55 protein-coding genes (2 of these 55 cut by a window edge) are annotated in these 55,484 nt (G+C 70.4%); 32 read left to right on the top strand and 23 right to left on the bottom strand.

The genetic code is table 11. From position 1 onward, the window contains the following. Positions 1-144 carry the start of a tyrosine recombinase XerC gene (locus AC1U89_RS06470; RefSeq protein WP_479898904.1) on the bottom strand. The gene continues 783 nt to the left of window position 1, outside the view, so 144 of the gene's 927 nt are visible here — the first part of the coding sequence; the start codon lies at positions 142-144; the stop codon falls past the left edge of the window. Beyond that, on the bottom strand, positions 141-821 hold the full coding sequence (locus AC1U89_RS06475) for a DUF484 family protein (protein WP_479898905.1): 681 nt from the start codon (positions 819-821) through the stop codon (positions 141-143). The genes AC1U89_RS06470 and AC1U89_RS06475 overlap by 4 nt, the downstream gene beginning before the upstream one ends. Before the next feature lie 168 nt (positions 822-989). Between AC1U89_RS06475 and AC1U89_RS06480 the strand changes: the two genes are divergently transcribed. Beyond that, a complete protein-coding gene (locus AC1U89_RS06480; RefSeq protein WP_479898906.1) occupies positions 990-3,152 on the top strand; it encodes a primosomal protein N' in 2,163 nt (720 codons plus the stop codon). 245 nt (positions 3,153-3,397) lie between these two features. Here AC1U89_RS06480 and AC1U89_RS06485 read toward each other — a convergent pair whose 3' ends face one another. Beyond that, positions 3,398-4,972: an MDR family MFS transporter gene (locus AC1U89_RS06485; RefSeq protein WP_479898907.1), complete on the bottom strand. Its 1,575-nt coding sequence runs from the start codon at positions 4,970-4,972 to the stop codon at positions 3,398-3,400. A gap of 240 nt (positions 4,973-5,212) precedes the next feature. Next, positions 5,213-5,986, bottom strand: a complete 774-nt coding sequence (locus AC1U89_RS06490) for a TerC family protein (protein ID WP_479898908.1) — start codon at positions 5,984-5,986, stop codon at positions 5,213-5,215. A gap of 117 nt (positions 5,987-6,103) precedes the next feature. Here AC1U89_RS06490 and AC1U89_RS06495 point away from each other — a divergent pair, with 117 nt between their 5' ends. From AC1U89_RS06495 to AC1U89_RS06530, 8 genes are all read left to right on the top strand, one after another. Further along, complete coding sequence (locus AC1U89_RS06495; RefSeq protein WP_479899055.1) at positions 6,104-7,201, top strand: acyltransferase family protein; 1,098 nt, start codon at positions 6,104-6,106, stop codon at positions 7,199-7,201. A 67-nt stretch (positions 7,202-7,268) separates the two neighbouring features. Continuing rightward, entirely contained in the window at positions 7,269-7,973 is a 705-nt protein-coding gene (locus tag AC1U89_RS06500; protein ID WP_479898909.1) for a CHAP domain-containing protein, read from the top strand. A 51-nt stretch (positions 7,974-8,024) separates the two neighbouring features. Next, on the top strand, positions 8,025-8,984 hold the full coding sequence (locus AC1U89_RS06505; protein ID WP_479898910.1) for a magnesium transporter CorA family protein: 960 nt from the start codon (positions 8,025-8,027) through the stop codon (positions 8,982-8,984). A 66-nt stretch (positions 8,985-9,050) separates the two neighbouring features. Further along, on the top strand, positions 9,051-10,298 hold the full coding sequence (locus AC1U89_RS06510; RefSeq protein WP_479898911.1) for a pentapeptide repeat-containing protein: 1,248 nt from the start codon (positions 9,051-9,053) through the stop codon (positions 10,296-10,298). 272 nt (positions 10,299-10,570) lie between these two features. Then, the gene (locus tag AC1U89_RS06515; RefSeq protein WP_479898912.1) at positions 10,571-11,509 is read left to right on the top strand and encodes a LysR family transcriptional regulator; all 939 of its coding nucleotides are present in this window, start codon (positions 10,571-10,573) and stop codon (positions 11,507-11,509) included. 126 nt (positions 11,510-11,635) lie between these two features. Then, positions 11,636-12,346: an SDR family NAD(P)-dependent oxidoreductase gene (locus tag AC1U89_RS06520; RefSeq protein WP_479898913.1), complete on the top strand. Its 711-nt coding sequence runs from the start codon at positions 11,636-11,638 to the stop codon at positions 12,344-12,346. Positions 12,347-12,370: 24 nt separating this feature from the next. Further along, the gene (locus tag AC1U89_RS06525) at positions 12,371-12,607 is read left to right on the top strand and encodes a tautomerase family protein (RefSeq protein ID WP_479898914.1); all 237 of its coding nucleotides are present in this window, start codon (positions 12,371-12,373) and stop codon (positions 12,605-12,607) included. A 65-nt stretch (positions 12,608-12,672) separates the two neighbouring features. After that, positions 12,673-13,722, top strand: coding sequence for an NAD(P)H-dependent flavin oxidoreductase (locus AC1U89_RS06530; protein WP_479898915.1), 1,050 nt, complete (start codon positions 12,673-12,675; stop codon positions 13,720-13,722). 3 nt (positions 13,723-13,725) lie between these two features. Here AC1U89_RS06530 and AC1U89_RS06535 read toward each other — a convergent pair whose 3' ends face one another. Next, a complete protein-coding gene (locus AC1U89_RS06535; RefSeq protein WP_479898916.1) occupies positions 13,726-14,256 on the bottom strand; it encodes a GAF domain-containing protein in 531 nt (176 codons plus the stop codon). A gap of 102 nt (positions 14,257-14,358) precedes the next feature. After that, positions 14,359-15,213 carry a crotonase/enoyl-CoA hydratase family protein gene (locus AC1U89_RS06540; RefSeq protein WP_479898917.1) on the bottom strand — a complete coding sequence of 285 codons (855 nt, stop codon included), beginning with the start codon at positions 15,211-15,213 and terminating at the stop codon, positions 14,359-14,361. 107 nt (positions 15,214-15,320) lie between these two features. On the opposite strand from AC1U89_RS06540, the gene AC1U89_RS06545 reads away from it, so the two are divergent. Continuing rightward, positions 15,321-16,127, top strand: coding sequence for an SH3 domain-containing protein (locus AC1U89_RS06545; protein ID WP_479898918.1), 807 nt, complete (start codon positions 15,321-15,323; stop codon positions 16,125-16,127). A gap of 85 nt (positions 16,128-16,212) precedes the next feature. On the opposite strand, the gene AC1U89_RS06550 is transcribed toward AC1U89_RS06545, so the two are convergent. After that, positions 16,213-16,659, bottom strand: coding sequence for a DUF488 domain-containing protein (locus AC1U89_RS06550; RefSeq protein ID WP_479898919.1), 447 nt, complete (start codon positions 16,657-16,659; stop codon positions 16,213-16,215). Between the two features lie 75 nt (positions 16,660-16,734). Here AC1U89_RS06550 and AC1U89_RS06555 point away from each other — a divergent pair, with 75 nt between their 5' ends. Continuing rightward, on the top strand, positions 16,735-17,646 hold the full coding sequence (locus AC1U89_RS06555) for an alpha/beta fold hydrolase (RefSeq protein ID WP_479898920.1): 912 nt from the start codon (positions 16,735-16,737) through the stop codon (positions 17,644-17,646). Positions 17,647-17,821: 175 nt separating this feature from the next. Here the strand turns inward: AC1U89_RS06555 and AC1U89_RS06560 are convergent, their stop codons facing one another. From AC1U89_RS06560 to AC1U89_RS06595, 8 genes are all read right to left on the bottom strand, one after another. Continuing rightward, positions 17,822-18,769 (bottom strand): thioesterase family protein, encoded by a 948-nt coding sequence (locus AC1U89_RS06560; RefSeq protein WP_479898921.1) that lies wholly within the window; start codon positions 18,767-18,769, stop codon positions 17,822-17,824. Between the two features lie 79 nt (positions 18,770-18,848). Beyond that, complete coding sequence (locus AC1U89_RS06565; RefSeq protein WP_479898922.1) at positions 18,849-19,592, bottom strand: hypothetical protein; 744 nt, start codon at positions 19,590-19,592, stop codon at positions 18,849-18,851. 98 nt (positions 19,593-19,690) lie between these two features. Beyond that, complete coding sequence (locus AC1U89_RS06570) at positions 19,691-20,179, bottom strand: transcriptional repressor (RefSeq protein WP_479898923.1); 489 nt, start codon at positions 20,177-20,179, stop codon at positions 19,691-19,693. Positions 20,180-20,238: 59 nt separating this feature from the next. Further along, complete coding sequence (locus tag AC1U89_RS06575; RefSeq protein ID WP_479898924.1) at positions 20,239-22,161, bottom strand: PEP/pyruvate-binding domain-containing protein; 1,923 nt, start codon at positions 22,159-22,161, stop codon at positions 20,239-20,241. A gap of 58 nt (positions 22,162-22,219) precedes the next feature. Beyond that, the gene (locus AC1U89_RS06580) at positions 22,220-22,975 is read right to left on the bottom strand and encodes an acid phosphatase (protein WP_479898925.1); all 756 of its coding nucleotides are present in this window, start codon (positions 22,973-22,975) and stop codon (positions 22,220-22,222) included. A gap of 60 nt (positions 22,976-23,035) precedes the next feature. Then, on the bottom strand, positions 23,036-24,088 hold the full coding sequence (locus AC1U89_RS06585; protein ID WP_479898926.1) for a 1,9-bis(guanidino)-5-aza-nonane synthase: 1,053 nt from the start codon (positions 24,086-24,088) through the stop codon (positions 23,036-23,038). Between the two features lie 178 nt (positions 24,089-24,266). Beyond that, on the bottom strand, positions 24,267-25,526 hold the full coding sequence (locus tag AC1U89_RS06590) for a type III PLP-dependent enzyme (RefSeq protein WP_479898927.1): 1,260 nt from the start codon (positions 25,524-25,526) through the stop codon (positions 24,267-24,269). 266 nt (positions 25,527-25,792) lie between these two features. Beyond that, positions 25,793-26,590 (bottom strand): alpha/beta fold hydrolase, encoded by a 798-nt coding sequence (locus AC1U89_RS06595; protein ID WP_479898928.1) that lies wholly within the window; start codon positions 26,588-26,590, stop codon positions 25,793-25,795. 157 nt (positions 26,591-26,747) lie between these two features. Between AC1U89_RS06595 and AC1U89_RS06600 the strand changes: the two genes are divergently transcribed. From AC1U89_RS06600 to AC1U89_RS06635, 8 genes are all read left to right on the top strand, one after another. Then, positions 26,748-27,188: a MarR family winged helix-turn-helix transcriptional regulator gene (locus AC1U89_RS06600; RefSeq protein ID WP_479898929.1), complete on the top strand. Its 441-nt coding sequence runs from the start codon at positions 26,748-26,750 to the stop codon at positions 27,186-27,188. A gap of 93 nt (positions 27,189-27,281) precedes the next feature. Beyond that, a complete protein-coding gene (phnC, locus tag AC1U89_RS06605) occupies positions 27,282-28,091 on the top strand; it encodes a phosphonate ABC transporter ATP-binding protein (RefSeq protein WP_479898930.1) in 810 nt (269 codons plus the stop codon). Beyond that, the gene (gene phnD, locus AC1U89_RS06610; RefSeq protein WP_479898931.1) at positions 28,088-29,113 is read left to right on the top strand and encodes a phosphate/phosphite/phosphonate ABC transporter substrate-binding protein; all 1,026 of its coding nucleotides are present in this window, start codon (positions 28,088-28,090) and stop codon (positions 29,111-29,113) included. Before phnC ends, phnD begins: the two co-directional genes overlap by 4 nt. Positions 29,114-29,133: 20 nt before the next feature. Beyond that, positions 29,134-29,949 carry a phosphonate ABC transporter, permease protein PhnE gene (phnE, locus tag AC1U89_RS06615; RefSeq protein WP_479898932.1) on the top strand — a complete coding sequence of 272 codons (816 nt, stop codon included), beginning with the start codon at positions 29,134-29,136 and terminating at the stop codon, positions 29,947-29,949. 160 nt (positions 29,950-30,109) lie between these two features. Next, a complete protein-coding gene (locus AC1U89_RS06620) occupies positions 30,110-31,396 on the top strand; it encodes an OprO/OprP family phosphate-selective porin (RefSeq protein WP_479898933.1) in 1,287 nt (428 codons plus the stop codon). A 75-nt stretch (positions 31,397-31,471) separates the two neighbouring features. Next, the gene (locus AC1U89_RS06625; protein WP_479898934.1) at positions 31,472-32,515 is read left to right on the top strand and encodes a substrate-binding domain-containing protein; all 1,044 of its coding nucleotides are present in this window, start codon (positions 31,472-31,474) and stop codon (positions 32,513-32,515) included. Between the two features lie 116 nt (positions 32,516-32,631). Further along, positions 32,632-33,924, top strand: coding sequence for a hemolysin family protein (locus AC1U89_RS06630; protein WP_479898935.1), 1,293 nt, complete (start codon positions 32,632-32,634; stop codon positions 33,922-33,924). Positions 33,925-33,934: 10 nt separating this feature from the next. Next, on the top strand, positions 33,935-34,588 hold the full coding sequence (locus tag AC1U89_RS06635; RefSeq protein WP_479898936.1) for a GNAT family N-acetyltransferase: 654 nt from the start codon (positions 33,935-33,937) through the stop codon (positions 34,586-34,588). A gap of 22 nt (positions 34,589-34,610) precedes the next feature. Here AC1U89_RS06635 and AC1U89_RS06640 read toward each other — a convergent pair whose 3' ends face one another. Continuing rightward, the gene (locus AC1U89_RS06640) at positions 34,611-35,285 is read right to left on the bottom strand and encodes a response regulator (RefSeq protein WP_479898937.1); all 675 of its coding nucleotides are present in this window, start codon (positions 35,283-35,285) and stop codon (positions 34,611-34,613) included. 279 nt (positions 35,286-35,564) lie between these two features. Between AC1U89_RS06640 and AC1U89_RS06645 the strand changes: the two genes are divergently transcribed. Continuing rightward, on the top strand, positions 35,565-37,043 hold the full coding sequence (locus AC1U89_RS06645; RefSeq protein WP_479898938.1) for an MAC/perforin domain-containing protein: 1,479 nt from the start codon (positions 35,565-35,567) through the stop codon (positions 37,041-37,043). 3 nt (positions 37,044-37,046) lie between these two features. Here AC1U89_RS06645 and AC1U89_RS06650 read toward each other — a convergent pair whose 3' ends face one another. The 4 genes from AC1U89_RS06650 to AC1U89_RS06665 all read right to left on the bottom strand — a co-directional run bounded on the left by AC1U89_RS06650 (position 37,047) and on the right by AC1U89_RS06665 (position 41,366). Next, positions 37,047-38,177, bottom strand: coding sequence for a Rieske 2Fe-2S domain-containing protein (locus tag AC1U89_RS06650; RefSeq protein ID WP_479899056.1), 1,131 nt, complete (start codon positions 38,175-38,177; stop codon positions 37,047-37,049). 160 nt (positions 38,178-38,337) lie between these two features. Then, positions 38,338-39,813: a M20 family peptidase gene (locus AC1U89_RS06655; protein WP_479898939.1), complete on the bottom strand. Its 1,476-nt coding sequence runs from the start codon at positions 39,811-39,813 to the stop codon at positions 38,338-38,340. A 98-nt stretch (positions 39,814-39,911) separates the two neighbouring features. Continuing rightward, positions 39,912-40,736 (bottom strand): hypothetical protein, encoded by an 825-nt coding sequence (locus tag AC1U89_RS06660; protein WP_479898940.1) that lies wholly within the window; start codon positions 40,734-40,736, stop codon positions 39,912-39,914. Between the two features lie 69 nt (positions 40,737-40,805). Next, positions 40,806-41,366, bottom strand: a complete 561-nt coding sequence (locus tag AC1U89_RS06665) for a sugar O-acetyltransferase (RefSeq protein ID WP_479898941.1) — start codon at positions 41,364-41,366, stop codon at positions 40,806-40,808. 123 nt (positions 41,367-41,489) lie between these two features. On the opposite strand from AC1U89_RS06665, the gene AC1U89_RS06670 reads away from it, so the two are divergent. Both AC1U89_RS06670 and AC1U89_RS06675 read left to right on the top strand, forming a co-directional pair. Further along, positions 41,490-41,927 carry an OmpA family protein gene (locus AC1U89_RS06670; protein ID WP_156035694.1) on the top strand — a complete coding sequence of 146 codons (438 nt, stop codon included), beginning with the start codon at positions 41,490-41,492 and terminating at the stop codon, positions 41,925-41,927. A gap of 94 nt (positions 41,928-42,021) precedes the next feature. Then, positions 42,022-42,987 (top strand): NAD-dependent epimerase/dehydratase family protein, encoded by a 966-nt coding sequence (locus AC1U89_RS06675; RefSeq protein WP_479898942.1) that lies wholly within the window; start codon positions 42,022-42,024, stop codon positions 42,985-42,987. Here AC1U89_RS06675 and AC1U89_RS06680 read toward each other — a convergent pair. Both AC1U89_RS06680 and AC1U89_RS06685 read right to left on the bottom strand, forming a co-directional pair. After that, a complete protein-coding gene (locus AC1U89_RS06680; protein WP_479898943.1) occupies positions 42,984-44,726 on the bottom strand; it encodes a hypothetical protein in 1,743 nt (580 codons plus the stop codon). The genes AC1U89_RS06675 and AC1U89_RS06680 overlap by 4 nt on opposite strands. Then, a complete protein-coding gene (locus AC1U89_RS06685) occupies positions 44,723-46,423 on the bottom strand; it encodes an Hsp70 family protein (protein ID WP_479898944.1) in 1,701 nt (566 codons plus the stop codon). The genes AC1U89_RS06680 and AC1U89_RS06685 overlap by 4 nt, the downstream gene beginning before the upstream one ends. 117 nt (positions 46,424-46,540) lie before the next feature. On the opposite strand from AC1U89_RS06685, the gene AC1U89_RS06690 reads away from it, so the two are divergent. From AC1U89_RS06690 to AC1U89_RS06700, 3 genes are all read left to right on the top strand, one after another. Continuing rightward, the gene (locus tag AC1U89_RS06690) at positions 46,541-46,897 is read left to right on the top strand and encodes a hypothetical protein (RefSeq protein WP_479898945.1); all 357 of its coding nucleotides are present in this window, start codon (positions 46,541-46,543) and stop codon (positions 46,895-46,897) included. Next, a complete protein-coding gene (locus AC1U89_RS06695) occupies positions 46,897-47,289 on the top strand; it encodes a hypothetical protein (RefSeq protein WP_479898946.1) in 393 nt (130 codons plus the stop codon). Before AC1U89_RS06690 ends, AC1U89_RS06695 begins: the two co-directional genes overlap by 1 nt. Before the next feature lie 62 nt (positions 47,290-47,351). After that, a complete protein-coding gene (locus AC1U89_RS06700; protein WP_479898947.1) occupies positions 47,352-48,563 on the top strand; it encodes an MFS transporter in 1,212 nt (403 codons plus the stop codon). 124 nt (positions 48,564-48,687) lie between these two features. On the opposite strand, the gene ccrA is transcribed toward AC1U89_RS06700, so the two are convergent. After that, positions 48,688-49,962, bottom strand: coding sequence for a crotonyl-CoA carboxylase/reductase (ccrA, locus tag AC1U89_RS06705; protein ID WP_479898948.1), 1,275 nt, complete (start codon positions 49,960-49,962; stop codon positions 48,688-48,690). Positions 49,963-50,224: 262 nt separating this feature from the next. On the opposite strand from ccrA, the gene AC1U89_RS06710 reads away from it, so the two are divergent. The 7 genes from AC1U89_RS06710 to AC1U89_RS06740 form a co-directional block, all read left to right on the top strand. Further along, positions 50,225-50,965: an enoyl-CoA hydratase/isomerase family protein gene (locus AC1U89_RS06710; RefSeq protein WP_479898949.1), complete on the top strand. Its 741-nt coding sequence runs from the start codon at positions 50,225-50,227 to the stop codon at positions 50,963-50,965. A gap of 45 nt (positions 50,966-51,010) precedes the next feature. Beyond that, on the top strand, positions 51,011-51,430 hold the full coding sequence (locus AC1U89_RS06715; protein ID WP_479898950.1) for a hypothetical protein: 420 nt from the start codon (positions 51,011-51,013) through the stop codon (positions 51,428-51,430). Positions 51,431-51,968: 538 nt separating this feature from the next. Beyond that, the gene (locus AC1U89_RS06720) at positions 51,969-52,094 is read left to right on the top strand and encodes a hypothetical protein (protein ID WP_479898951.1); all 126 of its coding nucleotides are present in this window, start codon (positions 51,969-51,971) and stop codon (positions 52,092-52,094) included. Beyond that, positions 52,094-52,432 (top strand): DUF6481 family protein, encoded by a 339-nt coding sequence (locus tag AC1U89_RS06725; RefSeq protein WP_479898952.1) that lies wholly within the window; start codon positions 52,094-52,096, stop codon positions 52,430-52,432. The genes AC1U89_RS06720 and AC1U89_RS06725 overlap by 1 nt, the downstream gene beginning before the upstream one ends. Then, positions 52,432-52,674, top strand: a complete 243-nt coding sequence (locus AC1U89_RS06730) for a hypothetical protein (RefSeq protein WP_479898953.1) — start codon at positions 52,432-52,434, stop codon at positions 52,672-52,674. The genes AC1U89_RS06725 and AC1U89_RS06730 overlap by 1 nt, the downstream gene beginning before the upstream one ends. Continuing rightward, the gene (locus tag AC1U89_RS06735) at positions 52,671-52,982 is read left to right on the top strand and encodes a hypothetical protein (RefSeq protein ID WP_479898954.1); all 312 of its coding nucleotides are present in this window, start codon (positions 52,671-52,673) and stop codon (positions 52,980-52,982) included. The genes AC1U89_RS06730 and AC1U89_RS06735 overlap by 4 nt, the downstream gene beginning before the upstream one ends. A 302-nt stretch (positions 52,983-53,284) precedes the next feature. Beyond that, a protein-coding gene (locus AC1U89_RS06740; RefSeq protein ID WP_479898955.1) for a glycoside hydrolase family 3 C-terminal domain-containing protein crosses the window boundary here: on the top strand, positions 53,285-55,484 show its 5' portion. Its footprint extends 431 nt past the window's final position; only the first 2,200 of its 2,631 coding nucleotides appear in the window; its start codon is at positions 53,285-53,287; the stop codon falls past the right edge of the window.

Here is a 55,484-nt window from a genome sequence, read left to right on the forward strand (position 1 = left end):
CTGAGGCTCGCCGCGATGGCGCTCCAGGAAGTTCAGATAGGCCAGGACGTTGTCGCCATAGGCCCGCACGGTGCGCGGCGAGGCGCGCTTCTCGTGGGCCAGATGGTCCAGCCAGGCGGTCAGGGCCTGGCGCGCGGGGGTCACAGGATCGGCCAGCGCTCGGCCGTGCGCTCGACGACGCGGGCCAGGAAGGCGACCAGCTCCGAGCCCATGTCGGCCGTGAAGCCCTCGGGGTCGGACGAGCCGAAGGCCAGCAGGCCCTGACGCGACGGCTCCCACAGGGCCATGCGGACGATGGCCATGCTCTTGATCTGCTCGATGCGGTCGCCGAACAGGCCCAGGGCCGGGGCGTGGAAGCCCATGCGGGCCACGCCGTGGTCGCCCATGGTCATGTCGATCTGGCCGGCGATCAGGCCATGCCAGCCGGCGGGCACGCGGCCGGGGCCTTCCAGCACCACGACCCCGGCGGTCAGGCCGAAGCGCAGGGTGGCCATGTCGTCGACCCGGCGGGCCAGGTCGGAATGGTTGCGGGCGTCCAGCAGGTCGATGACCGCGGCGTGGGTCTGGGCCTGGGCCGAGAAGTTGGCGCGGGCGGTGGCCTCGATCTGGCGGCGGACCAGGGCCTCGCGCTCGTGGGCGGCGGCGACGCGGGCCAGGGCGGCGGGGCCGAAGTCGACGATGTTGCTGGCGTCCGGACGCAGGCCCAGGTCGGCCAGCAGGTCGGGATCGCCGTGCAGGAAGTCGGGCTCGGCCAGCAGGAAGTCGCGGATCAGCGCCGGGTCGACCGCCGGGAACAGCTTGGCTTGCGTCGCGTCGCTCATGGGGTCGGCCCTACTCCGTTCACACTTCGTCCCCATATCGTTCACAACAGGAGACAGGGTCGATGAAGCCCCAAGTCGGTTAACAGCGGCTTGATGGGACGGCGACGGGTCCTCTCGACCTGGGGACGTTTCCAAGGCAGAACCCAAGCTTCCCCGATGTCTGGTCCCATGCCCCGCATAGCCTCCGTCCTGTTGCCCATGCCGCTGCCCGAGGCGTTCGACTACGCCGAGCCGGAAGGCCTGGGGCTGGAGGTCGGCGACCACGTGACCGTGCCGCTGGGGCCGCGCGTGATTCGCGGCGTGGTCACCGCCCTGCGCGACGGAACCGGCGGCAACCGGCCGCTGAAGCCGGTGCTGGAGCGGGTGGACGATCCGCCCCTGCCGCCGGGCGTGCTGAGCTTCATCGAGTGGGCGGCGCGCTATTCGGTCGACATCCCCGGCTGGCCCCTGGCCATGGCCCTGCGCGGCCTGCGCCATCCGCCCGCCAAGCCCGACAAGGCCCTGGCCCTGACCGGGACCCAGCCGGCCCGCATGACCCCGGCGCGGCTGAAGGTGCTGGCCGCCGCCGAGGCCGGCCCGATGGCCTCGGGCGCCCTGGCGACCGCCGCCGGCGTCTCGGCCGGCGTCGTGAAGGGCCTGGTCGATGAAGGCGCGCTGGCGGTCACCTGGATCGAACCCGACACCAGCTTCCCGCAGCCGGACCTGTCGCTGCCGCCCCAGACTCTCAATCCCAGCCAGCAGGCCTCGGCCGACGTGCTCTCCGAGATGCTGGCCGCCGGCGGCTTCCAGGCGGCGCTGCTGGACGGGGTGACCGGCTCGGGCAAGACCGAGGTCTATCTGGAGGCCGTGGCCGCCGCCCTGGCCGCCGATCCCGAGGCCCAGGTGCTGATCCTGCTGCCCGAGATCGCCCTGACCCAGGCGGTTCTGGCCCGCTTCGAGGCGCGGTTCGGCGCGGCCCCGGTCGAGTGGCACTCGGCCGTCTCGCCGCCCCGGCGCCGCCGGGCGTGGGAAGGCGTGGCCACCGGCGCGGCGCGGATCGTGGTCGGGGCCCGCTCGGCCCTGTTCCTGCCGTTCCGCAAGCTGCGGCTGGTGGTGGTCGACGAGGAGCACGACGGCTCGTTCAAGCAGGAGGAGGGCTTCATCTACCAGGCCCGCGACCTGGCCGTGGCCCGCGCCAAGATCGAGGGGGCGCTGGTGGTGCTGGCCTCGGCCACCCCGTCGCTGGAGAGCCTGTGGAACGCCCAGCAGGGCCGCTATCGCTGGCTGCGCCTGTCGGCCCGCCATGGCGCGGCCCAACTGCCCGACATCGGCCTGATCGACATGCGCGAGACCCCGCCCGAGCCGGGCCGCTGGCTGTCGCCGCCGCTGGTCAAGGCGGTGTCGGTGGCCTTGTCGCGCGGCGAACAGAGCCTGCTGTTCCTGAACCGCCGGGGCTATGCGCCGCTGGTGCTGTGCCGGGCCTGCGGCGAGAAGATGAAGTCGCCCGACACCGACAGCTGGCTGGTCGAGCACCGCTACACCGGCCGCCTGGTCTGCCACCTGACCGGCTTCTCGATGAAGAAGCCCGAGGCCTGCCCGCACTGCGGGGCCAAGGACAGCCTGACCTCGATCGGCCCCGGCGTGGAGCGGGTCGAGGAGGAGGCGCGCCACCTGTTCCCCGACGCGCGGATCGCGGTGTTCTCGTCCGACACGGTGTTCGACGCGGCCGGGGCCCGGGCCCTGGTCGACAGCATGGCGGCCGGCGAGATCGACATCCTGGTGGCCACCCAGGCGGCGGCCAAGGGCCACAACTTCCCCAACCTGACCCTGGTGGGCGTGGTCGACGCCGACCTCAGCTTGCGTGGCGGCGACCTGCGGGCCGGGGAGCGGACGTTCCAGCTCCTGGCCCAGGCGGCCGGGCGGGCGGGGCGGCACGAGAAGCCGGGCCGAGCGCTCTTGCAGACGTACTCTCCAGAGCACGGCGTGCTCCAGGCCCTCAAGGCCCAGGACCGCGACGCCTTCGTCGAGGCCGAGATGATGATGCGCCAGGAGGCCGGCCTGCCGCCGTTCGGCCGCCTGGCGGCGGTGATCGCCACCGGCCCCGATCCGGTGGCCCTGGAGGACTACTGCAACGCCCTGGCCGCCGCGACGCCCAACGCCCACGGCGTCGAGGTCTTCGGCCCCGCCGACGCGCCCCTGGCCCTGGTGCGCGGGCGCCGGCGCAAGCGCTTCCTGGTCCGGGCCGAGCGGTCGGTGGACCTGCAGGGCTTCCTCGCCGCTTGGCGGGCCCGGGCCAAGGTCCCGAACTCGGTCCGCGTGGTGTTCGACGTGGACCCGTACAGTTTCCTTTGAATCCCTCTCTCATAGAGAGAGGGAGGGGCCCGCCGCGAAGCGGTGGGAGGGTGAGTGGTTTCACTCTCTCAGGATCAGACTCTGACGAGGATGTCAGCCGCGCCTAGCGGTGGGAGCTTGGCGCTGTCCCTTTAAGGCGTTTGGCGGATCGATCCGGGATTTGCCGGTGAGCGGTGTAACCACTCACCCTCCCACCGCCTGCGGCGGCGGGCCCCACCCTCTCTCAAAGAGAGAGGGATTCAGGCTTAAACAGGCTCCTTCTCCAGCACCGGTTCCGGCCCCGGCTGCCGACCGCGCAGCGGCAGCTCCGGGATCAGGAAGATCACCACCAGACCCAGGGCGATCACGATCAGGCCCGCGGCGAAGACGCCGGTGATGGCGTGGGTCAGGGCCTGGGCCAGGGCGGGGTCGGCGTGGCGGGCCGCGCCTTGCGCCGTGGCCTTCAGGGTCATGCCCTGCAGCTGGCCCAGGTCCAGCCCCTGGCCCTCGTTGGCCAGGCGGTGGGTCAGGAGGGCGCCGAACACCGCCACCCCGATCGTCGAGCCGATCTGGCGGAAGAACTGGTTGGAGCTGGTGGCCACGCCGATGTCGCGCACCTCGACGGCGTTCTGGGTGGCCAGGTTGAACAGGCTCTGGCCCGGACCCAGGCCCAGGCCGACGATGGCCATCCGCCAGCACAGGTCCATCAGGCTGGTGTGGGGCGTCACGCGGGTCAGCAGGCCGATCCCCGTCAGCAGCAGCACCGTCCCGGCGATCATCAGCGGCTTGTAGCGGCCGGTCTTGCTGACCAGCTGGCCGGCGGCGGTGGAGGCCACGATCAGCCCGCCCATCAGCGGCAGGATGGCCAGGCCCGAGGTGGTGGCGCTGACGCCCAGGCCCAGCTGCATGTAGAGCGGCAGGAAGGTCACCACGCCCAGGAAGGCCACCGAGATCAGGAAGCCGGCGAGGTTGGAGGTGGCGAACACCCGGTTGCGGAACAGGCGCAGCGGCACCAGCGGGTTGCTGACCTTGGTCTCGACGAACAGGAATGCAGCCAGGGCCACGGCGGCGAAGGCGAACAAGCCCAGGCTCTGGGGCGAGCTCCAGGCGAAGTCGTGGCCGCCCAGGCTGAGCGCCAGCAGCAGCGGCACGAAGGCCGCGACCAGCAGGATCGCGCCCGCGACATCGACCGCGCCGGAGCTGCGATGATGCAGCGGCGGCATCTTCACCAGGATCATGAACAGCGACAGCAGCGACAGCGGCAGGTTGACGTAGAACACCCAGCGCCAGCCGGCGATCACGTGCGACCCCAGCTGCACGGTGCCGTGGTCGGTGAAATAGCCGCCGATCAGCGGGCCCAGCACGCTGGCCAGGCCGAACACCGAGCCGAAGATGCCGGCGAACTTGCCCCGCTCGCGCGGCGGATAGAGGTCGGCGATGATCGCGAAGGCTGTGGTGAACAGCGCGCCGCCGCCGATCCCCTGCAGGGCGCGGAAGACGATCAGCTGGACCATGCCGCTCATGCCCAGCACCGTGCCGAACTCGCCCGACAGGCCCGACAGCCACGAACCGGCCAGGAAGATGGCGATGCCGGCCAGCAGCACGGGCTTGCGCCCGTAGATGTCGCCCAGCTTGCCCCAGATCGGCACCATCACCGTCGAGCTCAGCAGATAGGCGGTGGTGACCCAGGCGTAGAGGGTCAAGCCGTTAAGCTCGGCGATGATCCTGGGCATGGCCGTGGAGACCACGGTCTGGTCCAGGGCGCTGAGCAGGAACACGATCATCAGCCCGGCCAGGGTGGTCCGGCGCTCGGTGTCGGTGAAGGTCTGGGCGGTCGTCATCGCATCCCCTTGCGGTGTCGCGCCGCTACATGCGGTCGCGTGGGGCGGTCCGCAAGTCGGAACGTGGGTTGGGTGGAAAGGCTTCAGGGGCGCGGAGGCGGCGAACACTTGCCCCCTACGGACCGCTTCGCGGTCGTCTTCCCCCAGAGGGGGAAGATGTCGGCGCGCGCGTCCTCCGCCCCCTATGGGGGCGGACAGACCGCGTAGCGGTCAGGTGGGGGCAAGTGGGTGAGCCTCTGTCTACCCCTTCTTCCCCTTCCGCCGCGACAGCATGTTCAGCCCCTCGACCCCGGCCGAGAAGGCCATGGCGGCGTAGATGTAGCCCTTGGGCACATGCACGCCGAAGCCCTCGGCGATCAGCACCGCCCCGATCATCAGCAGGAAGCCCAGGGCCAGCATGACGACGGTGGGGTTGTCGTTGATGAAGTTGGCCAGCGGGTCGGCCGCCAGCAGCATCACGGTCACCGCCACGATCACGGCGATGATCATTACCGGCAGGTGGTCGGTCATGCCCACGGCGGTCAGGATCGAGTCGATCGAGAACACCAGGTCCAGCAGGATGATCTGGAAGATCGCCCCGCCGATGTTGGAGATCGCCGCCGTCTTCACGTCAGGGGCCGACTCGTCGGCGTCCGGATCGACGTTGTGGTGGATCTCCTTGGTGGCCTTCCAGATCAGGAACAGGCCGCCGGCGATCAGGATCAGGTCACGCCACGAGAAGGCCGTCTCGAAGGTCGGCTCGCCGTGGGAGAGCGGACCGGTCAGGCCCAGGTCGAAGACCGGGGCGGTCAGGCCCACGATGAAGGCGATGGTCGACAGCAGGACCAGCCGCATGATCAGGGCCAGGGAGATGCCGATCCGACGCACCCTCTGTCGATGTTCCGGCGGCAGCTTGTTGGAGAGGATCGAAATGAACACCAGGTTGTCGATGCCAAGCACGACTTCCATGACGATCAACGTGACCAGGGCGGCCCAGACGGCTGGGTCCGCGGCGAGGTGAAGGAGTTCGTTCATCGTACCGATCTAGGTTCCGGTTCGGAAAACGCGTCATCGCCTCCCCCTCAAGAGGCGCCGTTCATGCAAGGAACGCGACGGAAGCCCCCAGGCTTCGCCAAACCGAGATTCGAGATGATGCCCGACGCCGCCAATATCAAGCCCCTGACGGCTCTCCGGTTCTTCGCGGCCTTCTGGGTGGTGATGTACCATTATTGGCCGAACCTCTCGGCGGCGGCCCCGCCAGCCATGGTCGCCAAGGGCTATCTGGGCGTCGAGGCGTTCTTCACCCTGTCGGGCTTCATCCTCTGCCACGTCTATCTGCAGGGCGTGGGGAAGGGGACGTTCCGCTACGCCGACTTCCTGTGGAACCGGCTGGCGCGGGTCTATCCGCTGCACCTGGCCACCCTGGCGGGCGTGGGGCTGATGGCCTTCGCCGCCGGCCTGGCCGGCATCGCCGTCGACCAGAACATGCTGGCCTGGAACGCCCTGCCGGCCAACCTGCTGCTGGTCCAGGCCTGGGGCTTCGCGCCGGTGTCGGGCTGGAACCATCCGTCGTGGTCGATCTCGGCCGAGTGGTTCGCCTATCTGTGCTTCCCGGCCTTCGCCTGGGCCGCCTGGCGGCTGCGCGACCGGCCGCGCCTGGCGGTCGGCCTGGCCCTGGCCCTGATCGCCGGGCTCTATCCGCTGTTCCAGGCCCTGGCGGGCTTCCCGCTGACCGAGGCGACCATCCGCTGGGGCTTCCTGCGGATCGTCCCGTGCTTCGCCTACGGCTGCGCCCTGCACGCCCTGTGGCGTTCGGGCGCGGTGACTGGCCGATTCTCTGCGATCGGCGCCTGCCTGGCGGGCGCCGCGGCGCTGCTGGCGGTGCACTTCGGGGCGCCCGATCAAGTGATTGTCATGACCCTGGGGGCGCTGATCGTCACCCTGGCCGGCATGGCCGCGACGGGCTCATCCTTCGCCACCCAAGCCCCGCTCGTGTACTTGGGTGAGATCAGCTACTCGACCTACATGATCTGCATCCCGTGGAAGATCCTGGCGGTCAACGCCGCGGAGAAGCTTCTCAAGATCGATGGAGATCAGCTGCCGCTCTATGCTTGGCTGTTAATCGTCGCCGCACTGGTCCCGCTGTCGGCGCTGTCGTATCACATCATCGAAAAGCCGATGCGTGAGCGCATGAAAGCTTGGGCGAACGGCTGGCGGGAGCGACGACCTGCCACGGCAAAAGCCGGATAAACAGACTTTTCATCTTTCCCTGCGAGGGTTATCCCTTAACCCTAGTGACGCGGGGAGTACCCACAGCATGACGAAACGGACGAGAACCCTCCTGGGTTCCCTGGCCGCTGCCGCCATGATCAGCCTTGTGCCGATGTCCGGCGCGGTCGCTGACGGGTATTGGCAGTGCGTTCCGTTCGCGCGTCTGATGTCGGGCATCCAGATCTTTGGCGACGCTCGTACGTGGTGGTCGCAGGCTGTCGGCAAGTACGACACCGGCTTCACGCCCCGCGCCGGGGCCGTCCTCTGCTTCAAGCCGACCGCCCGCATGAACCTCGGCCACGTCGCCTTCGTCAGCCAGGTGCTGACCGACCGCGTGATCCAGGTGACCCACGCCAACTGGTCGGTGATCGACGGCGGGCGCGGCCAGATCGAAAAGGACGTCACCGTGGTCGACGTCTCGCCGGCCGGGGACTGGAGCGAGGTCAAGGTCTGGTACGACCCGATCCGCGACCTGGGCTCGACCGTCTATCCGACCCACGGCTTCATCTACCAGAACAACCAGGCGGTCACGATCGCCGCCGCCACCAGCAAGCTGGCCATGGCCCAGAACGCCGCCGTCTCGCTGGCCAAGTCCGCCGCCAACCAGGTCGCCGCCTCGGTGCGGGTGTCCTCGCCGCTGGACATGATCAACCAGGCCGCCGACTCGACCGACCGCATCGCCGCCCTGATCGCCCAATCCCAGGGCTCGGGTCCGCCGCAAGACGCCGACAAGCCGCAAGCCACGCGTTGACGCGGTGCGCGCTCTGGGCCATGCCCGGCGCGTGAACAAGGTCCCACATCCATGCTGAGGGTGCTGCGCCACGGCGCGCCGGGTTTCGAGCCCGGCGGCTTGACGCCCGACTGGGCGCTGCCCTCCGACGCGGTGTGGATCGAGCTGGTCAGTCCCACCCGCGCCGAGGAAGTGGCCGTCGAGAAATCGATCGGCCTGCTGCTGCCCACCCGCGAGGAGATGGCCGAGATCGAGGCCTCCTCGCGCCTCTACCAGGAGGACGGCGGCACGTTCATGACCGCCACGGTGCTGGTCAACGCCGACAGCGACCTGCCCACCGCCGCCCCGGTGACCTTCGTGCTGACCGGCGACCGGCTGGTGACCATCCGCTATGTCGAGCCCAAGGCCTTCGCGGTGTTCGCCGCCCAGGCCGAGCGCCAGCCCAGCCTGTGCCCCAGCGGGACCCAGACGTTCCTGGGCCTGCTGGACGCGGTGATCGACCGCACCGCCGACATCCTCGAGCGCACCTCGGCCGACGTCGAGGCGCAGTCGCGGGCCATCTTCGGTCGCCCGCGCGGCGCGGCGTTCGAAGCGATCCTCAACCGCCTGGGCCGGGCCCAGATCGTCAATTCCAAGGCCCGCGACAGCCTGGTCAGCCTGGCCCGCCTGCTCAGCTTCGCCTCGCTGGCCGCCCAGTTCGAGGGCGACAAGGAGCTGCGCGACCACCTCAAGTCGCTGCAGCGCGACGTCCAGTCGATCACCGACCACGCCGGCTACCTGTCGGGCAACATCACCTTCCTGCTCGACGCGGCCCTGGGCCTGATCAACATCGAGCAGAACGCCATCTTCAAGATTTTCTCGGTGTTCTCGATCGTGTTCCTGCCGCCGACCCTGATCGCCGGCATCTACGGCATGAACTTCACGCACATGCCCGAGCTGGCCTGGCTGCACGGATACCCGTTCGCCCTGGTGCTGATGGTCATGGCCGCGGCCGGGCCGCTGCTGTGGTTCAAGCGGCGCGGATGGCTTTGACTTTTCTCGACAAACTGAACGTTTCCTTAAAGATGGCGTGACACGGTTCGGCGAAAAGAGCCTCGCATGTCCGCCGCCCCCGCCAGCCCCAAAGCCACCCCGCAGCCCCTGATCCGCACGCTCGCGCCCAAGGCGCTGAAGGCCGCGATCGAGGCGCACGCGCGCTATCTGAAGGGGCTGCCGGCCGGGACCCGCGCCAACCTCTCCTATGTCGATCTCGACAACGTCAATCTCGAGGGCGTCGACCTGTCCGAGGCCGACCTGACCGGGGCGCGCCTGTCGGGCGCCCTGCTGGCGCGGGCGGTGCTGACGCGGGCCACGCTGTACGGGGCCGACCTGCGCGACGCCGACCTGCGCGACGCCAACCTGGCGCGCTGCGACCTGCGCGGCGTGTGCCTGCGCGGGGCCAACCTGGCCGGCGCCGACCTGTCGGGCTGCGACCTGCGCGAGGGCGTCACCGCCACCCAGGACAGCGTCGACGGCTTCAAGATTCTGCGGCACCGGGAACGGCGCGGCGAGCTGGACCGCGCGGTGACGCGCGGCGCGCGGCTGGACGGCGCCCAGCTGGGCGACGCCTTCACCCGGGTGGCCGACCTGACCGACGCCGACCTGGCCGGGGTCAGCCTGCAGGGCGCGCGCCTGAACCGCGCCACGCTGAACGGCGCCAACCTCTCGCGGGCCAATCTCTACAACGCCGACCTCAGCGGCGCCTCGCTACGACGGGCGGTGTTGTCGGGCGCGGACCTGGCCGGGGCCACCTTCGACGGGGCCGACCTGACCGAGGTGCTGCGCGCCCCGCCGCCGATCATCTATGTCGACGACGCGCCGCTGCACGAGGTGCTGGAGGCGCACGAGCTGTTCGTGACCAGCGACGGCCGCGACGGCGCCCCGGCCAAGGTCCCGTCGACGGACTTCCGGCCGATGCGCCGGCTGCGCGGACGACGCCTGGCCGGCCTGTCGGCGCCGGGCGCGGTCTTCTTCGGCATGGACCTGGAGAACGTCCAGCTGCAGGGCGCCAACCTGGCCGACGCCGATCTGCGCGGGGTCAATCTGCGCGGGGCCGACCTGCGCGGCGCGCGCCTGGTGGGCGCCCAGCTGTCGCGGGCCGACCTGTCGGGCGCCAAGCTGGGGCCGCTGGACATCGCCCAGGGCCGCGTCCTGCGCGCCGACCTCAGCCGCGCCGTGCTGCGCGGCGCCGACCTGACCGGGGCGTCGGCTCGCCGCGTGCGCCTGATCGAGGCCGACCTGACGCGGTGCAAGCTGGAGGGGTGCGACCTGACCAGCGCGGAGCTGCCGGAGGGGTTTGGGGGGTAGGGGGCCTCAGGGCCGCGAGGCTGACCGACAATTCCGGTCTGATCGCTCAATGTCACCGTCATTCCCGCCCTTGTGGCGGGAACCCCTCTATCCGCCGCAAGGGCAGCGGGGTGGCGCGCCGGCGCGCCAAGGCCTCTCACCGTCAGCTGAACCAGGGGTTCCCGCCACAAGGGCGGGAATGACGAGCGTATAAGGATGCCGATAGATCATTCCACCCTCCGGCGCTATCCCTTCCCTCCAGGCTCCACTCCGCCGAAACACGGAAGGTTCGCATGGATCGTATCGAGGCGATGCGGGTGTTCGTGGCGGCCCTGGACGAGGGCAGCCTGGCGGGGGCCGGGCGGCGGCTGGGGCGGTCGCCGGCGGCGGTCAGCCGGGCCATCGCCTTCCTGGAGAACCATGTCGGGGCCGAGCTCTTGCACCGCACGACGCGGTCGTTGCGGCTCAGCGAGGCCGGCGAGCGCTACGCCGCCGCCTGCCGCCGGGTGCTGGTCGACCTGGAGGAGGCCGACCTGATCGCCCTGGGCGAGCGCTCGGCCCCGCGCGGCACCCTGACCCTCACCGCCCCGCCGATCAGCGGCGAGGAGATCCTGCACCCGATCATCGACGCCTTCCTGGACGCCTATCCGGCCGTGGCCGTGAACCTGCTGCTGCTGGATCGCCACGCCAACCTGGTGGAGGAGGGGATCGACGTCGCCCTGCGGGTGGGCCAGCTGCCGGATTCCGCCATGGTGGCCGTGCGGGTGGGCGGCGACGTCAAGCGGGTGATCGTCGCCGCGCCGCGCTACCTGGACCGGCATCCCCGCATCGTCGAACCGGGCGACCTGACCCAGCACCAGATCGTCACCACCACCCATTTCGGCCACGACACCTGGGTCTTCCCGCCGGCGCCCGGCGGGGCGATCGCGCGGTCGGTGCACTTCAAGCCCCGGCTGGTGGTCAACAGCGTGCGGGCCGCCCTGGCCTCGGCGGTCGATGGCCAGGGCGTGACGCGGCTCTACACCTACCATGTGGCCGAGCGGGTGCGGGACGGGTCCTTGCGCATCCTGCTGCGCGACGCCGAACCGCCGCCCTTGCCGGTGCACCTGCTGACGCCCCAGGGCCGCACCGCCGTGCCCAAGGTCCGCGCCTTCCTCGACTTCGCCGCGCCGAGGCTGCGCGCGGCCTTCGCGCGGCTGTCGGCCGAGGCGGGGGCGTTGGAGACGGGGTAGCTATTCAAACGTTTTGCGGAAGAGTGTCCGCCTCATGGCGTCAATTCCGCCGATCCGTGATCGAGACCACCTTGACGACATCGCCGGACGCGATCTCCGCGCCGGCACAGTCATCGAGGCAAGATCATGAGCAACGAACGCAAGGTCGCCATCGTCACGGGCGCGTCGCAAGGCATCGGCGCGGCGCTGGTGAAGGCCTATCGTGACCGCGACTATCGGGTGGTGGCAACGTCCCGCTCGATCCAGCAGGGGAACGACCCCGACGTCCTGGCCGTGGCCGGCGACATCGGCGATCCCGCCACGGCTAAGCGCGTGGTGGCCGAGGCGATCGCCCGCTTCGGACGGGTCGACACCCTGGTCAACAACGCCGGGATCTTCACCGCCAAGCCGTTCACCGCCTTCACCCAGGAGGACTTCGACGCCAACCTCTCGACCAACGTGGTCGGCTTCTTCCACGTCACCCAGCGCGCCGTCGCCCAGATGCTGAAGCAGGGCTCGGGCCACGTCGTCAGCATCACCACCAGCCTGACCGACAACGCCAATTCGCAGGTGCCCTCGGTGCTGGCCAGCCTGACCAAGGGCGGCCTCAATGCGGCGACCAAGTCCCTGGCCATCGAGCTGGCCGACAAGGGCGTACGGGTCAACGCCGTCTCGCCCGGGGTGATCAAGACCCCGATGCACGCGCCCGAGACCCACGCCTTCCTGGCCGGCCTGCACCCCGTCGGCCGCCTGGGCGACATCCGCGACGTGGTCGAGGCCGTGCTCTATCTTGAGACCGCAGGCTTCGTGACGGGCGAGATCCTGCACGTCGACGGCGGCCAGAGCGCCGGTCACTAGGTCCAGGATCGAGGAGAGGTCGTCATGCCCATCGTCACCATCCAGGTCACCCGCGAAGGCTCCGGCCCCGGCCGCGACGCCGTCACCGCCGAGGAGAAGGCCCGCCTGATCGCCGGCGTCAGCCAGCTGCTGCTGGACGTGCTGGGAAAGCCCCTGGACTCGACCTTCGTCGTCATCGACGAGGTCCCGCTGGAGAACTGGGGCTGGGGCGGCCTGCCCGCCCTGGAGTTCCGGCGACGACGGGCCGCCGGCCAGGCCTGATCCCCGCCGCACCTGAAGGGCCGCCCGTCGCGGCGGCCCGCCCCTTCACGAACAGGACGTCCGCCATGAGCTTGGAAACCGCCAACCGCCTGCTCGACCTCCTCGGCGTCGAGCTGCCGATCATCCAGGCGCCGATGGCCAACTTCACCACGCCGGAGATGGTGGTGGCGGTGGCCAACGCCGGCGGCCTGGGCTCGCTACCCAGCGCCGTCTATTCGGAAGGCCAGCTGCGTGAGGCGCTGGACACCGTGCGGGCCGGCACGACGGCGCCGATCAACGTCAACTTCTTCACCCACACGCCGCCCGCCGAGGACCCTGCCCGCCAGGCCGCCTGGCGCGAACGGCTGAAGCCCTACTATGTCGAAGAGGGCCTCGATCCCGACATGCCCCTGCCGGCTGGGGGGCGCGCGCCGTTCGACGACGCCTTCTGCAAGGTGGTCGAGGACCACCGCCCCGAGGTGGTCAGCTTCCATTTCGGCCTGCCCGCGCCCGACCTGCTGGACCGGGTCAGGCGCACCGGAGCCAAGGTGCTGTCTTCCGCCACCACCGTGGCCGAGGCCCTGTGGCTGGAGGCGCGCGGCGTGGATGCGGTCATCGCCATGGGCTACGAGGCCGGCGGTCATCGCGGCAACTTCCTGAGCGACGATATGGCGACCCAGGTCGGGACCTTTGCCCTGGTCCCGCGGATCGCCGACGCCGTCTCGGTCCCGGTGATCGCGGCGGGCGGGATCGCCGACCGGCGCGGCGTGCTGGCCGCCTTCGCCCTGGGCGCCCAGGCGGCCCAGGTCGGCACCGCCTATCTGCTGACGCCCGAGGCCGGGACCTCGCGGGTCCATCGCGACCTGCTGGCCACGGCCGACGACACGGCCGTCACCAACCTGTTCACCGGCCGTCCGGCGCGGGGCATCGTCAATCGCCTGATGACCGAGCTGGGCCCGCTGTCGGACCTGGCCCCGGCCTTCCCGACGGCCGGGGCGGCGGTGGGGCCGCTGCGCAAGGCGGCCGAGGCGGCGGGGCGTGGCGACTTCACCCCGCTTTGGGCCGGGGAGGCCTTCCGCCTGGCCCGGCCGATGTCGTCGGCCGACCTGACCCGGGCGCTGGCGGGCCTCGCCTGAGGATCAGTGCGTCTGGCGCGAGGCCACGATGGCGTCGGCCACGTGGCGCATGATCAGGTGGATCGAGTTCAGCTCCTCGACCGTCGGCCCCCGGGGCATGTGGTGGTAGATGGCGAAGGTGCCGATCACCCCGCCCGACGGGCCGTCGATCGGCGTCGACCAGCAGGCCTGCAGGTCGTGGGCCAGGGCCAGGTCGCGGAACTCGGCCCACAGCGGGTTGGTGGCGATGTCGGTCACATAGACCGCGTGCCCCATATAGGCGGCCGTGCCGCACGAGCCCCGGCCCGGGCCGATCTCCTGGCCTTCGATGGCGTCTCGGAAGGTCTTGGGCATGCTGGGCGCCGCGCCGTGCAACAGGCGTCGGCCCTCGTCGTCGAGCAGCAGCACCGAGGTCAGCAGGTCGTCGCCGGTCGCCTCGACGGCCAGCAGGTGGCGGTCCAGGATCGCCTCGAGACTGTCGCCGGCCGCGCGCTCGGCCTGGGCCTCGCGGTCGCGCTGGGCCAGCGCCATGTTGAGCAGGTGGGAAAACGGCATGAGCGGCTCCTGCATCCGCGAACACGGGGGCGGTCTCACGCCCAACACGTAACCACGATCGGAGCCGCTTCGTTGCAGGCCGGAGCGGCTCCGCCGTCGGACCTACATCCGCTTCTTCAGCGGCACGAGGTCCGGATAGACCGGCTCGCGGCCCTGGGCCTTGGCCTGGAAGGCCTCCAGCATGTGCGGCGGCGAGAACATGCCCGTCTGCCAGGTGGCGATGTAGTCCAGCCCGTCCCGGATGCTGTGGTCGCGGGCGTAGTTGATCATCACCTTGCTGCCGGCCACGGCCAGGGGCGACTTGGACGCGATCTCGCGGGCCGTCTCCAGGGCGTGGGCGACCACCTCCTCGTGGGTGGCGAACACCTCGTTGACCAGGCCGATCTCGCGGGCCCGGGCGGCGGGGAGGCGGCGGCCGGTGTAGGCCAGCTCGCGCACCCAGCCCTCGGGGATCAGCTTGCACAGGCGCGGGAAGGTGCCGACGTCGGCGGTCATGCCGATGTTGATCTCGTGGATCGTGAAGAAGGCGTCGGCGCTGGCGTAGCGGATGTCGCAGGCGCTGGTGAAGTCCACCGCCCCGCCGATGCAGCCGCCCTGGATGGCGGCGATCACCGGCATGCGCGCCTCGTCCAGGCAGCTGAAGGTGTCCTGCAGGTGGTGCACGTGGCGGCGGAAGCTCTCGGCGGCCACGAAGCGGTCGGCCGGCTCGCCGCCGGTCACGCCCTCGCCGTCGGTGAACACCGACAGGTCCATGCCGGCGCAGAAGTGCTTGCCGGTCGAGGAGATGACGATGCAGCGGGCGCGGGCGTTGTGGTCGATGTCGCGAACGATTTCGGGCAGCTCGTTCCAGAACGCCCGGGTCATGGTGTTGAGCGCTTCGGGGCGCTTGAGGCGGATATGGGCGACGCCTGTCTCGATCTCGACATCGAAGCAGCTATAGTCTGGCTTGTTACCCACGTGCGTCTCTCCCTGTCGTCGGCTCTCTATCTCGTCGGACAATCTGCAACACGCGCGCGGGGGACGCCAACCAGCCCCTACGGAAGCCTGTGAAGGAAAGAACAGCCATGGCCAAACATCCGCTCGCCCCCAAGATCGGCATGACCCTGTCGGTCGCCGCCGTCCTCGGCTCGATGGTCGTCGCGCCGCTGCCGGCCGCGGCCCAGTCCAAGGGCATCGGCGGCCTGTTCGCCTGCGAAGGCTCGGGCAAGAAGCAGGAGGGCGGCGCCCTGATCGGCGCGGCGGCCGGCGCCCTGCTGGGCCGCGCGGTGGCCAAGAACGAGAAGACGATCGGCACGGTGGTCGGCGCCGCCGCCGGCGCGGCGGCGGGGGCCTATATCGGCTGCCGCATGCAGTCGACCGACCAGGCCCTGGCCCAGCAGGCCACCAAGCGCGCCCTGGAAAGCGGCCGCTCGGAGAGCTGGAGCAATTCGCGCACCGGCGCCTCGGGCCGCATCGACGTGGTGTCCTCGTCCTACGGTCCGCCGATCGACGGCCAGAACCTGCGCTTCGAGCGCGGCGTGCTGCAGCTGCGCAGCTACGACGCCGTCGCCGGCGGCGACTACAGCGCGCGCGGCGCGGCCAACCTGCGCTCCAGCCCCTCCACCACCGGCAAGGTGGTCGGCAAGCTGGCGGCGGGCGACCGGGTCGAGGTGCTGGGCGGCGCGCCGAACAGCAACTGGCTTCTGGTGGGCCGCAACGGCTACGGCGTCGGCTACGTCTCGGCCTCGCTGCTGGACCAGGGCGGCTACGCCCAGGCCCCCAGCTGCCGGATCATCGACGCCTCGATCAGCACCAAGGGCGACCGCCCGACCAGCGAACGCTACAGCGCCTGCCGGGACGGCAAGGGCGAGTGGCAGCTGACGACGGTCTGATGACGGGCTGAGCCTTCCTAACGGTTGTCATCCCGGACAGCCCCTGCGGGGCTTCCGGGATGACAACGATTTTGGTGGTTTCCGGTCACAGATCCACCACCTCGCACTTCAGCCGAGCCCGGATCTCGTCGGCCACGATGGCCCGGTGGCAGCACCGGGCCTCGTGCTCGTAGCAGAGCAGGGCGATCCGCTTCTCGCCGGCCAGGGCGGTGGCCTGGCCCAGGGCCAGCTGGGCTTCGGGCTCGGCCAGGTGGGCGTGGAAGATCGCCCGCATCTCGTCGGTGCGCCCCGCCCGCGCCGCCTCGCGTCCGGCCTTGGGCGTGCCCAGCGGCCGCAGGTGGACGTAATCGATCCCCTCGGCCTTCAGGCTGTTCCCCAGCAGGGTCTTGGAGAAGCCCGGCCGGCGCGAGGCGGCGACGGCGCGGACGTCGACGATCGTGTCGACCCCCGCGGCCTTCAGCCGGCCGATCATGCCGTCCAGGGTGTCCTGCTCGTATCCGATGGTGGCCACGGTCTTCGTGGGCGGTTTCATGGGTCCCTCCATGGACGAGGTAACGTCGCGCGCCTACCTTAGGGGCCAGTCGCCGCAACAGGAGCTCTTCTCGCCATGGATGCGGCCGTCTTCCGAGAACCCCGCCGACGCTTCATCCCCATCGCCAGCCGCGCCGGGGCCGGCGAGATGGCGGTGCTGGAGTTCGGGCCCGGCGACCGGCCCGTCGACGTGATCTTCGTCCATGCCAACGGCTTCAACGGCCAGACCTACCGCGCCCTGCTGGCCCCGCTGTCGGCCGGCCTGCGGGTCCTGGCGGTGGACCAGCGCGGCCACGGCGCCAGCCGCCTGGCGGCCAATCCCGATCACCGCCGGAACTGGCTGGACCTGCGCGACGACCTGCTGGCCCTGTTGACCGCCCTGGACCAGCCGCAGCCCGTGGTGCTGGCCGGTCATTCGATGGGCGGCACGGTCAGCCTGCTGGCCGCGGCCGCCGCGCCCGAGAAGGTGCGCGGCCTGGTGCTGCTGGACCCGGTGATCATGCCCCGGATCATGGCCTTCTACGCCCACATGCCGTGGACTTCCGGGGCGCTGTGGAAGCACCTGCCGCTGGTCCAGGGGGCGTTGCACCGCCGCGCCGTGTTCGACAACCGCGAGTCCGCCTTCGCCGCCTATCGCGGGCGCGGGGCGTTCAAGACCTGGCCCGAGACCATGCTGGCCGACTATGTGGGCGGCGGCTTCAAGGACCGCGACGACGGCAAGGTCGAGCTGGCCTGCGCCCCGGCCTGGGAGGCCTCCAACTACAGCGCCCAGGCCCACGATCCCTGGCGGGCCATGGGCCGCATCCGCTGTCCGGCGCGCCTGCTCAAGGCCGAGAAGGGCTCGACCAGCCACGTCGGCGACGGCGCGGGCGTAACGCGCCGGCACCCGTCGATCCGTGTGGAGACGATCCCCGGGACCAGCCATTTCCTGCCGATGGAACGGCCCGACCTGGTGCGCGAGGCGATCTTCGAGATGGCGGCGGGTTGAGAAACCCTCTCCCAGAGGGAGAGGGCGGGGCCCGCGCCGAGGGCGTGGGAGGGTGAGGGGTTACACCCTCGCCGATTTCGCACGAAACGCCCTGCCGGCACGCCGTCGACCGTCTTACCCCCTCACCCTCCCATGCTGCGCATGGGCCCCTCCCTCTCCCCGTGGGAGAGGGTTCCTAGAGCCCCAACCCCGCCACCGCCGACTTCGCCAGTTCGGCCCGGGCCGCGTCGCTGACCGGCACTACCTTGCGGGCGTCGAGGTCGAAGGTGATGGCCACGGCTTCCGAGGTTCCCCAGGCCTTGCCGGTGGTGGGGTCCAGCATCCAGTGGACCACGCGCATGGCCTGGCCTTCCGTCCCCGCCAGGCCCGAGCGCAGCTCGACCCGGTCGCCGGCCCGCGGCCAGGCCAGCTGGACCAGGCGGTACTCCAGCACCGCCCCGCCCATCCGCGTCGGCTTGGGGTCGGCATGGGCGACGACGATGTCGCGGAACGGGGTGATGAAGGCGCCGATGCCGTCGGAGACCCGGCCGATGAACTGCTCGGCGCGCATTCGTCCGAACACGTCGCAATCGGTCGGCGACAGGGCGCCCAGGCCGATCCGTTTGAGGCCCAGGGCCTCGGCCCGCTCCAGGCCGGCGGTGGTTTCGAACGGCGACAGGTCCAGGCTCCGGGCCTGGGCCTGCGGCGGGACCTCGACCTTCAGGGCCGCCGCCCGCTCGTGCACGACGCGCGGCCAGGGGAAGGCCTCGCCCTCGCGCGGGGTGACGTGGGCGATGGTGGTCTGGAAGGTGGCCGCCAGCTGGCCGGTGGCGGTGTGGACCAGGAGCTGCAGCACCTTGGCCTCGGTCTCGGAGACCTCGATCACCCCGCCCAGCATGTGCAGGGTGGCCCCGGCGTGGGCCTCGCGCAGGAAGCGGATGTGCTGCTCGCGGACCACCACGGTGGCGTTGGCGTAGGGCGAGAAGGCGTGCGGCAGGCCCAGCTCCGCCGCCAGCCCCGCCAGGCCCTCCATGGCCCGCACGACGTAGAAGCGCACGTTCATGTGCCCCATCTCGTCGCAGTCCCAGGTGTTGACGCCCCCGCGCCAGATCTCGACGCCGGGGAGGGTGTCTGCGGGCGTCATGAGGAAGGTCCGGGATGGGTGAACGGTTGTTCGAACCCTAGCGGCGTTTGCGCGCTGTCCGCAATCGCCCCGGCGGCGGTCAGGACTTCTTGCCGGCGGACGTCTGGGTCGTCGGCGCCTGGGGCGGGGGTTTCTCGTCGAGGCTGAGCTCGCTGATATAGCCCATGATCCCCAGGTTGGGCTTGGCGCTGGTGGTGATGCGCACATAGCGGGCGGTGGTCCGGGGCAGGTCGAAATACTGCCAACCATCGTTCGCCGTGACGTACAGGTTCAGCACCTGCACCTTGGCCACCGGCCGGAACGGCCCGGTCAGGGCGTCGCCGGCGGCGATCTCGATCGTCGCGGGGTTCTCGTCGGCCTCCAGGACCAGGATGCCGAAGCGGTCGAAGGTGGCGGGCCGGTCGTCCTGGAAGCCGAAGACGGCCGAAGCGTCGAGGAAGGTCACGACCGTGCCGTGGGCCAGCACGCCGTCATTGGCCGACGCCCACGACTTTTCCGGCGCGGCCACCAGGCGGCCGCCGTACTCCGGCGACAGCAGGTTGCGCCCCGGCGGGCCGGTCAGGGGCGGTCCGCTGGGCGGCGCGGCGACGGCCGGAGCGGGCGCGGCCGAGGACGACAGGGTGGCGACCGGCGTGTCGGTCGCTGGCGCGGTCGCCGACGGGGGCGCCGCCGCGTTCGACTTGTCCGATCCGCCGCCGATCACGCCGGCCTGGTGCAGGCCGACCACCAGCCCCGTCACCGCCGTGAGCAGGCCGGCGACAGCGCTCAGCAGGACGGGCGTGCTGTGCCACCACGAGGCCTTGGCCGGTTCACGATCGCTCATCTCGCTCTCCCAAAGGGCGGTGAGGCGGGGTTCCAATCGTAAAAAGTGTACAGACTTTGGCGGAGGCGCCTAGGGCCTGCCCGTTTCGGTCGTCGCGCCTAGGCTTCCTTGCAGTCGGCGCACAGCCCGTGCGCCTCGATCGTCACGCCGGTCAGGGCGTAGCCGGCCGCGGCGCCGGCGGCGATGATCTCGGCGCTGGCCTTGGGCTCGATCTCGCGGGTGGCGCCGCAGCAGTCGCAGATCAGGAAGGCGGCGGCGTGGCCGTCGGCCTCCTTGCGGCAGGCGACATAGGCGTTGAGGCTCTCGATCCGGTGGGCGAAGCCCTGCTTCTCCAGGAAGTCGAGCGCGCGATAGACGGTGGGCGGCTTGGCGGGCGGGCCGTCGACGGCGAAGCTGGCGATCAGGTCGTAGGCCTTCACCGGCTGGCCGGCCTGCAGCAGCAGCTCCAGCACCCGGCGGCGCGGGGCGGTCAGGCGCTGGTCGGACGCCTCGCAGCGCGTCTCGGCGGCGGCCAGTTCGGCGGCGAGCGCCGAGCCGGAAACGCCATGGTGGTGATGATCGTGGTCGCAAGCGGCGTGATGGGCCATGACCCAGAGGTAGAGGGCGCGACCACGCCGCGCAAGCCGCGCCGCCTTCGCGGGGCTCCTCAGTGCCCCCGCAGGTAGGGCCGGGCCTGCACCACATAGAGCTTGTCGCCGATCGTCAGCCACTCGATGTCCTGGGCCGCGCCGCCCAGCCAGGCGTCGATGGCCAGCCCCGCCTTGGCCAGGCGCAGGGCCAGGGCGTCGGTCAGCACGAACCGGCCTTCCTCGATCCTAACCTCCCGGACCCCGCCCTTCTCGTCGAACGACAGCATGGTGTCGTCGGTCGAGCGGGTCAGCACCTGCAGCGAGCCCTGGGTCTCGCCGTGATAGATCAGCTGCTCGGCCACGCGTTTGCCCTCGACCACCCGCATGCCCAGGCCCCGCTTGGCGTTGATGAACACCGCGTCCGGCTCGGCGGGATCGAAGGGGTTCTCGGTGATCATCACGCCCGAGGCCTCGGCGTTCATGCCCTGCTGGACCAGGACGGCGGCGTGGACGGCGCGGTGGTCGATGCGGGCGGCCTCGCGGGCCTCGTAGGCCGCGTCGTTCCAGACCGAGCCCCAGACCGTGCGGATCGCGTCGGCCAGCTGGGCGTCGGTGACCACGTTGGGCACGCTGGTGTAGAGGCCCGCCCCGTTGAAGCCGGGCAGGTCCTCGGCGTTGGTCGAGCTGCGGGCGAAGACGCCGCCTTCGCCGATCACCGCGCGCCGGCGGGCGGCGACGGCCTTCATCAGGGCGGGGTCGATGGTCCCGGCGGCGAAGGCGGCGCGCAGGCGGGCCAGGGCGGCGTGGCGGGCGGCGCGGTCGGTCTTCAGGGCCGGATCGGCCAGCAGGGCGTCGATCGCCTTGTCCAGGCCGTTGGCCCGCACGAAGCGGTCATAGGCCGAGAACGGGATGGCGAAGCCGGGCGGCACGGCGAAGTCGGTCGCGCCGGCCTTGGCCCGCCGGTAGGTCACCTCGCCGAGATTGGCCGACTTGGCGCCCACGCGCACGCTGTCGCCGCGACGCTGCTCGGCCAGGCTGGGCAGGCCGGCATAGGCCAGGTCGGCCTTGGGTACCTTGACCGCCCCCTTGGCCTTGCGGGCCGCGGCCTTGGCCTCGGCCGCGGTGGCCCGGCGCAGGGTGACCGTGTCGTCCCTGGCGGTCATCACCACCACCTGGCCGTCCAGGGCGGCGTAGGCCGTCCGGGCGTCGCGGCGATAGGCGTTGGGGACGCCCCAGCTCTTGGCCAACAGGTTGACGTGGCTGAGCGGGGTGGAGAAGGCGGTGGTGATCACCCCGGCCACCGGCTCCAGCTGGACCGGCGGGACGTCCAGCATGACGATGTCGTCCGGCCGCAGGTCGGTCTGGGGCGTGATCTCGCCGACGATCCGCAGGCGCCCGACCGCCTTGCCGGGATTGAGCACCAGCACCTCGCGTGAGCCGTAGGCGGCCGCGCCGTCGATGATCGCGATCCCGCCGACGCCGGAGGCCAGTTCGTACTGCTGGTGGGAGTTCGGCTTGAGGGCCAGGGGCGCGAAGAAGTGGGCCTTCAGGGCGGTCATGGCCTCGCCCAGCACGGCCGCGTCCAGGGCGTCGCCCTCGAAGAACTCCACGCCGTAGCGCTGCAGGCCCGGATAGAACACCACCGAGCCGAAGATGAAGCGGCGGTTGGGCTGGCTGTAGTTGGCCGCGACCAGGGCCTCGGCCGAGCGGCTGGACAGATAGGTCTGCTGCACGAAGGTGACGTGGAAGTCGTAGCGCCGGGAATTGATGAAGTAGAGCCGGCCGGCCGGGTCGGCCTTGCGGTCGGCGCGGTCGATCACGAACATCAGCTGCGGGGTGTTGAAATAGCGCCCGGTCGTGGTGGTGCGGGCCAGGGCCTCGTACTGGGCGCGGTCGGCGATGTCGGCCGCCGAGCGGTCGTCGGCCAGGGCCGGGCGGGCGGTGAGCAGGGCCAGCAGGATCAGGGCTGCGGCCAGGAGGCCCGCGGGTCGTCGTGTCATGGGGGCTCCAACCTTCAGTGGAGCTTAGCTTGGCGGGCGCGGGAGTCGAGACGGGTTCCTACCGCGCCACGGCCGCCAGCACCGCCGCCTGGGCGTCGCACCGCGCCGCGTCCGCGGCGGGACCGGCCGCCCGGGCGGCGTCGAGTTCGGCGCGGACGGCGGCCAGGTCGGACTGGAAGCCGGGCGTGGCCTCCAGCGCCTGGACCAGGGCCAGGGCGTTGACCCGCCCCGCGTCCACCGACGAGGCGTTGTGCACCCCGCAGATCACGCGGCTTTGGCCGTAGGCCTCGGCGCGGTTGAGCAGGGCGTCGGCGCGGTCTGGCTGGGCCTTGGCCAGGATCAGGCCGACCGTCCAGCCCCAGGTGGCGTGGCCCGACGGATAGTCCGAGGTCAGACCGACGATCCAGCCGCTGCGGGCGCAGATCGCGCCGTGATCCACCTGGTAGGGGCGTTTGCGCTTGTAGAGCTTCTTCGGGGCCGAGATCGCCGGCCGCACGTCGTGGCTGACCCGGCGCAGCATGGCCGCCAGCTTCGGCGTGGTCCTGCGGCTGGGCGTGAAGCCCAGGGCGCAGCTGTAGCTGTCCAGGATCCGGGCCTCGCGTGCGTCCTGCTGGGCCAGCGACCAGCGCGGACTGTCCTTGAACTGGCGCGTGGCCAGGAAGACGGCGCGGTCCTGCTGGTCGACCGCCGAGCCGCGCGCGGGCGGCGGCGGCACGGCCTGGCGGGCGTCATAGGCGCCCTTGGCCAGGTAGGGCGAACCCGCGCAGCCCGCGACGACCAGACCCGCGATCCCGACCATCAACCAAGCGCGCATGAAAAAGGGTCCCCGAAGTCGCTCCGGGGACCCTGCATTTTCAGGCCGTCGTCGGCAAGCTTACTTGCCGAACAGCTTGTTCCAGCGCGGCTTTTCGCGGCCCTTCCAGTGTTCGCGATGGAAGGCGTCCGAGGCGATCAGCGGCACCACGGTGGTGGCTTCGGCGAACACCATCTGCTCGTAGGTGGTCGAGACCTTGCCCCACGAGGCGGCTTCCTTGAGCGTCGAGGACGAGCAGGCGCCGTCGCGCACGTCGGCCACGGTGATCTGGACCGCGTACTTGTGCATGTCGGCCTCGACGCCCAGGATTTCGGCGCAGACCACGGTGTCCTGGGCGAAGTTCTTGGGAACGCCGCCGCCGACCATGAACAGGCCGGTGGTGCCGGCGGCGATCTTGATGTCGGTCAGTTCACGGAAGTCGGCGACCGCGTCGATCATCAGATAGGGCTGCTTGGCCGCGATCTTTTCCTTCTGGTGCTTGACCAGGCCGAAGCCCGCCGAGCTGTCGACGAAGGCCGGGCAGAAGATCGGCACGCCTTCCTCGTAGGCGGTCTGGATCAGCGAGCCGGGCTTCTTGGCGTTGCCTTCCGACAGCCACTTGCCCATCTCCCAGATGAACTCGCGCGAGGAATAGGCGCGCGGCTCCAGGCGGTTGCAGATCTCCAGGATCGTGTGATCGCAGTTCTGGAGCTCTTCCTCGTCGATATAGGTGTCGTAGATGCGGTCGATGTAGTTGTCGCGCAGGACGTTGTCGTCGACCGGGCCGGCGGCCTGGTAGTGCTTGAAGCCCAGGGCCTCGAAGAAGTCCATGTCGACGATCGAGGCGCCGGTGGCGACCACGGCGTCGATCATGCCGTTCTTCACCATGTCGCGGTAGACGTGCATGCAGCCGCCGGCCGAGGTGGAGCCGGCCAGGATCAGCCACGGCGAGCAGTCCTTGTCGGCCAGGGCCATGTTGAAGATGTCGGCGGCGCGGGCGGTGTCGCGCGAGCTGAACGACATCTTGCGCATGGAGTCGATGATCGGACGGGCGTCGAACGCGGTGATGTCGATGTGCTCGACGACGTTCTGCAGCAGCTCGGCCTTGGTGTTGTTCGGAACGGGAGCGTTCATCGCTTCGGTTTCCCTGACTTTGGACGCCCGTCGTTGAAACAAGACCACCTGCCGGGACGGAGCGACCGACAGGGGAATGGGGAAATGCGGCTACGCCCGACGTTCACAACGTCGGGCGGCGCGCGCGGTTTAACTCAGAAACGATTTAGAGGCGAACCAAGACGACTTAGCGACGCTCTTACCTGCGGCGGCGCTTCTTGCCGGCCGCGCCCTTGGGACGCGAGAAGCGGACGATCTTGCGTTCCTCGGTCTCGGGCCGCGGGGTCGGGATCGAGCGCTTGGCCAGGCCGTACATCGAGGCCATCGGGGCGTCCTGCACCTCGGCGGTGTCGGTTTCCCCGAAGCCGTTGAAGCGGGTCGACATGGCCACGCCATAGGCGCCCAGCATGCCGATCTCGATGTAGTCGCCCTCGTCGACGCTTTCCGGCAGGTAGAACGGGCCGGGCATGTGATCGACGCTGTCGCAGGTGGGGCCGTAGAAGCGGAAGGGCTTGAGGCCCTCTTCCACCACTTCGCCGTTCTTGCGGTACAGCTTGACCGGGAAGGGCCACTTCATGTGCGCGGCGTCGAACAGCGAGCCGTAGCTGCCGTCGTTCAGATAGAGCGCGTCGCCCTTCTTCAGCTCGACCTTGACCAGCAGGGACGAGGCCTCGGCCACCAGGGCCCGGCCGGGTTCGCACCACAGCTCGGTGGTCTCGTGCACCATCATGTCGGCGAAGCCGCGGTCGATGGCCGCCAGGTACTCGGAGAGTTCCGGCGGGGCCATGCCCGGATAGATCGACGGGAAGCCGCCGCCCACGTCGACGACGTCGGCCAGCACGCCGGCGCGGACCAGCGCCCGCGAGGCCTGGGCCATCGCCGCCTGGTAGGCGGTGGGGCGCATGCACTGGCTGCCGACGTGGAAGCTGACGCCCATCAGGTCCTGGGTGGCGCGGCGGGCGGCCAGCAGCAGGGCCGGGGCGTTGTGGGCCTCGACGCCGAACTTGCCCGACAGTGAATAGGCCGCGCCTTCGGCCTGCACGCCCATGCGGACGATCAGGTTCAGGTCCTTGGCCTGGCCGGTGGCGTCCAGGATCTTGGCCAGTTCCTCATGGGTGTCGAACGAGAACGTCCGCACGCCGTGATCGAAATAGGCGGCCGAGATCGCCACGCGGCTTTTCACCGGGTGCATGAAGGCCATGCGCGAACCGGGGGCGTGCTGGGCGACCAGCTCGACCTCGTTCAGCGAGGCGACGTCGAAGGACCGGACGCCGGCGTCCGCGAGCTCGCGGATCACCCACGGCGAAGGGTTGGCCTTCACCGCGTAAAAGACGTCGCCTTTGAATTCAGCCTGGAACCAGCGCGCCGCTACGGAAACCGCGTCGGGCCGCACGAGTGCGACGGGACGTTCCGGTGACCGCTCACGGACCAGGTCCAGGGGAGTATGGTACGTGTGCAATTCACGTAGACCCCTGCAGAAGTTAAACCCAGGCCGGCGTTAGCAGCGCTTATGAGGACTTCGGGTCCGCCGGAGCGAGCGAAATAGGGGCAATGGGCGGGGATGTAAAGACCCTAATGACCCCCTGGTTTCATGGGAGCCGTTCGTAGGGCCAACCCTTGTTCCGGCCACGGTTTATTCGCGGGCCGGGTTCCAAAAACGATCGAACCCCGAAGCGTCTCGGCGTGAGGCGCTTCGGGGTCCGGACCAGGGGCCCGCGGGGGCTCCTATTTGGCCTGGGCGGAGCCCTCGGCGGCGTCCTCGATCAGCTTGGCGACGACCGCCGGGTTGGAGACGTAGATCGCGTGGCTGCCGGCCGTCTCGGCGACGGTGGCGCCGGCCCGCTTGGCCATGGCGCGCTGGGCCGGGGGCGGGATCATCCGGTCGTCGGCCGCCACCAGGTACCAGCTCTTCTTGGCCTTCCAGGCCGGGGCCGTGTTCTTGCCGCCCAAGGCCTCGACGCCCCACGGCACCTGGGAGTCGGCCATGAAGGCGGCCTGTTCGGCGGGCACGTCGGCGGCGAACGAGGCGGCGAACTTGGCGCGGTCCAGCGACAGGTAGCCGTCCTTCGGGGGTAGGATCGGCGGGACGGGCGCGCCGGGAGGCGGGTTGGCGATCAGCGACGACACCGACTCTCCGGCGTCCGGCGCGAAGGCGGCGACATAGACCAGGCCCGCGACGTTGGGGTCCGTGCCGGCTTCCGAGATCACCGCGCCGCCGTAGGAGTGGCCGACCAGGATCACCGGGCCGCCGGCGGCGGCGATCGCGCTCCTGGTGATCGCCACGTCAGTGGCCAGCGAAGTGGTGGGGTTCTGGACGATGCGGACGTTGTAACCGTCCTTGGTCAGGATCTTGTAGACGCCCTCCCAGCCCGAGCCGTCGGCAAAGGCGCCGTGCACCAGGACGATGTTCTTCACGGCCTTAGCCGAGGCGGGGGCGGCCGAGGCCGGGGCGGCGTGGACGGCGAAGCCGGCGGCCAGGGTCAGGGCGGCGGCGGAAGCGAGCAGGTTGCGGAACTTGGTCATGTCGTTCTCCCTTCGTGTGTTTCTGCGATAATCATTATCGCGATAACGATATGGCTACGCCGGCCGAAACGACCTGTCCAGTAGTTTCTTATCGCGATATGCTTTTTTGTGATAAATTCTGGACGAACGCGGCGCCGAGCCCTTAGGAAGACTCCCCATGACCCAGCCCACCCTTGTCCCGCTGGACGGCCAGCTCTGCTTTTCGCTGTACGGCGCGTCGATCGCGATCAACCGCGCCTACAAGCCCCTGCTCGACGAACTGGGCGTCACCTATCCGCAGTATCTGGTGCTGAGCGTCCTTTGGGAAGGCGACGGCCAGACCATCGGCGCCATCGCCGAGCGGCTGTCGCTGGAGCCGTCGACGATCACCCCCCTGGTCAAGCGCCTGGAGCAGGCCGGCTTCGTCGAGCGCCAGCGCAATCCGAAGGACGAGCGGCAGGTGCAGGTGACGCTGACGGCCAAGGGGCGGGACCTGCGCGCCGAGACCGGATGCCTGACCGACACCCTGCTGCGGCGCTCGGGCCTGACGGTCGAGGCGATCATCGCGCTGAACGCGCAAGTTCAAGCCCTGCGCGACGCCCTCGCCCAGGGGAATTGATCCACCGGCCGTCACAAATCCGTTGCGTCCGTGCCCCAAACCGACCAACGCATTCCCCAGCGCTCGAAACCACGTTAAGGATTCGCCCCGACCATGACGTCGGACCCTGTTCTCTCGATCCGCGCCGCCTCCAAGACCTTCGGGTCGCGCCGGGCGCTGGACGCCGTTTCGCTCGACGTGGGTCGCGGCGAGATGATCGCGCTCATCGGTCCCTCCGGCTCGGGCAAGTCCACCCTGCTGCGCTCGATCGACGGCCTGCAGACCGTCGACGCGGGGGCCAAGGGGGAAGAGGGAGGAACGATCACGGCCTTCGGCGGCCCCGTCCAGGCCCGGGGCAAGGTCAGCGACCAGGTCCGCAAGGCGCGGGTGCGCATCGGCTTCATCGCCCAGCAGTTCAACCTGGTCGGCCGCCTGAGCCTGTTCACCAACGTGGCCCTGGGCTCGCTGGGCCGGATCGGCACGGTGCGCGGCCTGTTCGGCGCCTGGCCGTCCGAGATCCGCACGGCGGCCATGGCCGCCCTGCACCGGGTGGGCGTGGCCGACTACGCCGCCCAGCGCGCCAACACGCTTTCGGGCGGCCAGCAGCAGCGCGGCGCCATCGCCCGCGCCCTGGTCCAGAAGGCCAAGATCATCCTCGCCGACGAGCCGGTCGCCTCGCTCGACCCCGTCTCGGCGCGCAAGGTCATGGAGATCCTCCGTGATCTGAACAAGACCGACGGCCTGACCGTCGTCGTCACCCTGCACCAGGTCGACTACGCCCTGCGCTATTGCGACCGGGTGGTGGCGCTGAAGGCCGGCAAGAAGGTCTATGACGGCCCGACCAAGGGCCTGGACCGCGACAAACTCATCGACATCTACGGCCCGGAATTCGAGGACGTGTTCTGGGAAGGAGCCCCGCAATGATCCGCCGCCACTTCACCGTCGGTCTCGGCCTCGCCGCCGCCCTGGCCCTGGCCGGGTGCTCCGAGAAGAAGGCCGCCGCCCCGGCCCCCAAGGACACGATCGTGTTCTCGATCCTGTCGACCGAGTCGGCCCAGAACATGGAGAGCTACTGGAAGCCCATCCTGGCCGACATGGAGAAGTCGACCGGCATGAAGGTGAAGCCGTTCTTCTCGTCCAACTACTCGTCGCTGATCGTGGCCATGGGCGCCAAGCAGACCGACGTGGGCTGGTTCTCGAACGCCTCGGGCCTGGAGGCCGTACGCCGTTCGGGCGGCGAGGTCTTCGCCCGCACCTTCGACCCGTCGGGCACCGACGGCTACAAGTCGGTGATCATCGTGCCGGCCGACAGCAAGATCAATTCGGTCCAGGACCTGCTGAAGTGCGACAAGTCGCTGGACTTCGGCATCGGCGACAAGAAGTCGACCTCCGGCACCCTGGCCCCGATGACCTACGTCTTCATCCCGGCCAACAAGAAGCCCGAGGACTGCTTCAAGACCGTGCTCAGCGCCAGCCATGACGCCAACCTGTTCGCGGTGGCCAACCACAAGCTGGACGCGGCCACCAACAACACCACGGCCCTGCGCCTGAACGAGTACGCCAAGGGCGGCGCCCAGTCCAAGAAGGTCAAGGTGATCTGGGAATCGCCGACCCTGCCGGAAGACCCGATCGTCTGGCGCAAGGACCTGGACCCGGTCGTGAAGGAGAAGGTCCGCCAGTTCTTCCTGACCTACGGCCAGGGCGACACCCCCGTCGCCGCCCAGCAGCGCAAGAACCTTGAGCGCCTGTCGATGGGCGGCTTCAAGGCCGCCGACGACACCCACCTGCTGGTGGTGCGCGAGATGGAGGCCCTGGAGAACGTGGGCCTGGCCCGCGACGCCGGCGACCAGGCCAAGCTGGCCGCGGCCGAGAAGGCCCTGGCCGACATCAAGGCCCAGCGCGTGGTCGCCGAGGGCAAGGCCGGCGTCGCCGCGCCGGCCAACTGATCGCGAACGCCCAAACAGCCATGAGCGACGTCGTCCCGCCCCCGCCCAGCAAGCCGCTCTCGGCGCGCGCCTTCGACCTGCTGCTGTGGGGCGGGGTGGTCGCCCTGCTGGTGATCAGCTTCAAGCCGGCCGAGATCGACAAGTTCCCGCAGCTGTTCACCGACGCCAGCAAGATGCAGGGCTTCGCCAGCGGCTTCTTCTCGCCGTTCACCGATCCCAAGGCGTTCATGGCGGCCGACTGGGACCTGTACATCGGCAAGATGTGGCAGACGATCCAGATGGCCCTGTGGGGCACGGCCCTGGCCATCGTCGTGGCCATCCCGCTGGGCCTGCTGGGCGCGCGCAACATCAGCCCGTGGTGGATCCAGCAGCCGGTCCGCCGCCTGCTGGACCTGATCCGCTCGATCCCCGACCTGGTGGTGGCCCTGATCTTCATCACCGCCGTGGGCCTGGGCCCGTTCGCGGGGGTGATGGCCCTGATGTTCAACACCGGCGGCGTGCTGGCCAAGCTGTTCGCCGAGGCCGTCGAGTCGATCGACAAGGGCCCGGTCGAGGGCGTGCGGGCCACCGGCGCGATCAAGCTGGCCGAGGTGGTCTGGGGGGTGATCCCGCAGGTCGCGCCGCTATGGACCAGCTACGCGCTGTACCGCTTCGAGTCGTCCAGCCGCTCGGCCACCGTCCTGGGTCTGATCGGCGCCGGCGGCGTCGGCCAGGTGCTGCTCGATTCCATCAACGGCTTCCAATACGACCAGACCGGCTGCATCGTCCTGGTCATCGTGGTGGCGGTTTCGCTGATCGACCTGCTGTCGCAGATCATCCGCACACGTCTGCTTTAAGGACGATTCATGTGGCCTTCGGGCCACAATTAACACCTTGAAAAGGCTTGTCATCGGTCTGTCATCAAAGGGTGGCGGAACCGTCATGGGACCCCCGTAAAGCGGCTCTACCTGATCCGGACCAACGGGCAGGGGGCAAAGCCTTAAGGGGAATTCTCACATGCGGAACAAGACCTCGCTGGTCTGCGGCGCGGCGCTGGGCGCCATGCTGGCCTGCGGCCTCGGCGTCGCGGCTCACGCGCAAGACAACACGGTCGCCTGGAAGGGCGCGCCGCAATGGACCAACGACGACGTCTACTTCAAGGTCCGCGGCCGGATCCTGATCGACGGCGTGTTCCAGGACGTCGACCGCGAAGGCACGGCGACCGACTACAAGACCAGCAACCTCCGCGGTCGCCAGGTGTTCCTCGGCGTCGAAGGCAAGCTGAACAACTACATCGCCTACAAGGCCGAAGGCGGCTGGGTGAACGGCGGCACGCCGACCTGGGACGACGTCGTCATCGAGGTCAAGCCGACCGAAATGACCAGCATCATGTTCGGTAACATCAAGGCCACCGGCCTGGAAAACCTGACCTCGACCCGCTTCACCACCTTCATGGACCGCGGTCCGTACGGTGACTTCGGCGTCGACAGCTACCTGCTGAGCGTGGTGGGCAAGGTGCAGGGCCCGAACTGGAGCGTCACCGGCGCCGTCCAGGGCGACAGCATCAACAACGCCGACATCAACAACACCTCGTCGGCCACCAACACCAACCAGAACTCCAACGAGCGTCTGGGCTTCACGGGCCGCGTGCACTTCGCCCCGGTCGTGACCGACTTCGACAAGGTCCACCTGGCCGTGTCGGCCCGCTACCGCAACCACGGCAACGAAGGCGCCTTCAACTACCAAGGCCGCACCGACACGAACTACGGCACCAACGGCCTGTACTACAAGACCGGCGCCATCGGTGACCGCGACACGACCCTGGCCGCCGAAGGCGCCTGGATCCACAACAACTTCTCGGTCCAGGGCGAGTACTCGAACATCAAGGTCGAGCGCCTGCAGACCGCCGCCGCCGGCTCGAACCCGGACGTCAAGGTCGGCTACGCCTTCGTCAGCTTCTGGCCGACGGGCGAGACCCGCAACTACGATCCGGTCGCCGGCGAGATCAAGCGTCCGAAGATCCTGAACCCGATCACCGCCGGCGGTTTCGGCGGCGTTGAACTGGCCCTGCGCTACGACTTCGCCGACCTGACCGACGCCTACAAGACGGCGTCGACCGTGGCCAGCCGCACCGTCTCGCAGGACGCGGGCAAGTACACCGCCTGGACCCTGGGCGTGAACTACTACCCGACCGCCTATGTCCGCTTCCAAGCCAACTACACCGACGGCTCGGTCGATCCGGTCGTCGTCAACCGCGGCACCGACATCAAGCAATTCCAGCTGCGCGCCCAGCTGGACTTCTAAGACCCTCCGGGCCGGCCTTTCACGAGGTCGGCCCGGTTCTTCTCTCAACGCTCCCAGAGACTCCAGGAGTCCTCCATGAAGAAGCTGCTTTCCTGCGCGGCCGCCGCCGTCGCCCTCTCGGGCCTCGCCGCCGCCCCGGCCCACGCCGCCCGCGACTACGTCTGGGCCGCCGGTTCCTCGACCGTGTTCCCGTTCGCCACCCGCACCGCCGAGAACTTCGCCAAGAAGACCGGCAAGAAGGCCCCGAAGGTCGAAAGCCTCGGCACCGGCGGCGGCATCAAGCTGTTCTGCTCGGGCGCCGGTGAAGGCTTCCCCGACATCGCCAACGCCTCGCGTCCGATGAAGAAGTCGGAATTCGACGCCTGCGCCGCCAAGGGCGTGAAGGACATCGTCGCCATCAAGATCGGCTTCGACGGCATCGTGATCGCCACCGACAAGGACGGCGCCGACTACAACTTCAAGACCGAGCACCTGTACCTGGGCCTGTCGAAGACCGTCCTGAAGGGCGGCCAGTTCGTCGCCAACCCGTACAAGACCTGGGACGAGATCGGCTCGGGCCTGCCGGGCAACCGCATCAACGTCTACGGCCCGCCGCCCACCTCGGGCACCCGCGACGCCTTCGTGGAACTGGCCATCGAGGCCGGCGCCCGCAAGTTCCCGACCGCCGACGCCCTGCGCTCGGACAACGAGAAGAAGTTCAAGTCGCTGGTCGACCCGCTGCGCAACGACGGCTGGGTTGACGCCGGCGAGAACGACAACGCCATCGTCGGCACCCTGACCAAGACCCCCGGCTCGCTGGGCGTCTTCGGCTGGTCCTACCTCGAAGAGAACATGGACAAGATCAAGGGCGCCTCGGTCAACGGCGTGCGTCCCTCGGCCCAGACGATCGCCGACGGCTCGTACCCGCTGTCGCGCTCGCTCTACATCTACGTCAAGAAGGCCAACATCGGCGTGACGCCGGGCCTGGCCGAGTTCGTTTCGGAGTTCACCTCCGACGCCGCGACCGGTCGTGGCGGCTACCTGCAAGGCCGCGGCCTGATCCCGCTGCCCCCCGGCCAGCACGACGCCCAGAAGCAAGTCGCCGCCAACAAGACGGTGATGCCGCGTCCGGCCCAATAAGCCGACGTAGAAGCTTCGAAGACAGACGACGCCGCGGTCCCTGGTGGGCCGCGGCGTTTTCTTTTGTATAGTGGCCGGATCGCGGTCCGCCCGGCCGCCTCACCCTCCCAGGGACCATGATCCTCCTCGCGCTCGCCGTCGTCCTGCTCCTCGTTCTCCTGAACGGGGTCTTCTCCATGTCCGAACTGGCGGTGGTCTCGGCCCGCCGCGCCCGGCTCCAGACCTTCGCCGACCGCGGCGACAAGGGGGCCAAGCTGGCCCTGGCCATGGCCGAGCATCCCACGCGGTTCCTGTCGGCCGTGCAGGTGGGCATCACCCTGATCGGCATCCTGGCCGGCGCCTACGGCCAGGCCACGATCGCGGGGGCCCTGGACGCCTGGCTGAAGGACAAGCCGGTGGTCGGCCCCCATTCCGAGGCGGTCGCCACCACCATCGTCGTCATCGGCCTGACCTACGTCTCGGTGATCCTGGGCGAGCTGGTGCCCAAGCGCCTGGCCCTGCTGTTCCCCGACGCCATCGCCCGCCGCATGGCGCCGTTCCTGGCCGGGGTGGCCGTGGTGCTGCGGCCGTTCGTGACCCTGCTGACCGCCTCGACCGCCGCCATCCTCAAGCTGATGGGCGTGCGCGACGAGCGGACCAACGACATCACCGCCGAGGAGGTCGAGACCGTCCTGGCCGAAGGCGCCGACGCGGGCCTGATCGAGCCGGAAGAGCGCACCATGATCCAGGAGGTGCTGCGCCTGGGCGACCGCCCCGTGCGGGTGGCCATGACCCCGCGCCGCGACCTCTTCTGGATCTCGCTGACCGACAGCCAGGAAGAGATCCTCCAGGAGATCCGCGACTGCCCCTATTCGCGCATCGTGGTGGCCAGCGAGGGCGACCTGGACGGCGACATCGGGGTGATCCTCAAGAAGGACCTGCTGGACGCCTGCCTGGGCGGCGAGGCCATCGACATCAAGAGCCACGTCCAGCAACCGATCGCCATCCCCGAGACCATGTCGCTGCTGCGGGCCATGGCGGTGTTCAAGCAGACGCCGCTGCACATGGCCCTGGTGGTCGACGAGTTCGGCTCGATCCAGGGGGCGATCACCCCGCTGGACCTGCTGGAGATGATCGCCGGCGACTTCCCCGAGGACCACGACGAGAGCGACAGCCGCATCCTGCGCCGCGAGGACGGCACCTGGCTGGTCGACGCCCGCCTGGACATCCAGGAACTGAACGACGCCCTGGGCGAGAACTTCGAGGCCGAGGGCGGCTACCACACCGTGGCCGGCCTGATCCTGGACCGCCTGGGCCGCATCCCCCGCGAGGGCGAGATCGTCGAACTGGGCGGCTTCGACGCCGAGGTGGTCGACATGGACGGCTCGCGGATCGACAAGCTGATCCTGCGCTGCGTGCGCAAGGACTAGGGCGACACGCATGAGCGGATCGGCGGATGCAGGGCTGGTCGAGGCCTGGGCGGCCGGCTGGGCGCTGTCGCGCGGCGTCGCCGCGCCGATCCCGGTGGCGGGCGGCCATCGGATCGTGGTGGGCGAACCCGGACACGCCGAACGTTTCGTCTTCCCGGCCCTGGACGCGGCGGCCCTGTCGGACCTGGCGGCGGGGATCACCGCGCCGGGGGTCTTCCTGAAGGCGTTCTGCACGCCCGAGGCGCTGCTGGCGGCCGTCGACGCGCGCTGGCGCCTGCAGGCGTCCGGCGACCTGATGGCCGTCGACCTGGTCGCCGTTTCGCCGCCCGTCGCGCCGGCGGCGGGTTACGTCCAGGACCTCCGCGCCGAGGGGGCGGTGCTGGTCGTCGAGATCCATGACGCGGACGGCGGATTGGCGGCTTCGGGCCGCGCGGCCCTGACCGGGGCCTTCGCCGTGTTCGACAAGATCGTCACCGACCCGGCGCACCAGCGGCGCGGCCTCGGACGGATCGTGATGGGCGTCCTGGGTGAACGGGCCCGGGCGCTGGGCGCGGGGCAGGGCGTGCTGGTCGCCACGCCGGAGGGGCGGGCGCTGTACGAGGTGCTGGGCTGGCGCTTCGAGGGGCGGATGGAAACGGTGGTGATCCCGGACGAGGCGAGCTGATCGGCGACGAAGAGGCGCGGGCCTAGAGCAGGCCGTGGGCGCGGGCCTCGAACACGGCCTCGGTCTTCGAGCGGACCTCCAGCTTGGTGTAGATTCGCCGCACGAAGGTCAGCACCGTGTTGCGCGACACGCCCATCAGCTCGGCGATCTCATCGAACGAGAAGCCGCGCGTGATCAGCTGCAGGGTCTCCTTCTCGCGCTCCGACAGGCTGGGGGCCTCGGTCTTGGCGGCGTCGTCCTCGGCCGGCGGCGGTTCGGGGCGGAAGCGCATCAGCACCTGCCGCGCGATCCGCGGGCTGATCGGGCTGCCGCCGCCGTGCAGCACGCGGATGTCCTCGGCGATGGCCGGCAGGGGGCTGTCCTTGAGCAGGTAGCCGCTGGCCCCGGCCTCGATCGAGGCGATCACATGGTGCTCGTCGGCGAAGGTGGTCGAGACCATGATCGCGCAGTCGGGCCACAGGGCGTGGGCCTCGCCGATGACCTCGATGCCCGAGCCGTCCGGCAGGCCCAGATCCACCACCAGCACGTGGGCGGCCGGACCGCCCAGCAGGGCCCGCGCGTCGGCGATCGTGGCCGCGACGCCGGCGACGGTCAGGTCGGGCGCCTGCGCCAGGGCCGAGCGGAACGCGTCCTGGAACGCGGCGTCGTCCTCCACCAGGATCACCCGGAGCGGCGGCCGCGCGGCTTCAGCGCTCATTTCCCTCTCCCTGCTTGTCGGACCGGAAGTCCAGGCCGCGTAAGGATTCGCAGAGCCCGCGCCAGATGACGTCATCACATCTAGCGACAGGGCGAACGTTGCTCTTCGAGCGCCGACGCGGCAACTAATCCCTGCCCGCGCCGATCGAGGCAAGTGCGCGGGCCGAGACCTCAGAGAAGACCAGAACCAAGCTCGCGCGGGGGGCGCAGGGCAGGGGGCGCCGGACTGGCCGCCCCCTGCCCCCAGGGCCGCTCGCGCTCAAGTCAAAGGGAGGGCGGCATGGCCAATTCAAACTCGTATCTCGAGATCTGCGCGGTGGAATCGCGCGCGAGCACGGCCTACGGGGTCGGCGTGAACTGCATCACCGGCGGCCTGGTCATCGGCCCCAGCGCCTTGAGCGCCTTCACCAAGCAGACGCCGACGCCCCGGGAGCTCCAGCGGACGACCGTCAGGGTGATCCAGAGCAGCAGCGACTACAGCGACTTCATGAACGCCAACGCCAGCGTGTCCGTGTCGGGCCTGTCCTGGTCGGCGACGGCGACGGTCGCCTTCGCCAGCAAGAACGCCGCGAGCGACACCTCGATGTCGTTCGTCGCCGTGCGCGACGTGAGGTCCAGCGACATCTATCTGGACATCGCCAACGCCACGGTCTCGGCGGACGCCCTGGCGGTGCTGAACGGCCCCGACGGGCCGGCCCGGTTCCTCGCCCGCTACGGCACCCACTGCGTGATCGGCGTCTCCTACGGCGGCTCGTTCTCGGGCTACATCCGGCTGCAGACCAGTTCGGCCAGCCACAAGGAGTCGCTGGCCGCCTCGCTGCAGGCCTCGGCCTCGGGCTTCGGCGTCAGCGGCTCGATCAACGCCGCCTTCAACAGCGGCCTTTTGACGGCCAGCACCCACAGCAGCCTCAGCTGCGACTCCTATCTCGTCGGCGCGTCCGTCCCCTCGACCCTGAATCCCGCCGATCCGGACGGCATGCGCAACTGCGCCCTGCAGATGACCCTGGTGGACAATCCCAACGCCGGCGCGGGCGTGAAGGGCGCGGCCATCTCGTTCATCTGCGCCACCTGGGACGAGTTCCCGCAAATCCAGGAAGCCCTCAACGCCCTCAACCAGCCCAACGCGTTCAGCCTGGACGCCGCCATGGGGACCTTGGCGGCCTTGTCGGCCGAGTACGCCGCGCTGGACTATGTGATCAACACCTGCCGCGACATGCAGACCAGCGGCGACTTCGTCCTCCCCTACCAGAACGGGCTGGCCGGCCGGCTCATGACCGGCGCCGTGGCGGGGCAGCACAGGATCCAGAGCCTCACCCTGCCCCAGCTCCAGTCCCTGTCGGGCGGCGCGCTGCAGGACCTGTTGATCTCTCCCCGCCTGAGGGAGCACGTGAGCGCGCTGTCGCACCATCAAGTCCGGTTCACGGCAAGCTGGCACATCGACGCCGCCTTCGACAACGGGAGCGACGACCGGGTCGACAGCACCACGCTCAACTGGCCAATGGAGACCTTCCAGTCCGTGCAGACGGTCACGCACCACGGCAACCAGGCGGGCCTCTGGATCCACCTCGGTCTGGACCAGACCATCGGCTACTATCTGGTCCCGCGCTGGTGGTGGGGCAACGGCGACCCCCACGGCCAAATCTACGACGGCAAGCACCTCCTCATCGGCGGGAGCACCATGAATACCGACGTCTCCACGGCCTCGTGGACCGGCGCCGCGTGGAACTACGTCGCGGTCCAGCTGACCAACTATCCCTGACCCTCAGGTCCGCCAGCGCAGCGTCGTCTCTTCCACCGGGTTGCGGAAGGGGCGGCGCTCGTGGCGGCTGGCGTTCCATTCGCGCTTGAGCTGGTGGTACCAGCGGCCCTGCTGGTCGGCGTCGCCCATCCACATCAGCGGCGGGTTGTCCTGCAGCCCCCGGGTCTGGGCCTCGACGATGCGGCCGTCCTGGCGCAGGAAGGCGCGGGCGGCCAGGCGGATCACCGGATAGAGGGCGGTGAAGGCCGGGTGGTCGGACCAGATGATCTGGTTCATCCGGGTCTTGCCGGCGTTGATCGGGGTCATGGCCGACAGGGCCAGCACCTGCTTGTCGCCGACCTTCACATGCTCCCAGCGCAGGCCCGGCAGGCGGAAGGTGATCTCGGTCAGGGGCTCGCCGCCCAGGATGGCGTAGGCCTTGGAGTTCTTGCTGGGCTCGTGCCGCACCATGGTGAAGCCGGCCTCGGACGGGGCGAAGGCCTTCTGCTTCTCGTGCTGGCTGGCGCCGGTGCGCCACCACCACTGCTGGTGCACATAGGGGCCGTGGGCCGGGTCGATCAGGCCCAGCACCGCGTGGTCGATGTGGATGTCGTAGTCCAGGTGGTCGACCAGCTTGGGCTTGCCGCCGACCACGCCGGGGATCGTCGGCGGCGGGAAGGGCGGCTGGCCCTCGAAGCGCGGGTCGGCCGACATCCAGATCCACACCAGGCCCTGGGCCTCGACCAGCGGATAGGTCCGTACGCGGACCTTCGAGATGTCCAGCGGGTTGTCGGCGGTCAGGGAGGGGATCTTGGCGCAGGCCCCGTCGGTGCGGAACCGCCAGCCGTGATAGGGGCATTCGATGCTTTCGCCGCCGCCATACTCGCCATTGGGCGGTTCCTCGCGGACCTTGCCGGCCGACAGCTTGGCGGCGCGGTGCGGGCAGACGTCGCGCAGGGCGTAGACGGCCCCGGCCCTGGTCCGGCCGATCATCACCGGCTGGCCCAGATATTCCCGGCTCTCCATCTTGCCCGGCTTCAGGTCGGGCGACAGGGCCGCCACGTACCAGGCGTCCATGACGAAGCCCTCGCCGAATTTCACGGCCTTCGAAACCGGCCGAGCGGCCAGCACCTGCGCGTCGTCAGCCATGTGGATCGCCCGACTATGCAGCCTGCTCACGCAAAACCCATCCCCGCCTCACGGCGGTCCCCGGACGGATTTTCCGACAGACTGCTCCCCCGGGGCGGAGTAGGCCCTATTGCGCCGCTTCCGTCCAGCCGATGTCAGGTTGCGTTTCGTGAAGAGTTCGTGGCGCCTACTTCGCCGCCGCCGTCTCCACCAGGCGCTGGTAGAACCGCACCATGCGTTCGACATTGGCCAGCGTCATGTGCTCGTTGGTGCCGTGGATCATCTCGGTGTCCTTCACCGCCAGCTGCAGCGGCTGGAACTTGTAGATGTCGTCGGCGATCGGACCCATGTAGCGGCTGTCGCTGGCGGCGGTCATCAGGGCCGGGGCCACGGGGGCCTTGCTCTCGTCGCCGGCCAGGGCGGCCAGGGTCTTCCAGCCCTCGGAGGTGGTCGAGGCCACCTTGCTGGGCTCGTCCGGGGTCTTCACCCAGGCCAGCTTGACCGGCAGGTCGCCGACCGCGCTCTTGGCCCGGGCCATCACGTCGGCCGAGGTGTCGCCGGGCGCGATGCGGTAGTTGATCCAGGCCGTGGCGTCCTGCGGCAGGACGTTCTCCTTCGGCGATCCCTTCAGCATGGTCGGGGCGATGGTGGTGTGCAGCATGGCCGCGCCGGCCGGGGTCTTGGCGGTCTGGCTGACCAGCAGCGGCGAGAACAGCCAGGTGTTGGCGGCCGCCATCTTGATCGTGGTCGAGCTGTGCGGGGCCAGGCTTTTCAGCATGTCGGCGCCCGGGCCGCTGAACTTCATCGGGAAGGCGTTGTCGTTGATCGCCAGCACGGCCTTGGCCAGGGTGGCCACGCCGGTCTGGGGCGGCGGGGCCGACGAGTGGCCGCCGACCGCCGGGGCGGTGACGGTCAGGGTGGCGTAGCCCTTCTCGGCCGTGGCGATCAGGGCCACCGGCTTCTTGGTCACCGGATGGTCCTCGACCACCACCATGCCCTCGTCCAGCACGAACTGGGCCTTCACGCCGCGCGACTTCAGCAGGGCCGCCGCGGCCCGGGCGCCGACGCCGCGCACCTCCTCGTCATGGCCGCTGACCACGATCACCGTGCGCTTGGGCGTGAAGCCGGCCTTGGCCAGGCCGTCCAGCGCCTCGAACAGGGTGACCAGGCTGCCCTTGTCGTCGATCGAGCCGCGGCCCCACACCGCGCCGTCGGCCACCACCCCGTCGAACGGCGGATGGGTCCAGCCGCCCTCGCTGCCCGGGGTGACCGGCACCACGTCCTGGTGGGCCATCAGCACGATGGGGGCCAGGCTCCGGTCGGTCCCCTGCCAGGTGTAGACCAGGGCGTGGCCCGCCACGACCTCGCGGGCCATCACGCGGTGAGCGTCGGGATAGGTGGCCTGCAGCCAGGCGTGCAGCTTGTCCCACTCGGCCGGCTGGTCCTCGGCGGCGTCCTGGTGGCTGACGGTCTGGAAGCGTACGGCCTCGCCCAGGTGGCGGGCGGCCAGGGCCACGTCGACGGGCCGGGCCGAGGCCAGGTGGATGCTGGAGGTGTCGACCGCCGCCGGCGCCTTGAACGTCGCCGTCCGCACGGCCACCACGGCCCCGACCGCCAGCACCAGCCCCACGGCCGTCAGCGCCGTCCTGCTCTTCCAGCCCATGTCGCACTCCCCGAAGGCCGCTTGGCCGAACGCTTGTTTGGGCGGGACTGTGCGATGGGTTGGCGACGGCGCCAACCGGCAAATTCGAGATCAGGACGTTAGCGCTCCAGGCCCGTCAGCGTCCGGAACTCAGCCGACGTCAGTCCCGCTCGGATTTCGGGCAAGAGCGAAATGACTTCAGATTGGAAGATCCCGGTCTTGAAGTTGGCTTCCGCCCGGGAGTCCCCGAACGGATCGGAGCCAGTCGTCAACAGCATGGCGCCGGGCTCGAAAAAGATGCCCCATCCGCCCAGGGCGGAAATCTCGGCGCGGGCCTTGCAGTCTTGATTGCGGACGTGGATGCGATCCGATTGTTCGGATTCCCCGTAGAGACGGTCCAGGCTGCCGGCCGACATCACGACCGCCATGCGGCTGATACGACCTCGGTTGTGACTGGCCACGACGATGCAGTCGGGACGTTCGACGACAACCAACCTTTCGTCGGCTGGCGGAACTACGCCAAACGCCGTGGTGAAGACCTTATCGGGACGGCCCGCGAACTCTTGGACCTTGGGTGCATAGAGCTCCGCCAACCTTTCGGGTTGCCCTCCGGCCCACCCGGTGCCGGTGCGGGCGAACTCCCCGCCGAGCAAGTCTCTGAAATTGCTGACCGCCAGACCACCCGGTCCTCCGGGGAGCCATTTGGTCTTCGTCAGGACATGCCCCTCCCCGACGATCTTGCCTTCGAAGCGCACGACGTATCCTTCGCCGTCGGCGGGGAAAAGCAGAGACGAAATCGCCTCCAGTTGAGGCTGGAACCGCTGACTGGCCGCCAAGGCCGGTTGGCCTTCAGCGGCTTCAACACCGCATGTGAGGGCGGCCAGCGCGACCAGCGCGATGACCGATTTCTGAATGCGGATTGATCGGGCGGATCGGAACGTCATCGGTGCAGCTTAACGGGGGCTTCTGGAGGTTGCGATTGGAAAGCGGACATGCGGTCAGCGCCCCACCCCTCACTCCCCCTCGATCGACCGGATCACCCGCGCCGGGTTGCCGCCGACCAGGGTGTTGGCCGGGACGTCCCGTGTCACCACCGAGCCCGCCGCCACGACCGCGTTCTCGCCCACGGTCACCCCGCCGATGATCGTGACGCCCGCGGCGATCCAGACGCCGCGCTCGATCGTGATCGGCCGGGCCGTGACGAACGCGGTGCGCTGCGACGGGGCGACCGGGTGGCCCTCGGTGATCAGGCTGACATTGGGGCCGATCAGCACGTCGTCGCCGATGGTGACCGGGGCCAGGTCGTAGATCGTGCAGTTCTGGTTGATGAACACGTTGCGGCCGATGGCGATGTTCCGGCCGCAGGTCGTGTAGAACGGCGGCAGCAGGCGGAACTGGTCGTCCAGGTCGCGGCCGGTCAGCTCGCCGAACAGCCGCCGGACCTCGTCGGCGTCGTCCAGGGTCAGACGGTTGATGGCGGGGGTCAGGCGCATGGCCCGCTGGACGTCGGCGACCATGGCGCGGGACTCCGGCGTCCGTCGGGCGATCCTGATCTCGTCGTCGCGCTGGGGCATGGTTGTCTTTCCGATTCGATGCGCCCAGCTTACGCGTGGCTTGGCCGAAGACGGCGGGTCGGCGAGGGGGCAATGACGGATTCATCAACGACGGCCCCAACGCGGGGCTTCAGCCGCCGGACGTTGATCGGCCTGTTCCTCGGCGTCGCCGGCGGCCTGCCCTCGGTCGCGAACGCCATAAGCTTTCGCGCCCCTGAATTCTGGCTCCACTTTCCACCTGACTCCGCCGACCTTTCACCCACGGCGATGTCGGTTGTTCGGGACACCAAGGCGTATTTCGACGGAGCGAGAGCCGAGCCCAATTCGCGTAACATGTGGTGCCACATCATGGGTGGGGTCGATGGCGCGGAGTTTTCCAAGGGACTGCAGCGCCTCGCGCTGGAGCGGGCGACGTCGGTTGCTCGCGCCCTGGAGACTCTTGGACTCGCCCCTGGGGACTGCTTCCCGACCCGCCTCGCTGGACCCACCCCTTTTGTGCCGAGCCAGCCCGGCAAGGCCGAGGACTTCAATCGCGTCGTCGTGATCACCCTCTACCCCGGCATGGCGCCCATCGGGAACTAGTCGACGGTGAAGGCGGGCGCCTCGCGCATTTGCCTTGCGACCCCCGCTCGCGCATAGGCTGGCGCGTGATTCCAGCGAAGGTCTCGAGAACGGCATGAGCGTCCTGGTCCTCGGAGGGACGGGTTTCATCGGCGGGCCGGTGGTCGCGCGGCTGCTGGCCGACGGGGTCGAGACCGCCGTCGCCCATCACGGCGCCCGCCCGGTCGAGGCCGGCGCCGCGTCCGTCGTGCTGGACCGCCGCGACCCGACGGCGGTGCTGGCCGCGGTGCGCGACCTCAAGGCCGACACCGTGATCGACCTGATCGCCTACACGGAAGCCGACACCCTGCCGCTGCTGGACGCCCTGGCGGGCGAGATCGGCCGTTACGTGCTGATTAGCTCGGTCGATGTCTACCGCAACTACGAGGGCCTGCACCGCCGGGGCCGGCCGACGCCGATCTGGGACCGGCTGACCGAGGACGCCGAGCTGCGCGCCAGCCGCTTCCCCTACCGCCTGGCCAAGCCGCGCCCGGCCGGCGACCCCCAGGCCTGGATGGACGACTACGACAAGATACCCCTGGAGGCGGCCGCCCGGGCGAAGGCGGGGCTGGAGGCCACCATCCTGCGCCTGCCGATGGTGTTCGGGCCGGGCGACCGGCAGCGGCGGTTCTCGTGGGCGATCCGGCCGATGGCCCAGGGGCGGCCGCGCATCGTCATCCCCCACCCGTGGGCCGGCTGGCGGGCGACCTTCGGCTATGTCGACGACGTGGCCGCCGGGATCGCCCTGGCGGCGGTCCACCCCCGGGCGGGCGGCGAGACCTTCAACCTGGGCCGGGCCAACACCCCGACCAACATCGCCTGGGCGGCGTCGTTCGCCGAGCACCTGGCCTGGCCCGGCGAGGTCCAGCTGGCCCATCCGGACGTGGCGCGCGGGGCCCTGGCCAAGGCGGTGTCGGGCCTGGACCTGGGCTATCCGCTCTTCGTCGACAACGCCAAGATCCGCCGCCGACTGGGCTACGCCGAGGTCACCGACTTCGACGAGGCCCTGGCCCGCACCGTGGCCGACGAGATGGCGCGCTAGAGGTCCTTCTCCAGCAAGACCGCCGCGATCAGCGCCACGACCACCCCGGCCAGCAGCCACAGGCCGCTGACCCTCAGCCAGCCGTACTCGGCCCCGGCCCCGATCGCCACGATCGCCGGGAAGGCCTGGACCCGGTAGCGCCATTGCAGGGCGGTCGAGCCCAGTCCGCCCGCGGGGAGGCGATGGGCCAGGACGACCGCCGCTGTCACCGCGGCGGCCGCGGCCGCGCCGCCGGTCGCCGCGCCGGGCTCCAGCAGCTGCAGGATGGCCCAGAGCGTCGCGCCGGCCAGGCCCAGCAGCAGGGCGAAGCGCAGGGGGCGGACGGTCCAGCGGTACCAGAGCATCGGCAGGCTGGAGGCGCCGGCGGCGCTGGCGATCGCCGCGCCCGCGAAGGCGGCGGTGGCGGGCGGGGTCGCCGCCTCGGGGGCGACGGCCGTCATGAAGCCCCACCACGCGACCAGCAGGCCCTGGCTAGCCAGCAGCTTCAGCGGCAGGGGCCAGGCGTCGGGCGCCGGGTCCTGCTCCACCTCGCTGGTGATCACCGCCCACAGGGCCAGGGCCGCTGACCAAACGCCGACCCCGGCCGTGAACCAGGCGTTGGCCGGAAGGAAGCCCGCCAGGACCAGCAGGGCCAGGCTGGCCGGCGCCCAGCCGAACCGCAGCCAGACCGGGGCGCGCCATTCCCAGTCCTCCCGCCAGCGCCGCCGCAGCGGGGCCAGGCCGAACGACCAGGCCGAGGCGGCGGCCAGCACCACCACGACGCCGCCCGCATAGGCTTGGAGGGCCCGGGTCAGGGGATCGACGGCGGCGGTCAGCAGGGCGATCAGGGCCGCGCCCAGCGGCGCCAGGCCGGCCAGCCAGAAGGCCCCGACCGGCAGGCGCGGGCGGGCCAGATGGGCCCGCCAGTGGGCCAGGCTGTCGGCGTCGAGGTCGGCGTGCAGGCTGGGGCGGCGGGTGTCGATCTCGTCCAGGATGTCGCGCATCGCGGCGTCGAAGCCGGGCCAGAACCGGTCGTGCCACGCGGGCCCCTGGTCCAGCGGACGCGACAGGGCCAGGAACGCCGTGCGCCTCTGGCCCTCGTCGCGCATCAGCCCGGCGCGGAAGACGATGTCGGCGTCGCGGTTGAGCACCGCCTCGACCAGGCCGTCATAACGGGCGCGCACGCCCTCGCGGCCCCAGCGGAAGGCGCCGATGGCCGGGCGGACCAGGGCGTCGGCGCGCGGGGCGTGACGGGTGACCAGATGGGCGACGGCCTGCTCGGTCCGGCCGGCGACGGCCACCCGCTCCATGGCCGGCGAGGCCAGCACCGCCGCCAGCGCCGCCTCCAGGGCGGCGGGCTCGGCCGGCGGATCGACCAGGACCAGCCGCTCCAGGGCGTCCATCAGGCGCGCGTGGTCCGCGTCGTCCTCGACGGGCGGCGGGGCGGCGAAGACGGGGCGACCCGCCGGCGCGCTCAGCATCGCCTCGAACTGCGCCCGGCTGACCGTCGTCACGATCTCGTCGGCCGGCTCTTCGGCTTCGAACTCGGCGTCCTCCTCGTCGTCGCCGTCCAGGTCTTGCCACGCCCAGTCCCAGTCCAGGGCGGCCAGGGCCTCCTCGTAGGCGGCGCGCAGCGCGCGGAACGCCTTGGCGTCGTCCTCGGGATTGGTGACCTTCAGCCGGCGGGCATAGGCGCGGCGGATGGCGTCGCGGTCGCGGACGGGCGCGATGTCCAGGGTCTCCCAGATCGCCGGGTTCACAGGAAGGTCTCGCCTTCGAGGGCGTCCAGGGCTTCCGTCAGCTCCACGCGGGCGGCCTCGGCCACGCGCGGGTCCTGGCGGTCGAGCGCGGCCTCGAAGCGCGAGATCAGCTCGGCCACGTGGGCGCGGCGATCGCCCAGGAACAGCTCGTAGCAGCGCGCGGCGCGGGCGGCGGCCGCCCGGTTGGCGTCCTGGTCGCGCGGATGGACCTTCAGGGCCGCCAGGGCGGCGCGGCGCTTGTCCAGGTCCGGCGGCGGGCCGTCCTGGTCGTCGACGATCACCAGCTGCCGGCGCTCGCCGGTCTGGGGCACGTGGACGTCCACCTCGATCAGGCCGTTGACGTCGTAGCTGAAGCGGACCTCGACCACGACCTCGCCGGCCCGGGCCGGCGGCACCGGCGCCTCGATCCGGCCCAGGTTGATGTTGTCCGACACCATCCGGGCCTCGCCCTGGAAGACGTTGAACACCACCTTGCGCTGGCCCGTCTGCGTCGTGCTGAACAGCTTCACGCGGCTGGCGGGCACCACGGTGTTGCGCTCGATCACCGGCGAGAAGATGCCGTCGCGCAGCGCGCCCCCCGGGCCCTGTTCGGCGACGTCGACCCCCAGCGAATAGGGGCAGACGTCGGTCATCACCACGTCCTTCAACGCCGCGTCGCGCGACTTCAGCCCGGCCTGGATCGCCGCCCCGATCACCACGGCCTCGTCGGGATGGACGGCGTTGGAGGGGAAGCGGCCGAACATCCGGGTGACCGCGCGGCGCACCACCGGCATGCGCGTGGCGCCGCCGACCAGGACGATCTCCTTCAGGTCGGCGGCCTGGATCGAACCGTCGCGCAGGGCGCCCAGCACCGGCTCGCGCAGGCGGGCCAGCAGCGGGGCGGCGGCGGCCTCGAACGCCTCGGCCGTGACCTCCATCGACCAGCTCTGGTCGTCCCAGGTGACGGTCATCTCGGCGACGGCCTGGTCGGTCAGGGCGCGGCGGGCGAGCTCGGCGGCCACCTGCAGGCGCTGGCGGAAGCCCAGGTCGGCGTCGGCCTTGCCCCAGGCCTTGCCGTGCTTCTCGCGCATCATCTGCACCAGCACGGCGTTGAAGTCCTCGCCGCCCAGCTGGTTGTCGCCGGTCGAGGCGCGGACCTCGATCACGCCCTCGAAGATCTCCAGCACCGAGACGTCGAACGTGCCGCCGCCCAGGTCGAAGACCAGGAAGCGGGTCTCGTCGCCCAGTTCATGGATGCCGTAGGCCAGGGCCGCGGCGGTGGGCTCGTTCAGCAGGCGCTCGACCTTCAGCCCGGCCAGCTCGCCCGCCCGCCGCGTGGCCTTGCGCTGCTTGTCGTTGAAATAGGCCGGCACGGTGATCACCGCCTCGGTCACCGGCTGGCCCAGGTACGCTTCGGCGTCGGCCTTGAGCCGCGCCAGCACCAGGGCCGACAGCTCCTCGGGCAGGTAGTCCTGCTGGCCCAGCCGCGTGGCCCGGGTCGAGCCCATGTAGCGCTTGAAGGTCGCGGCCGTCAGGGTCGGATGGGTGGCGCGCCGCTCGCGCGCCGCCAGGCCGACCAGCAGTGAGCCGTCGTCGTCCAGGCCGACGACCGACGGCGTCAGCACCGCGCCCAGGCTGTTGGGGATCAGCTCCACCTTGCCGTCACGCCAAACGCCCACCGCGCTGTTGGTGGTGCCCAGGTCGATACCGATGATCACGCGACGCCCCCGTCTGTACTCAAGCTTTCGGTGTAGCGGCTCGGCGGGAAACGGGGAAGTGGGGCGCCCGCAAGCGTGGCTGTTGCCCGGACCGCGGGGCGGCGCCAAGGTCGCGCCATGCCCCTGCTTTCCACCGCCCTGGTTTCTCTGTTGCTGCTGTCCGGCCAGGCCGGTCAGGCGCCGCCGCCGTCCGAACCCAGCCTGAAGGGGACGGTCGGCGTCTGCGTGCGCTGGGGCGACGACCCGGACCACGTCGTCGAGGCCGTGGTGGTGGTCAGCTCCGGCAATCCGATCCTGGACAACGCCACGCCGCCCAGCGTGCGCGGCATGGAATGGCCCCGGCCGACGGGCAAGACCTACGACGGCGGCTGGGTGGGGGTGAACCTGTCGTTCGACGAGGACGCGCCGGCGAACCGGCCGCTGCCCAGCTGCGCCGGTCTGCCCCCGCCCAAGCCGACGGCGCCGGCGGCCTGATGCGCCGCGCGGTCCTGACCGTCCTGGCCTGCGCCCTGGCGGCCGTCTCCGGCGCGCCGGCTTTCGCGGGGACGTTCGAGCGGACCGCGCCCGCTGGCCAATGCCGGGTCGTGCACGGCCGGATGGCCTTCTACAACGGCTCGTTCTCGTACCGGATCTGGGTGATCGGCACGCATCGGGTCCTGGGCGTGGTCGACGCCACGGGGCGCAATGTCGACGAGGTGGACGCCCTGCCGAGGCCCTTGCCCGACCGGCTGCGGCCCTACCAGGGCGATCCCTGGCGGCCCTGGGTCTATGGCGACTTCAAGGTCTGCGCCTTCACCCGCCAGAAGCCTGGCGTGATGCAGCGCGTCACCCTGGAAGCCGCGCGGAACCTCGTGATCACCGACTGACCCGCCGCCCCCTGGGAACCGCCGGCTTTACCGCGTAACCTCGTTCTTCGAGAGGGGCGATCATGACGACATCCAGAACGTGGCCGGCCTGGCTGGTCTGCCTGCTGGCGGCGATGATCGAGGGGTTCGACATCCAGTCGATGGGCGTGGCCGCGCCGCGCATGCTGCCGGCCCTGCACCTGTCGCCGGGCCAGGCCGGGTGGGCGTTCAGCGCCAGCCTGATCGGCCTGATGGTCGGGGCCAGCTTCGGCGGGGTGATCGCCGACCGGATCGGACGGCGGCCGGTGCTGACCGCCTCGGTGGCGGCGTTCGGGGTGTTCTCGCTGGTCACGGCCCTGGCGACCAGCTTCCAGCCCCTGCTGGCCGTTCGCTTCCTGACGGGCCTGGGCCTGGGCGGGGCCATGCCGATGCTGATCGCCTTGGCCTCCGAGCGCGCCAGCCCGACCCGCAAGGCGACCATGGTGGCCCTGATCGCCGGCGGCATGCCGCTGGGCGGGGCGGTGGCGGGACTGGTGGCCCGTTCGCCCATGGCCCTGGACGACTGGCGGACCATCTTCCTGGTCGGCGGCCTGGTCCCGCTGGTCGTCGCGCCGCTGCTCTATTGGGTGCTGCCGGTCGGACGGCCCGACCACGCCGACCACCGGCCGGGCGACGCGGCCGGGGCCCTGTTCGGGGCGGGGCGCTGGCCGGCCACCGCCTGCATCTGGGTCAGCTACGCCCTGGTCGCCCTGACCCTGCACCTGCTGCTGAACTGGCTGCCGACCCTGATGGTGGCGCGCGGCCTGCCGACCGGCTTCGCCTTCCTGGTCTCGACCTTGTTCAACCTGGGCGGGGCCAGCGGCGGGCTGGCCTTCGGCGCGGTGGTCGACCGGCTGGGCGCGCGCGGGCCGCTGCTGGCCGGGTTCGCGGGCCTGGCCCTGGCCCTGGTGCTGATGGCCGGCGCCGACGGCCAGGCGCCGATCGCCATCCTGGCCTTCACCGCCGGCTTTCTGCTGATGGGCGGGCAGTTCACCCTCTACGGCCTGACCCCGCCCTACTACCCCGCCGCCGTGCGGGCCACCGGCGTGGGGGCGGCGGTCGCGGCCGGCCGGGTGGGCTCGATCTTCGGACCCCTGGCGGCGGCCGAGCTGATCGGCGGCGGGGCCAGCGGCGCGGCGGTGGTCGGGGCGCTGGCGCCTGTGGTGGTCGTGGCCGGCGCGGTGGCGGTGGGGCTGACGTTCTTCCCTCTCCCAGAGGGAGAGGGAGGGGCCCAACGCGAAGCGTTGGGAGGGTGAGGGGGTTAGGACGGTTGACGGCGCGCCGGCAGGGCTTCAGTGCGAAATCGGTGAGGGTGAAACCCCTCACCCTCCCACGCTCTTCGAGCGCGGGCCCCGCCCTCTCCCTCTGGAAGAGGGTTTCCTAACCGCCCAGCTCCACCACCTCCTCGAACGTTCGCAGCCCCGGCCGCTGGGCGCAGACCAGCACCGCCATGTTCCCGGGCAGGTGCTGGTTGGCCAGCATCTTCTCGTGGGCGGCGGGGATCTGGTCCCAGGGGAAGACTTCCGACAGGCAGGGGTCCACCCGGCGGTCGATGACCAGCTGGTTGGCGGCGCTGGCCTGCATCAGGTTGGCGAAGTGGCTGCCCTGGACGCGCTTCTGGCGCATCCACAGGAAGCGGGCGTCCATGGTCAGGTTGAAGCCGCTGGTGCCGGCGCAGATGGCGACCATGCCGCCGCGCTTCACCACGAACACCGAGACCGGGAAGGTCGACTCGCCCGGGTGCTCGAACACCAGGTCGACATCCTTGTTGCCGGTGACCTGCCAGATCGCCTTCCCGAACTTGCGGCTCTCCTTCATGTAGTCGGCGAATTCGGGGCCGTTGACCTTGGGCAGCTGGCCCCAGCAGTTGAACTCCTTGCGGTTCAGCACCGCCTTGGCGCCCATGCTGCGGACGAAGTCGATCTTGTCGTCGTCGCTGACCACGCCGATGGCGTTGGCCCCGGCCACGGCGGCCAGCTGCACGGCGAAGACTCCCAGCCCGCCCGAGGCGCCCCAGACCAGCACGTTCTGACCGGGCTTCAGCTCGTGCGGCTTGTGGCCGAACAGCATGCGGTAGGCGGTGGCGAGCGTGAGGGTGTAGCAGGCGGCCTCTTCCCAGGTCAGGTGCCGGGGACGCGGCATCAGCTGGCGCGACTGCACCCGGCAGAACTGGGCGAAGCTGCCGTCCGGCGTCTCGTAGCCCCAGATGCGCTGGCTGGACGAGTACATCGGGTCGCCGCCGTTGCACTCCTCGTCGTCGCCGTCGTCCTGATTGCAGTGGATGACGACCTCGTCGCCCAGCTTCCACCGCTTCACCTTGGCCCCGACCTTCCAGACGATGCCGGAGGCGTCGGAGCCGGCGACGTGGAAGGGCTGCTTGTGGCCGTCCAGCGGGCTGATCGGCTCGCCCAGGGCGGCCCAGACGCCGTTGTAGTTGACGCCCGCGGCCATCACGAGCACCAGCACCTCGTCCTCGCCGATCTCCCAGGTGGGCACGACCTCGACCTGCATGGCTTCAGACGGCTTGCCGTGGCGCTCCTTGCGGATGGCCCAGGCGTACATGGTTTTCGGCACGTGGAAGGCCGGCGGGATCTCGCCGATCTCGTACAGGTCCTTCAGCGCGGGCTGGGCCGCGTCCTGCGTGGCGGTGCTCATCTCACTCCCCGGTGTTCGGCGCTGCAACACAACGCGCGATCGGCTCTCTGCGCTCCGTGGACCGTTCGGGCGGTCCATCCTTATGGGCTCCGTCGCGGAAAGGCCGCGCCGAAGCCACCAAGCTGTGACAAGCGTTTAACTCTGGCAAGCGGAAAATTGTTGCATCGCAGCATGGTTGCGCGCGAAACGACCCTCCGTTCCAGTCCCGGCCCGCGCCGTGGCTCAGCTTTCCAAACCCGCGCGCATCGGCCACGTTCCCCCGATGAGCGCGATGATCCACGTCACCCGCCCCACCGGCTCGATCCTGCTGCTGGAGCTGGACGCCCCGCCGGCCAACGCCCTGGGGCTGGCCGTGCGGGCCCAGCTGGTGAAGATCCTCGACGAGATCACCGCCGACCGCGAGACCCGGGCCCTGGTGCTGACCGGCCGGGGCGGGGTGTTCTGCGCCGGCGACGACCTGCGCGAGGCCCACGGCCGCGCCGCCCCCGACGCCCTGGCGGCGGTCGAGAACTTCAACCGGCTGATGGACTGGATCGAGGGCCTGCGGGTGCCGACCATCGCGGCGATCGACGGCTGGTGCTTCGGCGGCGGGCTGGAGCTGGCCCTGGCCTGCGACATCCGCCTGGCCAGCGACCGGGCGGTGTTCGCCGCCTCGGGGGTCAATATCGGGCTGATGGCTTCGGTCACGCGGCTGCCCCGGCTGATCGGCGTGGCGCGGGCCAAGGCCCACCTCTTGACCGGCGCTCAGTTCGGGCCCGAGCGGGCCCTGGCGGACGGCATCGTCACCGCCGTCCACGCGCCCGAACGGCTGCTGCCCGAGGCCTTCCACCTGGCCGAATGGATCGCCTCGCGCGCGCCCCTGGCGGTGGAGGCCACCAAGCGGGTGGTCGACGGCCGGTCCTATGTCGAGGAGGAGCTGCAGGCCCTGGTGGCCAGCGCCGACCATCGCGAGGCGATCGCGGCGTTCATGGCCAAGCGAGCGGCGTTGTTCAAAAGGGGGTAGGGGCGGGCCTCTTCAAGCTCTAGCTTGGGGTGTTACGGAGCGCGCATGTTCAGACGAATTGAGTTCGAGGTCCTGCTGCAGGCCATCCTGCTGATCCTGCTGCTGCAGGCCGCCGTCCTCGCGGGGCGTCGCTGGGGACTGGACATCCGTCTGGCCAGCCTGATCCTCGTCCTGGGCGGCGCCTATCTGCGGCGGGGGCTGAACAATCACGCCCTGGACGCCGAGGTCGCCGCGCTTCCGGCGCCGACCGCCAGGACCTATCGCGGCGTCAACGCCGCGGTGCGATTGATTCTGCTGGCGGCAATCGTCGCGACCGGGTTGCTGATGTTCCAGGAGCTCCCTCGCGGGGGGACGCTGAGCGGCCTCGACCCTTTCCTGGCCGTCTTCATCGGGGTGGACGCGGCGCTGGCCGGGGCCGTCGTGCTGTGCCTGCAGGCCGCGAGGCTGGTCGGCCGGCGGGGCTAGGAGCTGTCGACCACACTCACGCCGTCATCGTCGGACTTGTTCCGAGGACCCCTCTGTCGGCGGGTTTGCCGTTTGGGGTTGGGTCGCGACCTCGCCGCTCCACGGATCGCCCTTCTTCGCGGCTGAAACAGGGGTCCTCGGAACAAGTCCGAGGATGACGGACGTTGGGGGCGTGACGTATTTCCAACGGCTCACCCCCGGACGTGGTAAGCTGCCCCCCAAGGCGCTAGGACGCGCCGCCGGCGAGTGCCGGTCCGCTTGGCGGGCCGTCTCGACGCACCCCGGAAAGGGGTCGCATGACCGTCAATCGCCACGACCAGCGCCCTTTGGGGACCTGACATCGCTCCATCGCCGCGCGCATCGCGTCGGGCCGCCCGGCCCGGGCGCCCGATCGCGCGCGTCCCACCCTCCGAAAAGGAACGCCCCATGTCCAAAGGCAATCGCGAAGTCCGCAAGCCCAAGACCGCCAAGCCCAAGGTGATCGCCGCCGCCGCCCCGACCCTGCTGTCGCCCCTGACCGCCAAGAAGAAGTAGCCCCATGAAGACCTATACCGGCACGCGCCCCCCGGGCCCCAAGGGCCTGAACGATCCCCGCTCGACCGGCGGCCAGCCCTCGCGGCCCCGGCCGATCGATCCGCAGGCCCTGCGGGGGACCAAGACCTGATGGCCCAGACCGACACCAAGGGCGCCGGCCTGGCCGACCGGCTGAAGACGGCCGCGGAGGCCAAGCAGGCCCTGCTGGCCAAGTTCAGGCCCAAGCCGGCCGTGGCCGACCCGCTGTTCGCCGAGCGCGGCGTCGAGGCGGCGGCCGAGCTGAAGGCCGTGCGGGCCGAACGCCAGGCGGCCCGGACCGTCCGCAAGGCGGCGGCCGACGCCGTCGTCGCCGAGGCCGCCGCCGTGGCCGGCCAGCGCGCCGAGCGCAAGCGCGCCAAGGTCCCGACCGAGGCCGAGGCCAAGGACAAGCGCGACGCCCGCTACGCGGCCCGCAAGTCGCGCCAGTGATGGCGGGCAGGATCCCAGTCTCGCCGTTCGGGTCGCAGGACTACGAACTGCAGTGCGACAACCTCGTGGACCTGCGCGAGGCCCACATCCGCTCGCGCCACGCCCGGCCGATGCGGGTGGGCGACCTGTGCACCCTGGCCCAGGACGACGAGGTCTTCGAGCTGGTGGTCACCGATTTCACCGACCGGGGCGCCGAGGGCTGGAGCGTCCGCTGCCGGGTCATCGAGGCGCACCGGCCATGAGCGCCCGGGCCGGACGGCGACGGCGCGCGCGGGGCGAAGGTTCCCGCCGGATCGCGTCCCAGCGCAGGATCGGCGGCCTGATCCGCTGGCAGGCCTCCCCGCGCCGAGGCAGCGCGCGGCCGGGCCTGTGGGCCGCCGTGGCCCTCGCCGCCCTGGTGCTGACCCTGGCCCTGATCGCGGCCCGCACGGCCGGCTGGCTGCACTGGGGGAACCTGCTGATGCTGGTCCCGGTCGGCGTGCTGCTGGCGGTGTTCGGCGCCGGGATGATCGCCTTGCTGCGGCGCGCCGTGGCCTGGCTGGCGGGGTAGGGGCGCGTCCCACCCTCTCCTTTCAATCGTCATCCCGGGCCTTGTGCCCGGGACCCCTGGTTCAGCTGACGGTGAAGAACAATGGCGCGCTGGCGCGCCACCCCTCCACACCTGCGACGGACAGAGGGGTCCCGGGCACAAGGCCCGGGATGACGGACAAAGAAGGGAGCGTTGGAGGTAACAAAGGTACCGGTACCTTTTTCGCTGTCCCGCACGCGCAAGCTGTGTCTAGATACCGCCCTGACACCGGTGTCGCACCGGATGAGACGGCCCTCCAACGGCCGCGGGACAAGGGGAAACGCGTGAAGGCTTCAGCGATCCAACCGTCGGGCTACGCGCTCGCCCTGGCTCTGGCCCTGGCGGCCGGAACGGCCCGCGCCCAGGCTCCCGCGGCGTTCCTCGACCCCACCCTGAAGCCCGAGGCCCGCGCCGCCGCCCTGGTCTCGGCCATGACGCTGGAGGAAAAGGCTTCGCAATTGAAGCACGCCGCCCCGGCCATCCCGCGCCTCTCCGTGCCGGCCTACAACTGGTGGAGCGAAGGGCTGCACGGCGTGGCGCGGGCGGGCGAGGCCACGGTCTTCCCGCAGGCGATCGGCATGGCGGCCACCTGGGACGTCCCGAGGATCCACGGCGTGGCCGACACCATCGCCACCGAGTTCCGCGCCAAGTACGTGGAGAAGCGCGCCCCCGACGGCGGCTCGGCCCAGTATCGCGGCCTGACCGTCTGGTCGCCCAACATCAACATCTTCCGCGACCCGCGCTGGGGCCGGGGCCAGGAGACCTGGGGCGAGGACCCCTACCTGACCGCCGAGCTGGGCGTGGCCTTTGCCACCGGCCTGCAGGGCGACGACCCGACCTATTACAAGACCGTGGCCACGGCCAAGCACTTCGCCGTCCACAGCGGGCCCGAGGCCGACCGCCATCGCGACGACGTCCACCCCTCGGCCCACGACCTCGAAGACACCTACCTGCCGGCCTTCAAGGCGCTGGTGACCCGGGCCAAGGTGGAGTCGGTGATGTGCGCCTACAACGCCGTCGACGGCGCGCCGGCCTGCGCCAACACCCCGCTGCTGGCCGACCGGCTGCGGCGCGACTGGGGCTTTTCCGGCCACGTGGTCTCGGACTGCGCGGCCATCGCCGACGTCTTCCTGCCCACCTCGCACGGCTATGTGAAGACCGCCGAGCAGGCCGCCGCCGTCAGCATCAAGGCGGGCACCGACCTGTTCTGCGCCGAGTTCGGGGAGAACAAGAGCAGCGACATCGGCCCGATCGTCCAGGCCGTGAAGGACGGCCTGGTCAGCGAGGCCGAACTGGACCAGGCGGTCCGCCGGCTGTTCGTCGCCCGCCTGAAGCTGGGGCTGTTCGACCCGCCCGAGCGCGTGCCCTATTTCAAGATCACGGCGGCCGAGAACGACACCCCGGCCCACCGCGCCCTGTCGCTGGAGACGGCCAAGGCCGCGATGGTGCTGCTGAAGAACGACGGCCTCTTGCCACTGAAGACCGCCCCGGCGCGGATCGCGGTGATCGGCCCAAACGCCGACAGCGTCGACGCCCTGGTCGGCAACTACAACGGCACGCCGTCCAAGCCGGTCACCGTGCTGGCGGGGCTGAAGGCGCGGTTCCCGGACGCCCGGATCGACTTCGTCGAGGGCACGGGCTGGACCGCGGCCCCGCGCGAGGACGTGCCGAACGGCGTGTTGAAGGACCTGAAGGTCGAGACCTTCCAGGGCCTGGATCTGACCGGTCCCGCCGGCGCCGCCGAGCCCGCGGCCAACGCGTCGTTCAGCTGGGGCCGGCCCCAGCGCCAGGCGCGGACCACCTCGATGCGCTGGACCGGGACCCTGGTCCCGACCGAGACGGGCGTCCACCGCTTCTCGGTCACCGGCGAGGGCGGCTACCGGGTGATCGTCGACGGCAAGACCGTGGTCGACGCCTGGACCCGGGCCAAGGACTCCGCGCCCGACGGCGAGGCGGTCCTGACGGCCGGCAAGGCCAGCCGGATCGTGGTCGAGGCCACCCAGTCGGGCGACCGGGGCGACATGCGCCTGCAGTGGAGCCGGCCCAGCCGCGGCGCCGACGCCGCCGTGGCCGCGGCCAAGGCCGCCGACCTGGTGGTCTTCGTCGGCGGGCTGACGGCCAAGCTGGAAGGCGAGGAGATGTCGGTGCGGGCCAAGGGCTTCGCCGGCGGCGACCGCACCAGCCTGGACCTGCCCGCCCCGCAGGAGGGGCTGCTCGAGCGCCTCCAGACCACCGGCAAGCCGGTCGTCCTTGTGCTGATGAACGGCTCGGCCCTGAGCGTGAACTGGGCCGACGCCCACCTGCCGGCCATCGTCGAGGCCTGGTATCCGGGCGGCGAGGGCGGCCGGGCGGTGGCCGACCTGCTGGCGGGCGACTTCAGCCCGGCGGGGCGCCTGCCGGTCACCTTCTACCGCTCGGCCGACCAGCTGCCGGCGTTCAAGGACTACACGATGGCCGGACGCACCTACCGCTACTTCGGCGGCG

The organism is Caulobacter sp. 05T431 (assembly GCF_056665975.1).

Bases quoted from the DNA above. Each gene is read 5' to 3' on its own strand.
- AC1U89_RS06515 (WP_479898912.1), top strand. From the start codon at position 10,571: ATGGATCGTATCGAGGCGATGCGGGTGTTCGTGGCGGCCCTGGACGAG.
- AC1U89_RS06545 (WP_479898918.1), top strand. From the start codon at position 15,321: ATGGCCAAACATCCGCTCGCCCCCAAGATCGGCATGACCCTGTCGGTC.
- AC1U89_RS06690 (WP_479898945.1), top strand. From the start codon at position 46,541: ATGCCCCTGCTTTCCACCGCCCTGGTTTCTCTGTTGCTGCTGTCCGGC.
- AC1U89_RS06655 (WP_479898939.1), bottom strand. From the start codon at position 39,813: ATGGGCTGGAAGAGCAGGACGGCGCTGACGGCCGTGGGGCTGGTGCTG.
- AC1U89_RS06730 (WP_479898953.1), top strand. From the start codon at position 52,432: ATGGCGGGCAGGATCCCAGTCTCGCCGTTCGGGTCGCAGGACTACGAA.
- AC1U89_RS06595 (WP_479898928.1), bottom strand. From the start codon at position 26,590: ATGACCAAGTTCCGCAACCTGCTCGCTTCCGCCGCCGCCCTGACCCTG.
- phnE (WP_479898932.1), top strand. From the start codon at position 29,134: ATGAGCGACGTCGTCCCGCCCCCGCCCAGCAAGCCGCTCTCGGCGCGC.
- AC1U89_RS06485 (WP_479898907.1), bottom strand. From the start codon at position 4,972: ATGACGACCGCCCAGACCTTCACCGACACCGAGCGCCGGACCACCCTG.
- AC1U89_RS06710 (WP_479898949.1), top strand. From the start codon at position 50,225: ATGAGCGCGATGATCCACGTCACCCGCCCCACCGGCTCGATCCTGCTG.
- AC1U89_RS06550 (WP_479898919.1), bottom strand. From the start codon at position 16,659: ATGAAACCGCCCACGAAGACCGTGGCCACCATCGGATACGAGCAGGAC.
- AC1U89_RS06555 (WP_479898920.1), top strand. From the start codon at position 16,735: ATGGATGCGGCCGTCTTCCGAGAACCCCGCCGACGCTTCATCCCCATC.
- AC1U89_RS06725 (WP_479898952.1), top strand. From the start codon at position 52,094: ATGGCCCAGACCGACACCAAGGGCGCCGGCCTGGCCGACCGGCTGAAG.
- AC1U89_RS06520 (WP_479898913.1), top strand. From the start codon at position 11,636: ATGAGCAACGAACGCAAGGTCGCCATCGTCACGGGCGCGTCGCAAGGC.
- AC1U89_RS06630 (WP_479898935.1), top strand. From the start codon at position 32,632: ATGATCCTCCTCGCGCTCGCCGTCGTCCTGCTCCTCGTTCTCCTGAAC.
- AC1U89_RS06660 (WP_479898940.1), bottom strand. From the start codon at position 40,736: ATGACGTTCCGATCCGCCCGATCAATCCGCATTCAGAAATCGGTCATC.
- AC1U89_RS06480 (WP_479898906.1), top strand. From the start codon at position 990: ATGCCCCGCATAGCCTCCGTCCTGTTGCCCATGCCGCTGCCCGAGGCG.
- AC1U89_RS06510 (WP_479898911.1), top strand. From the start codon at position 9,051: ATGTCCGCCGCCCCCGCCAGCCCCAAAGCCACCCCGCAGCCCCTGATC.
- AC1U89_RS06565 (WP_479898922.1), bottom strand. From the start codon at position 19,592: ATGAGCGATCGTGAACCGGCCAAGGCCTCGTGGTGGCACAGCACGCCC.
- AC1U89_RS06715 (WP_479898950.1), top strand. From the start codon at position 51,011: ATGTTCAGACGAATTGAGTTCGAGGTCCTGCTGCAGGCCATCCTGCTG.
- AC1U89_RS06490 (WP_479898908.1), bottom strand. From the start codon at position 5,986: ATGAACGAACTCCTTCACCTCGCCGCGGACCCAGCCGTCTGGGCCGCC.
- AC1U89_RS06475 (WP_479898905.1), bottom strand. From the start codon at position 821: ATGAGCGACGCGACGCAAGCCAAGCTGTTCCCGGCGGTCGACCCGGCG.
- AC1U89_RS06640 (WP_479898937.1), bottom strand. From the start codon at position 35,285: ATGAGCGCTGAAGCCGCGCGGCCGCCGCTCCGGGTGATCCTGGTGGAG.
- AC1U89_RS06675 (WP_479898942.1), top strand. From the start codon at position 42,022: ATGAGCGTCCTGGTCCTCGGAGGGACGGGTTTCATCGGCGGGCCGGTG.
- AC1U89_RS06625 (WP_479898934.1), top strand. From the start codon at position 31,472: ATGAAGAAGCTGCTTTCCTGCGCGGCCGCCGCCGTCGCCCTCTCGGGC.
- AC1U89_RS06735 (WP_479898954.1), top strand. From the start codon at position 52,671: ATGAGCGCCCGGGCCGGACGGCGACGGCGCGCGCGGGGCGAAGGTTCC.
- AC1U89_RS06720 (WP_479898951.1), top strand. From the start codon at position 51,969: ATGAAGACCTATACCGGCACGCGCCCCCCGGGCCCCAAGGGCCTGAAC.
- AC1U89_RS06585 (WP_479898926.1), bottom strand. From the start codon at position 24,088: ATGAACGCTCCCGTTCCGAACAACACCAAGGCCGAGCTGCTGCAGAAC.
- AC1U89_RS06635 (WP_479898936.1), top strand. From the start codon at position 33,935: ATGAGCGGATCGGCGGATGCAGGGCTGGTCGAGGCCTGGGCGGCCGGC.
- AC1U89_RS06530 (WP_479898915.1), top strand. From the start codon at position 12,673: ATGAGCTTGGAAACCGCCAACCGCCTGCTCGACCTCCTCGGCGTCGAG.
- AC1U89_RS06500 (WP_479898909.1), top strand. From the start codon at position 7,269: ATGACGAAACGGACGAGAACCCTCCTGGGTTCCCTGGCCGCTGCCGCC.
- AC1U89_RS06580 (WP_479898925.1), bottom strand. From the start codon at position 22,975: ATGCGCGCTTGGTTGATGGTCGGGATCGCGGGTCTGGTCGTCGCGGGC.
- AC1U89_RS06525 (WP_479898914.1), top strand. From the start codon at position 12,371: ATGCCCATCGTCACCATCCAGGTCACCCGCGAAGGCTCCGGCCCCGGC.
- AC1U89_RS06495 (WP_479899055.1), top strand. From the start codon at position 6,104: ATGCCCGACGCCGCCAATATCAAGCCCCTGACGGCTCTCCGGTTCTTC.
- ccrA (WP_479898948.1), bottom strand. From the start codon at position 49,962: ATGAGCACCGCCACGCAGGACGCGGCCCAGCCCGCGCTGAAGGACCTG.
- phnD (WP_479898931.1), top strand. From the start codon at position 28,088: ATGATCCGCCGCCACTTCACCGTCGGTCTCGGCCTCGCCGCCGCCCTG.
- AC1U89_RS06600 (WP_479898929.1), top strand. From the start codon at position 26,748: ATGACCCAGCCCACCCTTGTCCCGCTGGACGGCCAGCTCTGCTTTTCG.
- AC1U89_RS06700 (WP_479898947.1), top strand. From the start codon at position 47,352: ATGACGACATCCAGAACGTGGCCGGCCTGGCTGGTCTGCCTGCTGGCG.
- AC1U89_RS06570 (WP_479898923.1), bottom strand. From the start codon at position 20,179: ATGGCCCATCACGCCGCTTGCGACCACGATCATCACCACCATGGCGTT.
- AC1U89_RS06695 (WP_479898946.1), top strand. From the start codon at position 46,897: ATGCGCCGCGCGGTCCTGACCGTCCTGGCCTGCGCCCTGGCGGCCGTC.
- AC1U89_RS06620 (WP_479898933.1), top strand. From the start codon at position 30,110: ATGCGGAACAAGACCTCGCTGGTCTGCGGCGCGGCGCTGGGCGCCATG.
- AC1U89_RS06665 (WP_479898941.1), bottom strand. From the start codon at position 41,366: ATGCCCCAGCGCGACGACGAGATCAGGATCGCCCGACGGACGCCGGAG.
- AC1U89_RS06535 (WP_479898916.1), bottom strand. From the start codon at position 14,256: ATGCCGTTTTCCCACCTGCTCAACATGGCGCTGGCCCAGCGCGACCGC.
- AC1U89_RS06505 (WP_479898910.1), top strand. From the start codon at position 8,025: ATGCTGAGGGTGCTGCGCCACGGCGCGCCGGGTTTCGAGCCCGGCGGC.
- phnC (WP_479898930.1), top strand. From the start codon at position 27,282: ATGACGTCGGACCCTGTTCTCTCGATCCGCGCCGCCTCCAAGACCTTC.
- AC1U89_RS06575 (WP_479898924.1), bottom strand. From the start codon at position 22,161: ATGACACGACGACCCGCGGGCCTCCTGGCCGCAGCCCTGATCCTGCTG.
- AC1U89_RS06560 (WP_479898921.1), bottom strand. From the start codon at position 18,769: ATGACGCCCGCAGACACCCTCCCCGGCGTCGAGATCTGGCGCGGGGGC.
- AC1U89_RS06645 (WP_479898938.1), top strand. From the start codon at position 35,565: ATGGCCAATTCAAACTCGTATCTCGAGATCTGCGCGGTGGAATCGCGC.